At 68.5% G+C, this 43,075-nt stretch carries 41 protein-coding genes (2 of these 41 cut by a window edge); 27 read left to right on the top strand and 14 right to left on the bottom strand.

The genetic code is table 11. The annotated features are described in order from the left end of the window. On the bottom strand, positions 1 to 29 hold the start of the coding sequence (locus BLO63_RS16340; RefSeq protein WP_091442676.1) for a DUF1737 domain-containing protein. The gene continues 175 nt to the left of window position 1, outside the view; only the first 29 of its 204 coding nucleotides appear in the window; its start codon is at positions 27 to 29; its stop codon lies beyond the left edge, outside the window. Between the two features lie 42 nt (positions 30 to 71). Next, positions 72 to 971 carry an HpcH/HpaI aldolase/citrate lyase family protein gene (locus BLO63_RS16335; RefSeq protein ID WP_091442673.1) on the bottom strand — a complete coding sequence of 300 codons (900 nt, stop codon included), beginning with the start codon at positions 969 to 971 and terminating at the stop codon, positions 72 to 74. A gap of 108 nt (positions 972 to 1,079) precedes the next feature. On the opposite strand from BLO63_RS16335, the gene BLO63_RS16330 reads away from it, so the two are divergent. The 5 genes from BLO63_RS16330 (at position 1,080) to BLO63_RS16310 (ending at position 5,825) form a co-directional block, all read left to right on the top strand. Beyond that, entirely contained in the window at positions 1,080 to 2,252 is a 1,173-nt protein-coding gene (locus tag BLO63_RS16330; RefSeq protein ID WP_091442671.1) for an NAD(P)/FAD-dependent oxidoreductase, read from the top strand. Between the two features lie 347 nt (positions 2,253 to 2,599). Continuing rightward, positions 2,600 to 2,908 carry a DUF2849 domain-containing protein gene (locus BLO63_RS16325; protein WP_091442668.1) on the top strand — a complete coding sequence of 103 codons (309 nt, stop codon included), beginning with the start codon at positions 2,600 to 2,602 and terminating at the stop codon, positions 2,906 to 2,908. 22 nt (positions 2,909 to 2,930) lie between these two features. Next, positions 2,931 to 4,586 carry a nitrite/sulfite reductase gene (locus BLO63_RS16320; RefSeq protein ID WP_091442666.1) on the top strand — a complete coding sequence of 552 codons (1,656 nt, stop codon included), beginning with the start codon at positions 2,931 to 2,933 and terminating at the stop codon, positions 4,584 to 4,586. Beyond that, positions 4,573 to 5,085, top strand: a complete 513-nt coding sequence (locus BLO63_RS16315; RefSeq protein ID WP_091442663.1) for a DUF934 domain-containing protein — start codon at positions 4,573 to 4,575, stop codon at positions 5,083 to 5,085. Before BLO63_RS16320 ends, BLO63_RS16315 begins: the two co-directional genes overlap by 14 nt. Next, positions 5,082 to 5,825 (top strand): phosphoadenylyl-sulfate reductase, encoded by a 744-nt coding sequence (locus BLO63_RS16310; protein ID WP_091442661.1) that lies wholly within the window; start codon positions 5,082 to 5,084, stop codon positions 5,823 to 5,825. Before BLO63_RS16315 ends, BLO63_RS16310 begins: the two co-directional genes overlap by 4 nt. A gap of 117 nt (positions 5,826 to 5,942) precedes the next feature. Here the strand turns inward: BLO63_RS16310 and BLO63_RS16305 are convergent, their stop codons facing one another. Together BLO63_RS16305 and BLO63_RS16300 are read right to left on the bottom strand one after the other, a co-directional pair. Further along, complete coding sequence (locus BLO63_RS16305) at positions 5,943 to 6,734, bottom strand: SapC family protein (RefSeq protein ID WP_091442659.1); 792 nt, start codon at positions 6,732 to 6,734, stop codon at positions 5,943 to 5,945. 271 nt (positions 6,735 to 7,005) lie between these two features. After that, positions 7,006 to 9,012 carry a sigma-54-dependent Fis family transcriptional regulator gene (locus tag BLO63_RS16300; RefSeq protein WP_091442656.1) on the bottom strand — a complete coding sequence of 669 codons (2,007 nt, stop codon included), beginning with the start codon at positions 9,010 to 9,012 and terminating at the stop codon, positions 7,006 to 7,008. Positions 9,013 to 9,349: 337 nt separating this feature from the next. Here BLO63_RS16300 and BLO63_RS16295 point away from each other — a divergent pair, with 337 nt between their 5' ends. From BLO63_RS16295 to cysW, 10 genes are all read left to right on the top strand, one after another. Continuing rightward, the gene (locus BLO63_RS16295; RefSeq protein WP_091442654.1) at positions 9,350 to 10,426 is read left to right on the top strand and encodes an ATP-NAD kinase family protein; all 1,077 of its coding nucleotides are present in this window, start codon (positions 9,350 to 9,352) and stop codon (positions 10,424 to 10,426) included. A gap of 66 nt (positions 10,427 to 10,492) precedes the next feature. Further along, a complete protein-coding gene (locus BLO63_RS16290; protein ID WP_091442652.1) occupies positions 10,493 to 11,476 on the top strand; it encodes a thiamine pyrophosphate-dependent dehydrogenase E1 component subunit alpha in 984 nt (327 codons plus the stop codon). A gap of 31 nt (positions 11,477 to 11,507) precedes the next feature. Next, entirely contained in the window at positions 11,508 to 12,530 is a 1,023-nt protein-coding gene (locus BLO63_RS16285) for an alpha-ketoacid dehydrogenase subunit beta (RefSeq protein WP_091442650.1), read from the top strand. Between the two features lie 11 nt (positions 12,531 to 12,541). Then, a complete protein-coding gene (locus BLO63_RS16280; RefSeq protein WP_091442647.1) occupies positions 12,542 to 13,651 on the top strand; it encodes an acetoin dehydrogenase dihydrolipoyllysine-residue acetyltransferase subunit in 1,110 nt (369 codons plus the stop codon). Positions 13,652 to 13,706: 55 nt separating this feature from the next. After that, a complete protein-coding gene (locus BLO63_RS16275; protein WP_091442646.1) occupies positions 13,707 to 14,492 on the top strand; it encodes a glucose 1-dehydrogenase in 786 nt (261 codons plus the stop codon). Positions 14,493 to 14,501: 9 nt separating this feature from the next. Continuing rightward, positions 14,502 to 14,855 carry a carboxymuconolactone decarboxylase family protein gene (locus BLO63_RS16270; protein WP_091442643.1) on the top strand — a complete coding sequence of 118 codons (354 nt, stop codon included), beginning with the start codon at positions 14,502 to 14,504 and terminating at the stop codon, positions 14,853 to 14,855. Between the two features lie 33 nt (positions 14,856 to 14,888). Beyond that, entirely contained in the window at positions 14,889 to 15,962 is a 1,074-nt protein-coding gene (locus BLO63_RS16265; protein WP_091442642.1) for a 2,3-butanediol dehydrogenase, read from the top strand. A gap of 447 nt (positions 15,963 to 16,409) precedes the next feature. Further along, the gene (locus BLO63_RS16260; RefSeq protein WP_091442712.1) at positions 16,410 to 17,432 is read left to right on the top strand and encodes a sulfate ABC transporter substrate-binding protein; all 1,023 of its coding nucleotides are present in this window, start codon (positions 16,410 to 16,412) and stop codon (positions 17,430 to 17,432) included. 222 nt (positions 17,433 to 17,654) lie between these two features. Next, positions 17,655 to 18,464: a sulfate ABC transporter permease subunit CysT gene (gene cysT, locus BLO63_RS16255; RefSeq protein WP_205409347.1), complete on the top strand. Its 810-nt coding sequence runs from the start codon at positions 17,655 to 17,657 to the stop codon at positions 18,462 to 18,464. Further along, entirely contained in the window at positions 18,461 to 19,294 is an 834-nt protein-coding gene (gene cysW, locus BLO63_RS16250; RefSeq protein WP_091442636.1) for a sulfate ABC transporter permease subunit CysW, read from the top strand. The genes cysT and cysW overlap by 4 nt, the downstream gene beginning before the upstream one ends. A gap of 61 nt (positions 19,295 to 19,355) precedes the next feature. Here cysW and BLO63_RS16245 read toward each other — a convergent pair whose 3' ends face one another. Both BLO63_RS16245 and hisE read right to left on the bottom strand, forming a co-directional pair. After that, a complete protein-coding gene (locus tag BLO63_RS16245) occupies positions 19,356 to 19,937 on the bottom strand; it encodes a YqaA family protein (RefSeq protein ID WP_091442635.1) in 582 nt (193 codons plus the stop codon). A 175-nt stretch (positions 19,938 to 20,112) separates the two neighbouring features. Then, entirely contained in the window at positions 20,113 to 20,544 is a 432-nt protein-coding gene (hisE, locus tag BLO63_RS16240) for a phosphoribosyl-ATP diphosphatase (RefSeq protein WP_091442633.1), read from the bottom strand. Positions 20,545 to 20,746: 202 nt separating this feature from the next. Between hisE and BLO63_RS16235 the strand changes: the two genes are divergently transcribed. Both BLO63_RS16235 and BLO63_RS16230 read left to right on the top strand, forming a co-directional pair. Continuing rightward, a complete protein-coding gene (locus BLO63_RS16235) occupies positions 20,747 to 22,135 on the top strand; it encodes a D-alanyl-D-alanine carboxypeptidase family protein (protein ID WP_091442709.1) in 1,389 nt (462 codons plus the stop codon). A gap of 60 nt (positions 22,136 to 22,195) precedes the next feature. After that, positions 22,196 to 23,323 (top strand): CobW family GTP-binding protein, encoded by a 1,128-nt coding sequence (locus BLO63_RS16230; RefSeq protein ID WP_091442630.1) that lies wholly within the window; start codon positions 22,196 to 22,198, stop codon positions 23,321 to 23,323. A gap of 35 nt (positions 23,324 to 23,358) precedes the next feature. On the opposite strand, the gene BLO63_RS16225 is transcribed toward BLO63_RS16230, so the two are convergent. The 5 genes from BLO63_RS16225 to BLO63_RS16205 all read right to left on the bottom strand — a co-directional run bounded on the left by BLO63_RS16225 (position 23,359) and on the right by BLO63_RS16205 (position 29,075). Beyond that, positions 23,359 to 23,991, bottom strand: coding sequence for a CAP domain-containing protein (locus BLO63_RS16225; protein WP_091442628.1), 633 nt, complete (start codon positions 23,989 to 23,991; stop codon positions 23,359 to 23,361). A gap of 127 nt (positions 23,992 to 24,118) precedes the next feature. Further along, positions 24,119 to 26,668, bottom strand: coding sequence for a DUF3772 domain-containing protein (locus BLO63_RS16220; RefSeq protein WP_091442626.1), 2,550 nt, complete (start codon positions 26,666 to 26,668; stop codon positions 24,119 to 24,121). 105 nt (positions 26,669 to 26,773) lie between these two features. Continuing rightward, positions 26,774 to 27,424 (bottom strand): GNAT family N-acetyltransferase, encoded by a 651-nt coding sequence (locus BLO63_RS16215; RefSeq protein ID WP_244517909.1) that lies wholly within the window; start codon positions 27,422 to 27,424, stop codon positions 26,774 to 26,776. Between the two features lie 222 nt (positions 27,425 to 27,646). Further along, the gene (locus tag BLO63_RS16210; RefSeq protein WP_091442622.1) at positions 27,647 to 28,033 is read right to left on the bottom strand and encodes a hypothetical protein; all 387 of its coding nucleotides are present in this window, start codon (positions 28,031 to 28,033) and stop codon (positions 27,647 to 27,649) included. 148 nt (positions 28,034 to 28,181) lie between these two features. Next, positions 28,182 to 29,075 carry a trypsin-like peptidase domain-containing protein gene (locus BLO63_RS16205; RefSeq protein ID WP_091442619.1) on the bottom strand — a complete coding sequence of 298 codons (894 nt, stop codon included), beginning with the start codon at positions 29,073 to 29,075 and terminating at the stop codon, positions 28,182 to 28,184. A 295-nt stretch (positions 29,076 to 29,370) separates the two neighbouring features. On the opposite strand from BLO63_RS16205, the gene zapE reads away from it, so the two are divergent. From zapE to lpdA, 8 genes are all read left to right on the top strand, one after another. Further along, a complete protein-coding gene (zapE, locus tag BLO63_RS16200) occupies positions 29,371 to 30,591 on the top strand; it encodes a cell division protein ZapE (protein WP_091442618.1) in 1,221 nt (406 codons plus the stop codon). Positions 30,592 to 30,704: 113 nt separating this feature from the next. Beyond that, the gene (locus tag BLO63_RS16195; protein ID WP_091442615.1) at positions 30,705 to 31,427 is read left to right on the top strand and encodes a DUF1003 domain-containing protein; all 723 of its coding nucleotides are present in this window, start codon (positions 30,705 to 30,707) and stop codon (positions 31,425 to 31,427) included. 177 nt (positions 31,428 to 31,604) lie between these two features. Next, positions 31,605 to 32,570: a malate dehydrogenase gene (gene mdh, locus BLO63_RS16190; protein ID WP_091442612.1), complete on the top strand. Its 966-nt coding sequence runs from the start codon at positions 31,605 to 31,607 to the stop codon at positions 32,568 to 32,570. 323 nt (positions 32,571 to 32,893) lie between these two features. Beyond that, on the top strand, positions 32,894 to 35,875 hold the full coding sequence (locus BLO63_RS16185; RefSeq protein ID WP_091442611.1) for a 2-oxoglutarate dehydrogenase E1 component: 2,982 nt from the start codon (positions 32,894 to 32,896) through the stop codon (positions 35,873 to 35,875). Positions 35,876 to 35,961: 86 nt separating this feature from the next. Next, the gene (gene odhB, locus BLO63_RS16180; RefSeq protein WP_091442608.1) at positions 35,962 to 37,206 is read left to right on the top strand and encodes a 2-oxoglutarate dehydrogenase complex dihydrolipoyllysine-residue succinyltransferase; all 1,245 of its coding nucleotides are present in this window, start codon (positions 35,962 to 35,964) and stop codon (positions 37,204 to 37,206) included. Positions 37,207 to 37,215: 9 nt separating this feature from the next. Beyond that, entirely contained in the window at positions 37,216 to 37,467 is a 252-nt protein-coding gene (locus BLO63_RS16175) for a DUF4160 domain-containing protein (RefSeq protein ID WP_091442606.1), read from the top strand. Next, the gene (locus BLO63_RS16170; RefSeq protein ID WP_091442604.1) at positions 37,467 to 37,757 is read left to right on the top strand and encodes a DUF2442 domain-containing protein; all 291 of its coding nucleotides are present in this window, start codon (positions 37,467 to 37,469) and stop codon (positions 37,755 to 37,757) included. Before BLO63_RS16175 ends, BLO63_RS16170 begins: the two co-directional genes overlap by 1 nt. Before the next feature lie 18 nt (positions 37,758 to 37,775). Next, a complete protein-coding gene (gene lpdA / locus BLO63_RS16165) occupies positions 37,776 to 39,176 on the top strand; it encodes a dihydrolipoyl dehydrogenase (protein WP_091442601.1) in 1,401 nt (466 codons plus the stop codon). 97 nt (positions 39,177 to 39,273) lie between these two features. Here the strand turns inward: lpdA and BLO63_RS21450 are convergent, their stop codons facing one another. The 3 genes from BLO63_RS21450 to BLO63_RS16155 all read right to left on the bottom strand — a co-directional run bounded on the left by BLO63_RS21450 (position 39,274) and on the right by BLO63_RS16155 (position 40,927). Continuing rightward, positions 39,274 to 39,399, bottom strand: a complete 126-nt coding sequence (locus BLO63_RS21450; RefSeq protein WP_280138063.1) for a hypothetical protein — start codon at positions 39,397 to 39,399, stop codon at positions 39,274 to 39,276. Between the two features lie 114 nt (positions 39,400 to 39,513). Then, complete coding sequence (locus BLO63_RS16160) at positions 39,514 to 39,927, bottom strand: VOC family protein (protein WP_091442599.1); 414 nt, start codon at positions 39,925 to 39,927, stop codon at positions 39,514 to 39,516. A gap of 7 nt (positions 39,928 to 39,934) precedes the next feature. Further along, a complete protein-coding gene (locus tag BLO63_RS16155; RefSeq protein ID WP_091442596.1) occupies positions 39,935 to 40,927 on the bottom strand; it encodes a tyrosine recombinase XerC in 993 nt (330 codons plus the stop codon). A gap of 249 nt (positions 40,928 to 41,176) precedes the next feature. Between BLO63_RS16155 and BLO63_RS16150 the strand changes: the two genes are divergently transcribed. Beyond that, positions 41,177 to 41,887, top strand: a complete 711-nt coding sequence (locus tag BLO63_RS16150; protein WP_091442594.1) for a class I SAM-dependent methyltransferase — start codon at positions 41,177 to 41,179, stop codon at positions 41,885 to 41,887. A gap of 162 nt (positions 41,888 to 42,049) precedes the next feature. Further along, positions 42,050 to 43,075 carry the 5' end (the start) of a primosomal protein N' gene (locus BLO63_RS16145; protein ID WP_244517908.1) on the top strand. 1,200 nt of this gene lie beyond the right edge of the window, so 1,026 of the gene's 2,226 nt are visible here — the first part of the coding sequence; its start codon is at positions 42,050 to 42,052; the stop codon falls past the right edge of the window.

Genomic DNA, 43,075 nt, shown 5'->3' with positions numbered 1-43,075 from the left:
GGTCCGGTGAGATAGCGATAGAGCTTCATATTCCTCGTCTCCTCAAATCCGCGGCGTCTAGGTTCCGCCGGTCACATCCGCGCTGCGATTGCGTCGGCGAGCGCCACCGTCTGGCGGGCGATGTCGGCATGCATGCGCTCCACCATCCGCCCCTCTATCTGCACCACGCCCTTGCCGGCATTCTCCGGCCGGTCGAACAGCGCGATCAGCGCCCGCGCCGCCGCCACCTCTTCTTGCGGGGGTGAGAAAGCGGCATTGCAGGGGGCGATCTGGTCGGGGTGGATCAGCGTCTTGCCGTCAAAGCCCATCGCCGCCGCTTCCGCGCATTCGCGGGCGAAGCCTTCGATATCGCGGAAATCGTTCCACACCGCGTCGAGCACCCCGGTCCCGCCGGCCCGGGCCGCCAGCACGCAGTGCGAGAGCCAGCTCGCCATCGGCGCGCGGCCGGGCACGATGCGGGCGCCGGTCTCCTTGGAAAGGTCATTGGTGCCGAGCGCCAGCACGGCGAGCCGGCTCACCGGGTTCTTCGCCGCCAAGGCGATATCCAGCGCCCGCAGCACCGCGATCGGGGTCTCGATCATCGCCCACAGCCGCAGCGACGGCGCCGCGCCGAGCGCCTCCAGCGCCCGGCCCACCGTCAGCAGCGTCTCGGGATCGTTCACCTTGGGCAGCAGCAGCGCGTCGGGGCCCTCCTCCCGCGCGCTGGCGGCGGCGATCATGGCGAGGTCTTCCGTGAACCAGGGCGTGTCGACGCCATTGGTCCGCACCACCACCTCGCGCGGTTTGAAGCCGCCGTCGCGCAGGGTTGCCGCCACCCGGGCGCGGGCCTCTCCCTTGGCGTCCGGCGCCACCGCGTCCTCCAGGTCGATGACGACGGCATCGGCCGGCAGGCTGCGCGCCTTCTCCAGCGCGCGCGGGTTCGATCCCGGCATGAACAGCACGCTGCGGCGCGGACGGACGGGTGTGGACATGATTCGCTCGGCTCATTGGCAGGATGGTGCGAAGAGCCTATCCCGCTGACTGGCGGGCTGCCAATCGGGCGCCGGTGCCCGGTCGCGCCGCCTTTATGGGTCAAGGCCATGGACGAGACTTACGACGTGCTCATCGTGGGCGGGGCGATCATGGGCGCCGCCACCGCCTATTTCCTCACCCTCGATCCCGGCTTTCGCGGCCGTGTCGGCGTCATCGAGCGCGACCCCAGCTTCGCGCAGGCCTCCACCACCCTGTCCGCCGCCTCGCTGCGCCAGCAATTCTCCATTCCTGAGAACATCCGCATGTCGCTGTTCGGGCTGGAGTTCCTGCACAGCGCCAAGGAGCGCTTCGGCACGGACACCGATCTCGCCTTTCACGAGGGCGGCTATCTCATCCTGGCCAGCGCCGCCGGCCTGCCGATCCTCACCGCCAATCACCGCGTCCAGCAGGCGGAGGGCGCCGACATCGCCCTGCTCGACCCGGCCGCGCTGAAGGCCACCTTCCCCTGGCTGAATGTCGAGGATCTCGCCGCCGGCGCCTTTGGCCGCTCGGGCGAGGGCTGGTTCGATGCGCACGCGCTTCTCGCCTGCCTGCGCAGCGCGGCGAAGGCGCAGGGCGCGCATTTCATCACCGGCGAGGTGGTCGGCCTCACCCGTGCCGGCGCGCGGATCACCGGGGCGACGCTGGCGGATGGGCGAACGCTCGGCTGCGGCGCGCTGGTCAATGCCGCCGGGCCGCGCGCCGGGCGCGTCGCCGCCATGGCGGGCATCCCGCTGCCGGTGGAAGGAAAGAAGCGCTGCGTCTTCGTCGTGCATTGCCGCACGCCGATCGAAAAGCTGCCGCTGCTGGTCGACCCCTCCGGCTTCTATATCCGGCCCGAAGGCGCCTACCAGATCTGCGGCGCCCCGCCGGCGGAGGACAACGACCCCGATGCGGACGGCGATTTCGAGGTCGACTGGTCGATCTTCGAGGAGAACATCTGGCCGAACCTCGCCCACCGCATTCCGGCGATGGAGGAGCTGAAGGTCATCCGCGCCTGGGCCGGGCATTACGAGATGAACCTCTTGGACCACAATGCGGTGATCGGCCCGCACCCGGAGGTGGGCAATTTCTACTTCATGAACGGCTTTTCCGGCCACGGCCTGCAGCAGGCCCCCGCCGCCGGCCGCGCCATCGCGGAATGGCTTGTGCAGGGCCGTTCCGTCTCGCTCGATCTCGACGTCTTCTCTTATGAACGCATCGCGGCAGGACGCCCGCATGCGGAGCTGAACATTATCTGAGGGGGGGCGGCGCCTTCCCACTCTCGTCATCCCGGACGGCCGCAGGCCGATGCGGGATGACGTGGACGGCGCTCCCGTGTCCCGGACGCCTGCAGCGCCAGCGGAAGGCGAGCCGGGACCCAGCGAAAGACTCTTCGGCAACACCCTACGCACAGCGCCGCCACTGCCACCGCGCGCGGCACCCAAACCGGGCCGCACCCTGCATTTAACGTCTCCCTCCCCCGGGAGGCGCAGGGCTGACATCGCCCCGTCGACCTAATTACACGTCATATTTGTGCATTTATTTCTTTTGTACGTTCTAAATTGGTGTGATAGAAAATTAACCCAGAGATGAGAGGGAATAGCGCATGGCAGCGCCGCAACAGCAGAAACTGAAGGTCAACGGCCCCGTCGCCGTCACCGCCAACCGTCTCACCGACGGCGCCGTGGTGTGGCGCACCAAGGCCGGCGGCTGGTCGGTCGAACTGGTGGACGCGGCCATCGTCACCACGGCCGATGCCGCCCTCGCTCTGCTGGCGGAAGCCGGCAAGCGCGATCTCGACGCGGTCGGCCCTTATGTCGCCCCGGTCACGGTGGATGACCAGGGCACCATCGGCCCGGGCAATCTGCGCGAGCGCATCCGCGTCGCCGGCCCGACCTTCGAACTGCCCCACTGAACGACGCAAGGCCGACCGTTCCATGTATGCCTATGACGAATTCGACCGCGCCTTTCTGGCCGAACGTGTCGCCGAGTTTCGCGACCAGGTCGGCCGCCGTCTGTCCGGCGCGCTCTCCGAGGACGAGTTCAAGCCGCTGCGGCTGATGAACGGCGTCTATCTGCAGCTGCACGCCTATATGCTGCGGATCGCCATTCCCTATGGCACGCTGAACGCCGCCCAGCTGCGCCGCATGGCCCATGTCGCCCGCGTCTATGATCGCGGCTACGGCCACTTCACCACCCGGCAGAACATCCAGTTCAACTGGATCAAGCTGGAGGAGCTGCCCGAAGCGATGGCCTCGCTGGCGGAAGTCGGCGTCCACGGCATCCAGACCTCGGGCAACTGCATCCGCAACGTCACCACCGACCAGTGGGCCGCCGCGACCCCGGAAGAATGCGACGACCCGCGCATCTGGGCCGAGATCCTGCGGCAATATTCGACGCTGCACCCGGAATTCACCTATCTCCCGCGCAAGTTCAAGATCGCCATCACCGCCGCCGGCCATGACCGGGCGGCGATCAAGGTGCACGATGTCGGCCTGCGCCTGCACCGCAACGAGGCGGGCGAACTCGGCTTCGAGGTGCTGGTCGGCGGCGGTCTCGGCCGCACGCCCTTTGTTGGCAAGTCGATCCGTCCCTTCCTGCCGGCGCGCGAGCTGCTGAGCTACATCGAAGCGATCATGCGCGTGTACAATCAGTACGGGCGCCGCGACAACATCTACAAGGCCCGCATCAAGATCCTGGTGCACGAGATCGGCGCCGAGGAATTCTCCAAGGCGGTCGAGGCCGAATGGGCGGCGATCCGCGACGGCGCGCTGCACCTCACCGACGAAGCCATCGCCGAAATCCGCGACCGCTTCATCTATCCCTCCTTTGAGACGCTGGAGAACGAGCCGGCCGCGCTCACCGAGGCGCTGAAGGACAGCCGCTTCGCCACCTGGCACCGCAATTCGGTGCAGGCGCACAAGGTGCCGGGCTATTCGATCGTCACCATCTCGCTCAAGCCCGTCGGCGCCCCTCCCGGCGACGCCACGGCGGACCAGATGGAGGTCGTCGCCGACCTCGCCGAGCGCTACGGCTTCAGTGAGATCCGCGTCGGCCATGAGCAGAACCTCTGCCTGCCGCATGTAGCGCAGAAGGACCTTCCGGCGCTGTGGGCGGCGCTCGAGGCCGCCGGCCTCGCCACGCCGAACGTCAACCTGGTCAACGACATCATCGCCTGCCCGGGGCTGGACTATTGCGCGCTCGCCAATGCCCGCGCCATTCCGGTGGCGCAGGAAATCGCCAAGCGCTTCGCCGATCTCGACCGGGCGCGCGGCGTCGGCCGGCTGCACATCAACATTTCCGGCTGCATCAATGCCTGCGGCCACCACCATGTCGGCCATATCGGCATTCTCGGCGTCGAGAAGAACGGCCAGGAATTCTACCAGATCACCCTGGGCGGGCGCGCCGACGAGCACGCCCAGCTCGGCACGCTACTGGGGCCGGCCGTGTCCTATGAGCAGGTGCCCGGCCTCGTGGAAGACGTGGTCGACACCTATATGGAACTGCGCGCCGGGCCGCATGAGCTGTTCATCGACACCGTCGCCCGCCTCGGCGTCGAGCCCTTCAAGGAGCGCGTCTATGCCGCTCATTGAAAAGGGTGAGATCGTCGCCGATCTCTATGTCCGCGTCGCCGACGATGAACCGCTGCCCGAGGGCGTGGCGGTGCTCATCGGCATCGACCGCTTCCTGAACGAGGCCGAGGCGCTGAAGGGCCGGCAGGCCCCGGTCGGGGTGATCTGGCCGAACAACCGGCCGATCGCCGAGATCGCGCCCCATCTCGGCCAGCTCTCGCTCATCGCGCTCAACTTCCCCTCCTTCCGCGACGGACGCGCCTATAGCCAGGCCCGCCTGCTGCGCGAGCGGCTGGGCTGGACCGGCCCGCTGCGCGCCATCGGCAATGTGCTGCGCGACCAGTTCTTGCTGATGGAGCGCTCCGGCTTCGACCAGATCGACGCGGTGAAGCCCGCCGACGCCGCCGCCTTCGACGAGGCGGTGCAGGCCTACACCGTGTTCTACCAGCCGGCCACCGATGCCCGCCCGAGCCTTCTGCGCCAGCGCCTCGGCCGCACCCTAGCGGGAGTCCGTTCATGAGCTTCCAGCGCCCCGGCACCGGCTTCGCTCCCGCCACGCCCTGCACCGACGAAGTGGGCGGTCTCGCCTGCGCGCTCGCCGATGCCGGGCCGGAGGAAATCATCGCCACCGCCCTGCGCACGCTCGGCCCGGGCCGGCTGTGCCTCGTCTCCTCCTTCGGCACGGAATCGGCGGTGCTGCTGGCCTATGCGGCGGAGGTCGACCGCTCGATCCCCATCGTCTTCCTCGACACCGGCTTCCTGTTCGAGGAGACGCTGGCCTATCGCGACACGCTCACCGCGCAGCTCGGCCTCACCGACGTGCGCAGCATCCAGCCGGACGCGGCCCGCGTGGCGGCGCTCGATGAGGGGCGCGATCTCTGGTTCACCGATCCCGACACCTGCTGCCGCATCCGCAAGGTGGAGCCGCTGGCGCGGGCGCTGGAAGGTTTCGGCGGCTGGCTGAACGGGCGCAAGCGCTACCAGGGCGGCCTGCGCGCCACCATTCCAGTGGTGGAGCGCGACGGCACCCGCCTGAAGTTCAACCCGCTGGCCAATCTCGACCGCGCAAGCGTCGAAGCCGCGCACCGGGACTTCGCCCTGCCGGACCACCCGATGCTGGCGAAGGGCTTCACCTCGGTCGGCTGCATGCCCTGCACCAGCCGCGCCGCCGCCGGCGAGGAGTCGCGCGCCGGCCGCTGGCGCGGCAAGGGCAAGACCGAGTGCGGCATCCACACGCTGCTGAACACCGTCAGCGCCTGAACCGCGCCGGCGTTTCCCTCGCCTGCCGGCACCAGATGAAAAACCCCGCTCACCTCACGGTGGCGGGGTTTTCTATGTCCGGCCGCTGCCGCCCGATACAGGGCGGCCGCGCGCCGCTCAGGCCGCGACGGCCTTGGCAGCCTTCGGCGCGGAGGCTTCCACCAGCGTCTGCCAGCCGAGCTGCGACGCCAGATGCAGCACCACCAGGTCGGTCCAGCCTTCGCGATGGAACGTCGCCACCACCTCCGCCGGCAGGGCGCGGAACGCCGCCTCGTCCACCATGCGGAAGCCGTTGATGATCGCCTCGGGGGGCGCCGCCTCAGTGGAATCCTTCGGCGCGTGGTAGTTGATCCGCACCGTGCGATCGACCAGCAGCTTATGCTCCAGCAGCGCCTTGGCGAAGGCGGCGATCCGCAGCGCCTCGAGACGGTAGCTCTCGCAGAACGCCATCGCCGCCTGGCTGGTGGGCGTGGGTTTTCCAGCGGCGTCGAAGAAGGCGTCCGCCTCCTCCCCCGACACCTGGTTGACGACGCGCGGAGAGGCGCTGTCGACCGCCAGCATCGGCGCGCCGCCGCTCTCATGGGTCATCGGCACGAAGGGATAGCGGCGGACATAGCCGGGCACATAGGCCCCTGCCCGCCACTGGCCCCCGCCGTCGACGAACAGGTTGCGCCCGGCCGCCACGCCCAGCACGGCGAGCGGCGTGGCGGTGGCGTCGGGTGCGAAGACGATCGGGTAGTGGCGGCTCGCCGGCGCGAACTCGCTGGCCACCAGCGGCACCACGGCGGTGTCGGCGGCGAAGCGGAAATCATGCGCCCGGCGCAGGCCGAACGTGCCGTGCTCCCGGCTGCGCAGCAGCATCGGGTTCCGGTAGAACAGCGGCAGGGCGGAAGCGGCAGCGGATGTCATGGATGTTTCCTCACTTCAAAAGCAGTCTTCCGCCGGACGCCCGGCGACGGGAGCGTCAGGTCGCTCCTGCGGGTTTGGGAACTGCCGCGCCTGCCGCCTCCACACGGTAGCAGGCCTCGACGCGGCACGGGCCTCCAGCGTTAATAGCTGACAGAGATGCGGGCTTGAACCGTGATATCGCGCGGCTGGCTGTCGTTCGCATCGGTCAGGGCGACGTCGGCGAACGAGAAATCCTCATGCGCCACCGGCCCGAGCTCGTTCTCACCGGCGCTCAGGAGGCGAGGCTTCCCCCCTGCCGCAGCGCCACCAGCCCGAAGCGCCGCATCCGTCGATGGACCGTGGTCCGGTCGAGGCCGAGTTCGCGCGCCGCCGCCGACACGTTCCAGCCCTGCGCGGCCAGCGCCGCGATCAGCTCGTCGCGCCCGGCCGACGGCGGGGCGAGCGCGCAGGGAAGCCGCGACGCGAAGGCCCGTGCCGCCATCTCAGGCGCCGCGCCCGCCGCAAAGTCCACTGCACAACCCGCCGCCAGCCCCTGCAGCCGGTCGGGCAGATCGTCGACGCCGATCACGCCGCTCTCCGCCACCGCGCAGGCATAGTCGAGCGCGTTGGCGAGTTCGCGGATATTGCCGGGCCAGCCATGCGCCGCCAGCGCCGCGCGCGCCGCCTCCGAGAGGCTGAAGCGCGCGCCCCCGGCATCGCAGCGCCCGGCGATGAGCCGGCTCACCAGCCAGTCGAGATCGCGCCGCTCCCGCAGCGCCGGCAAAGCGAGCACCGCGCCCGAGATGCGGAAATACAGGTCCTCGCGGAACCGCCCGGCCTTGATCTCGTCCACCAGGTCGCGATGGGTGGCGGCGATGACGCGGATATTCACCGGCACCGGCTTTGAACGGCCGAGCGGCGTAACCTCGTGCTCGGCCAGCACACGCAGCAGCCTTGTCTGCAGCGGCAGCGGCATGTCGCCGATCTCGTCGAGAAACAGCGTGCCGCCATCGGCCTCCAGCACCAGCCCCTTCTTGCCGCGCGCCGCCGCGCCGGTGAAGGCGCCGGCCTCGTAGCCGAACAACTCGCCCTCGACCAGCGATTCCGGCAGCGCGGCGCAATTGACCGGCACGAAGGGGCGGGCAGCGCGGGCACCGGCGGCGTGGATCGCCTTGGCGAGATATTCCTTGCCGGAGCCGGTCTCGCCGGTAATGAGCAGGCTCATCTGGGTGTTGACCAGCTTGGCCGCCCGCGCCGTCACCTGCCGCATCGCCGGGTCGTCGCGGAACAGCGCCGCCAGCGGTGCCGGCAGGGCAGGCGCCGCCGGCTCCACCACCGGCCGCCCCGGCCGGCTCGGCGGCGCCAGCGTGGCGGCGAAGAGCGGCGTGCCGGAACCGGCGAGCCGGACCAGCCGCTGGGCCGCCGGCAGCGCATGCGAGAAACGCGGCAGATCGTCGACCTCGAGCTGGAAGAACTCCCCCAGCCGGCGCCCCACCAGCCCCCGCCCCGCCGCGCGCCCCTCTGTCGACGTCTCGCGCAGCAGCAGCTGCCGGGCGGCATTGTTGAAGCCGAGCAGCCGCCCCGAGCCGTCCACCGCCAGCACATAGCTCGGCTCGACATCGACGAATTCGGGCGAGCCGGCGAGCTTGACGATCCATTCGCGCCGGAAACGGCTCACGAGATTGGCGGTCTCGATCTTGTTGGCGAAGCCCTTGACGAATTGCAGCGCGAGAAACTGGCTCTCCTTCGGCTCGGGCGAGCGCAGGGCGGAGATGTCGAGCACCGCCGCCAGCGCGCCGAACGGGTCGTAGACCGGCGCCGCGGTGCAGGTCAGCGGAATATGCGTCGCGTCGAAATGGTCGGTCTGGTGCACCACCAGCGCCTCGCCGGTGTGGATGCAGGTGCCGACCGCGCAGGTGCCGGCATGCTGCTCGTTCCAGTCGGCGCCGAGATAGAGCCCGGCCCGCATCAAATTGTTGTCGAAGGTCGGGTCGCCGATGAAATCGACCGTGATGCCCTTGGCGTCGGTCAGCAGCAGCACATAGCCGAGCCCCGCCACCTGCCGGTACAGCGTTTCCACGCCGAAGCGGGCGGTATGGGTGAACTCCTCCATCGCGTCCTGGTGCTCGCGCAGCCGGGTGGCGGTGAGGATGCAGGGCTCGCGCAGCACCTCGGGGTCGAGGCGGTGTTCGCTGACGCAGCGCCGCCAGGATTCCTGGATCACCGCGTCGCGGCGGGTCGCCGCTCCGCCGGCGGCACGCACGAGCTCGTCGATATGAGCGGCCTGATCCCGTCTCATCGGCGTCCTCCCGGAATGTTGGCGCCGGCCCTGCCGGCATCGGGATGTGACCTCCCGTTTGCCGGCAGTGTCGTCCCCTTGGCGGGCCGGTGCAAGCGCCCGCCCGCCCCTGCCCGTCACGAAGTGCGGCGTGCGCCACAGCTGTGGCGTCTGGCGCCACAGGTGCGGCGGCGGCGCCTCACCGCGTGTCCGCGCCCACCCATCCCCTCATCAACGATTTCAATGGCTTGGAGCCATCCTGCCACTTGGCCCGGCGCTTGCGGAGAGAGGCGGTACAAACGAGGCCGCCCGGCAAAGGAGCGGCCCGCAGGGACGAACGCCACGGGAAGGACGCCGGATGACGTCATCGACGCCGCCGAAGGTCGGCATCATCGCCAATCCGATCTCGGCGCGGGACATTCGCCGCGTCGTCGCCAGCGCCAACAGCGTGCAGGTGGCGGACCGCGCCAACATCGTGCTGCGCGCGCTGGCCGCGCTGGCCGCCTGCGGCATCGAGGATGTGGTGATGATGCCCGAGCGCGGCGGCATCGCCACCCATGTGCTGCGCGGCATGGAGCGCTCCAATGCGCAGGGCGAGGCCCGCTTTCCCCGGCTGACCCATCTGGCCATGCCGGTCACCGGCACGGTGGACGACACACGCCGCGCCGCGCGGATGATGCGCGAGGCCGGCGACATCGCCGCCATCATCGTGCTGGGCGGCGACGGCACCCATCGGGCCGTGGTGGCGGAGTGCGGGCAGGTGCCGATCGCCGGCATCTCGACCGGCACCAACAACGCCTTTCCTGAACATCGCGAGCCCACCATTACCGGCCTCGCCACCGGCCTCGCCGCCATGGGCCAGGTGCCGGCCGCCCTCGCCTTCGCCGCCAACAAGCTGATCGAGGTGCGCATCGACAGCGGGCCGCCGGACATCGCGCTGGTCGATGTCGCCCTCGTGACCGACCGCTTCGTCGGCGCCCGCGCTCTGTGGCGGGCGGAAACGTTTCGCGAGCTCTATGTCGCCTTCGCCGATCCGGAAGTCATCGGCATGGCCGCCATTGCCGGGCTGATCGAGCCGGTGAGCCGGCGCGAGCCGGGCGGGCTCACCCTCACCCTCGCCCCGGCGGCGACGGCTCCGATGGTGGTGCACGCGCCCATCGCGCCCGGCCTCGTCACGCCCGTCGGCGTGGAAAGCTGGCGCCGCATGCCCTCGGGGACCGTGTTCTCACCCGATATCGCCGCCGGCTCGGTGGCGCTCGACGGCGAGCGCGAGCTGTTCTTCGACGGCCATCAGCAGGTGGCGATCGCCCTGCACGACGCCGCCTTCCGCACCGTGGATGTGGCCGCCGTCATGGGCTTCGCCGCCCGCGAGAAGCTGCTGCTGCGCCACGCCGCCCCCGCTCTCCATCCCGCCGCTTTGCTGGCGGGCGCCTGAGCCGTGCCCGCCCCCGACAACAACGCCGGCCAAAGGCCGGCAACGCCAAGGAGGAACGACAACGCCATGACCAACAATCCCTTTCCCCTCTCCCGGGACGAGTTGCTGACCGCCTACCGCACCATGCGCACCATCCGCGATTTCGAGGAGCGGCTGCATGTGGAATTCGCCAAGGGCGACATCCCCGGCTTCGTCCACCTCTATGCCGGCGAGGAAGCCTGCGCGACCGGCATCATGATGCACCTCACCGATATTGACCGCATCGCCTCCACCCATCGCGGCCATGGCCACTGCATCGCCAAGGGCGTCGATGTCCACGAGATGATGGGCGAGATCTACGGCAAGGCGACGGGCTGCTGCCGGGGCAAGGGCGGCTCCATGCACATTGCCGACCTGTCCAAGGGCATGATGGGCGCCAACGGCATTCTCGGCGCCGGCGCCCCGCTGATCTGCGGCGCCGGCCTCGCCGCCAAGTTCCGCGGCGATGGCGGGGTGGGCCTCACCTTCTTCGGCGACGGCGCGGCCAATCAGGGCACCGTGCTGGAGAGCATGAACCTCGCCGCGATCTGGAACCTGCCGGTCGTCTTCGTGGTCGAGAACAACGGCTACGCGGAATCGACCTCGGTCGAATACGCCACCGCCGTCGACTCCTATGTCGACCGCGCCGCCGGCTTCGGCCTGCCGGGGGTGACGGTCGACGGCACCGACTTCTTCGCCGTCTATGAAGCGGCGGGCGAGATCGTCAAGCGCGCCCGCGAGGGCGGCGGCCCGGCGCTGCTCGAATGCAAGACCGTGCGCTTTTTCGGCCATTTCGAGGGCGACGCCCAGACCTACAAGGCCAAGGGCGAGAACGAGCACAACCGCGCCCATCGCGACTGCCTGAAGCTGTTCGGCGCCCGGGTGACGGCGGCCGGCATCGTCGCCGATGCCGACCTCGCTTTGATCGACCGCGAGGTCGCCGCCCTCATCGACGACGCGGTGGACACCGCCAAGGGCGCGCCGCTGCCCGGCGCCCGCGAACTCACCACCGATGTCTATGTCGCCTACTGAGCCGAAAAACCAATAATCCGGAGGACATCCCATGGCCCGCATGATCAGCTACAAGCAGGCGATCAACGAAGCGCTCGATCTCGAAATGCGCCGCGATCCCACCGTCATCCTCCTCGGCGAGGACATTGTCGGCGGCGCCGGCGCCCCCGGCGAGATGGACGCCTGGGGCGGCGTGCTCGGCGTCACCAAGGGGCTGCACGCCAAGCACGGCAACCGGCTGATGGACACCCCGCTGTCGGAGAGCGCCTATATCGGCGCCGCCATCGGCGCGGCGGCCTGCGGCATGCGCCCGGTGGCGGAACTCATGTTCCTCGACTTCATGGGCGTGTGCTTCGACCAGATCTTCAACCAGGCCGCCAAGTTCAAATACATGTTCGGCGGCAAGGCGAAGACCCCGGTGGTCATCCGCGCCATGGTCGGCGCCGGCTTCCGCGCCGCCGCCCAGCATTCGCAGATGCTCACCCCGCTGTTCACCCATATTCCCGGGCTGAAAGTGGTCTGCCCCTCCAACGCCTATGACGCCAAGGGCCTGCTGATCCAGGCGATCCGCGACGACGACCCGGTGATCTTCTGCGAGCACAAGGCGCTGTACGGCTCGGAGGCCGACGTGCCGGAAGAGAGCTACGCCATCCCCTTCGGCGAGGCCAACATCGCCCGCGACGGCAAGGACGTGACCCTGGTCGGCTACGGCCTCACCGTGCCGCGCGCGCTCAGCGCCGCCGACACCCTCGCCCGTTCCGGCGTCTCGGCGGAGGTGATCGACCTGCGCACCCTCTCGCCGATCGACTGGGACACGGTGATCGAGAGCGTGGAGAACACCGGCCGCCTCGTGGTGGTGGATGAAGCCAATCCGCGCTGCTCCATCGCCACCGATGTCGTCGCCCATGTCACGCAGCACGCCTTTGGCGCGCTCAAGGCGGCGCCGCAGATGGTCACCGCCCCGCACACGCCGGTGCCGTTCTCGCCGGCGCTGGAGGATCTCTACATCCCCTCGGCCGAGGCCATCGTCGCCGCCGTCCACAAGACCACCGGCCCCGTCAAGTCGGCCGCGTGAGGAGCCTTGCAATGAATGAACGCATCAAGCCGGTCGTCATGCCCAAATGGGGGCTGTCGATGTCGGAGGGCAAAGTCACCGGCTGGCTCAAGCCCGCCGGTTCCCCGATCGCGCCGGGCGACGAGATCGTCGAGGTGGAGACCGACAAGATCGCCGGCGTGGTCGAGGCGCATGAGACGGGCACGCTGCGCCGGGTGATCGGCGAGCCGGACACGGTCTATCCGGTCAAGGCGCTGCTCGGCATCATCGCCGATGACGCGGTGCCGGACGCCGAGATCGACGCCTATGTCGCCGAATATGCGACGCAGGCGGCAGCCGAGGCGGCGCAGGAGGAGGCGCCGCGCACCCACTTCATCGACACCCCGGCCGGCCGCCTGCGCTACGCCAAACGCGGCGAGGGAGCGACGACTGTCGTGCTGATCCACGGCTTCGGCGGCGATCTCGACAATTGGCTGTTCAACATCGACGCGCTGGCGGAATCCGCCACCGTCTACGCGCTCGACCTTCCCGGCCACGGCCAGTCCGACAAGAAGCTGGACGATCCCTCGCTCAGGGGGCTGTCCGCCGCGCTGCTCGGCTTCATGGATGCGCTGGGGATCGACCGCGCCCATCTCGTCGGCCACTCCATGGGCGGCGCCATCGCCGGCCGCACCGCGCTCGACGCCCCCAGCCGCGTCGCCTCGGTGACGCTGATCGGCTCGGCCGGGCTCGGGGACGAGATCAATGCCGGCTACACCGACGGCTTCGTGCAGGCGAGTTCCCGGCGCGATCTGAAACCCGTGCTGGAGCAGCTGTTCGATGATCCCGACACCGTCACCCGCCAGCTGATCGACGACCTCTTGAAATACAAGCGGCTGGACGGCGTGGCGGAAGCTCTCACCGCGCTCTCCGCCAGCCTCTTCGCCGGCGGCCGGCAGGCCGAGCTTGTGGCGGAGGCGCTCGCCGCCAGCGACGTGCCGGCGCTGGTGGTCTTCGGCGCCAGCGACAAGGTGATCCCGCCCGCCCATGCGCAGGCACTGGGCGCGCGGGCCTCGGTCGAGGTGATCGAGGGCGCCGGCCACATGGTGCAGATGGAGAAGGCCGGAAGGGTCAACGAACTGATCCTCGCCCACATCGCCTGAGCCATCCCCGAGACAACACAACGCCGCCGCGCGCGCGGACGGCGAAGGAGGAATCATGTCCAAACTCACCGATAAGAGCATTGTCATCACCGGCGCCACTGGCGGCATCGGCGCCGCCATTGCCCGGGCGCTCGCCGCCGACGGCGCCGCCATCACGGTGGCCGACCTCTCGCAGGACGCCGCCGACGCGCTGGCGGGCGAGATCACCGCCGCCGGCGGCAAAGCCATCGGCGTCGCGGTGGACGTGCGCGAGCGCGCCCAGATCCGCGCCATGCTGGACAAGGCGGCGCAGGCCTTCGGCCGCGTCGACGTCGTGTTCAACAATGCCGGCATCGCCCAGACCCGGCCCTTCCTCGACATCACCGAGGAGGACTGGCGCCTCGTCACCGATGTCAACGCGCTCGGCGTGCTCCTCGGCATGCAGGAGGCGGTGAAGACGTTCCGCCAACAGGGGGGCGGCGGGAAGATCATCAACACCGCCTCGATCGCCGCCAAGCAGGGCTATGAGCCGCTGGCCCATTACTGCGCCTCGAAATTCGCCGTGGTGGCGATGACGCAGGCGGCGGCGCGGGCCTTCGGCAAGGAGGGCATCACCGCCAATTGCTTCTGCCCCGGCGTCGTCGCCACCCCGATGTGGGACGTGATCGACAAGGGTTTTCGCGACAACAAGCTCACCACCAAGGAAAACGAGGCCTTCGACAGCTTCGCCGCCACCGCCGTGCTCGGCCGGGCCTCGCAGCCGGCGGACCTCGTCGGCGTCGCCCGCTACCTCGCTTCCTCCGATTCCGACTTCATGACCGGCCAGTCCCTGATGGTGGACGGCGGCATGGTCTTCATCTGAGGAACGGCCATGGCAAGCAATGACAGCATCCCCGACCAGCTCAAGGACATGAACCGGCGCTTTTCCGCGCTGGCCAAGGCGGCGCCGGGGCCGATGGGCGCCTTCCGCTCCTTGATGGGTGAGGCCTCCCGCCCCGGCGCGCTCAGCGCGGCGACCAAGGAACTGATCGCCGTCGCCCTCGCCGTGCACCAGGGCTGCGCCGACTGCATCCTGTTCCACGTCGGCAACGCCGCCAGCCACGGCGCCCGCCGCGAGGAACTGGTCGAGGTGCTGGCGGTGGCGCTCGAAATGGGCGGCGGCCCCTCCGCCGTCTATGCCAGCCGGGCGCTGGAAGCCTTCGACGCCCTCGCCGCCAAAAGCTGACGCCCACCACCCCCCTGTTTCAAGGACATTCCCATGAAAGCCGCCCGCTTCCACGGCAAACGCGATGTGCGCATCGAGGAGGTGCCGGAGCCGGACCGCGCCCGGCTCGGCCCGCGCGACGTGCTGGTCAAGAACCGCTTCTGCGGCATCTGCGGCACCGACCTCCACGAATATGCCGCCGGCCCGATCTTCATCCCCACCGCGCCGCACCCCTATACGGGGGCGACGCTGCCGCAGATTCTCGGCCACGAATATGGCGGCACCGTCGTCGCCATCGGCGCCGAGGTGACGAATGTCTCCCCCGGCGACCGCGTCTCGATCCAGCCGCTGATCTCGCCGCGCGACGATCATTACGGCAAGCGCGGCCTCTACCAGCTCTCCGACAAGCTCGGCATTGTCGGGCTGATGTGGCCGTGGGGCGGCATGGCGGAGTATTCCGTCGTCAATGATTACAACGTGTTCGCCATGCCCGACAGCGTCTCGGACGCGCAGGCGGCGCTGATCGAGCCCACCGCCGTCGCGGTCTATGCCGCCGAGCGCGGCGGGGTGCGCCCCGGTTCCTCCGTGCTGGTCACCGGCGCCGGGCCGATCGGCCAGCTGCAGATCCTCGCCGCCCGGGCGGCGGGCGCCACGACGATCTTCCTGTCCGACACCAATGACAACCGGCTCAAAATGGCCCGCGCCGTGCTGCCCGACGTCATCACCCTCAACCCGAAGACCGACAAGGTGGTGGAGGCGATCCGCGACCAGACGGAGGGCCATGCCGGGGTGGATGTGGCACTGGAATGCGTCGGCGCGGAAGCCGCCACCGCCACCTGCATCGAGGCGGTGCGCCGGCAGGGCGTGGTGGTGCAGGTGGGCCTGCATGTCGGCAAGCCGGCGGTGGACGGCTTCACCCTCACATTCAAGGACATCGATCTGCGCGGCTCCTGGTGCTACTCGACGCTGATGTGGCCGCGCGTCGCCGCGCTGATCGGCTCGGGGCTGTTGCCGGCGGAAAAGGTCGTCACCCGCCGCATCAAGCTGGACGATGTGGTGGCGGAAGGCTTCGAGCAGTTGCTGAGCCCCGCCGGCACCGAGCTGAAGATCCTGATCGACCTCGCCTGACACGGCCAGCGCCGGAACCACGCCGCGCCGCATCGCCCCGCCCCTCATCCCCGGGCTTGACCCGGGGACCCAGCCTTGCCGTTCGAACCCGGCCTGAGGACTGCGCGGCCGGGTCAAGCCCGGTCCTGAGGGAGGGGTGGCGTCCGCGCGAGCCGGGCTCGCGTCCCGCTCCGGCCGGCGCGCGACCCCGGCTCGTGCCTCCGCCACCTCCGGATGACGCGTCCAGTTCCCCCTCATCCCCGGGCGTGACCCGGGGATCCAGCCGCCCCGCCCCCGGCCAAGGCCCGCGCCCGACCGCCGCCGTTTCATTGCCGAAGCTCGCCACCTATTTCCTAGTAATTCGGTAGATTTAATATTGACCGCCGCTCCCAGCCGTGAAAACCTCTCCCCATCACATGCACCAGTGCCACCGCGCTGCCGGGGAGATTGCCCATGTCCTTCCGTTTCATGTCATTCAATTTCAAGCCCGTGGCTGCCGCCGCGCTCATCGCCGCATTGGCGGCGCCGCTCGCCTACGCTCCCGTAGCCCGCGCGGCCGACGTGACGCTGCTCAACGTCTCCTACGACCCCACCCGCGAGCTTTATTCCCAGTTCAACAAGCTGTTCGCCGCGCGCTACAAGGCCGAGACCGGCAAGAGCGTCGAGATCAAGACCTCGCATGGCGGCTCGGGCAAGCAGGCCCGCTCGGTGATCGACGGGCTGGACGCCGATATCGTCACCCTGGCGCTGGCCTATGACATCGACGCCATCGCCGACCGGGGCTTCCTGGCCAAGGACTGGCAGAAGCGCCTGCCGGACAATGCCGCGCCCTACACCTCGACCATCGTGTTCCTGGTGCGCAAGGGCAACCCGAAGGGCATCAAGGACTGGAACGACCTCACCAAGCCCGACGTGCAGGTCATCACCCCCAACCCGAAGACCTCGGGCGGCGCCCGCTGGAACTACCTCGCCGCCTGGGCCTATGCGCTGAAGCAGAACAGCGGCGACGAGGCCAAGGCGAAGGACTTCGTCGGCGAAATCTACAAGCACGTTCCGGTGCTGGACACCGGGGCGCGCGGCTCCACCGTCACCTTCACCGAGCGCGGCGTCGGCGACGTGCTGCTGGCTTGGGAGAACGAGGCGTTCCTGTCGAAGAAGGAGTTCGGCGACGACAAGTTCGACATCGTCGTCCCCTCGCTCTCCATCCTCGCCGAGCCGCCGGTGGCGGTGGTCGACAGGAATGTCGCGCGCAAGGGGACGGCCGAGGTGGCCGAGGCCTATCTCAAGCTGCTCTACTCCAAGGAGGGCCAGACGCTGGCGGCGGAGAATTTTTACCGCCCGCGCGACCCCGAGGTCGCCAAGGCGTTCGAGGCAGTGTTCCCCAAGGTCGAGCTGGTGACCATTGACGATCCCGCCTTTGGCGGCTGGCGCAAGGCGCAGCAGACCCACTTTTCCGATGGCGGCGTGTTCGACCAGATCTATTCCAACTGAGGCGGGCCGGCCGGAATCGTTCTTTTCGGCCTGATCGACCTCATCGTCCTCCTCATCGTCCTCCCAATCGTCCTCATCGTCCCCCCTCAGGCCGTGCCGCAAGGCGCGGCCTGCGCCGTGACCACACCCCGCCGGAGCACCGCCTTGAGCGAGACGACGCTGGATCGCCCTACCCTTGTCGGCACCCTGCCCCCGCCCCCCGCGGGGCGCGGCCGGAGCGTCATTCCCGGCTTCGGCCTCACGCTGGGGCTGACCCTGCTCTGGCTGTCGCTGGTGGTGCTGATCCCGCTGGCGGCGCTGTTCCTGAAGACGGCGGAACTGCCGCCGGAGCGGCTTTTCGCCATCCTCACTTCTCCTAGAACATTGAACGCGCTGAAGATTTCCTTCGGCCTCTCGCTCGCCGCCGCGAGCATCAATCTGGTGCTCGGCGCGGTCATCGTCTGGGCGCTGGTGCGTTATGAGTTCCCCGGACGCCGGGTGCTCGACGCGCTGGTCGACATTCCCTTCGCCCTGCCCACGGCGGTGGCCGGCATCGCGCTCACCTCGCTCTATGCCGAGAATGGCTGGATCGGCGCCCTGCTCGCCCCGCTCGGCATCAAGGTCGCCTTCACGCCGCTCGGCATATTGATCGCGTTGATTTTCATAGGCTTGCCCTTTGTGGTGCGCACGGTCCAGCCGGTGCTGGAAGACCTCGACCACGGTCTGGAGGAGGCCGCCGCCACCCTCGGCGCCGGCCGCTGGACGACGATCCGGCGTGTCATCGCCCCGGCGGTGCTGCCGGCCTTCCTCACCGGCTTCGCCCTCGCCTTCGCCCGCGCGGTCGGCGAATATGGCTCGGTGATCTTCATCGCCGGCAACCTGCCGAACGTGTCGGAAATCGCCCCGCTGCTCATCGTCATCCGGCTGGAAGAGTTCCGCTATGCCGACGCCACCGCGATTGCGGCGACGATGCTGGTGGCGTCCTTCCTGCTGCTGTTCGTCGTCAACGGCCTGCAGCGCTGGTCGCAGGCCCGCACCGGGAGGCTGGCATGAGCGCTGCTCCCGTCCGTGATGAGCCCGGCCTCGTCAAGGTCCTCCTCATCGCACTCGCCGTCGCCTTTGTCGGCCTGCTGATCGTGCTGCCGCTGGTCGCGGTCTTCGCGCAGGCGTTCGTGAAGGGTTGGGACGCCTATCTCGACGCCCTGGTCGAGCCCGACGCGCTGGCGGCGGTGCGCCTCACGCTTCTCGTCACGGCACTGTCGCTCACCGCCAACACGGTGATGGGCCTGGTCATGGCCTGGGCCATCACCAAGTTCGAATTCCCCGGCAAGAGCTTCCTCATCACCCTGATCGACCTGCCCTTCTCGGTCTCCCCGGTCGTCGCCGGCCTCGTCTTCGTGCTGCTGTTCGGCGCGCAGGGCTATTTCGGCCCGTGGCTGATCGACAATGGCTGGAAGATCATCTTCTCCTGGCCCGGCATCACGCTGGCGACGATCTTCGTCACCTTTCCCTTCGTCGCGCGCGAGCTGATCCCGCTGATGCAGGAGCAGGGCACGGTCGAAGAGGAGGCGGCGGTCACGCTCGGCGCCGGCGGCTGGCGGGTGTTCTCCCGCGTCACCCTGCCCAACATAAAATGGGCGCTGCTTTATGGCGTGCTGCTGTGCAACGCCCGCGCCATGGGCGAGTTCGGCGCGGTCTCGGTGGTGTCGGGCCATGTGCGGGGGGAGACCAACACCATCCCGCTGCAGGTCGAGATTCTCTACAACGAGTACCAGTTCCAGGCGTCCTTCGCCGTGGCCTCGCTGCTGGCCTTGCTCGCCATCGTGACGTTGCTGGCGAAGACGCTGCTGGAAGCCCGTCTCGGCCGCAGCGGCGGGCACTGATTTCCACTCCGTCATCCCAGCTCGCCCCTGCGCGGCGTCCGGGATGACGTCGGGAGGGCTGTCAGAACAGGTACACCGCCGCCAAAACCCCGCCAACCACCAGCACGGCGAACGCCGCCGTCACCAGGCCGAGCCGTTCCTCGATGAAGGCACGCGCCGAGGGGCCGACCCAATACAGCAGCCCCGCCACCATAAAGAAGCGCAGCCCCCTTGTGATGACCGAGAGCACCACGAACCAGAACAGGCTGTAATGGGCGAAGCCCGAGGTGATCGTCACCACCTTGTAGGGGATCGGGGTCAGTCCCTTGATGAGAATGATCCAGTGGCCATAGCGCTGATAGGCCTCGGTGAAGGCATCCACCCGGGCGCCGTAGCCATAGAGGTTGATCAGCCAGAGGCCGAGCGAATCATAGAGCAGCGCGCCGATGGCATAGCCGGCCAGCCCGCCGAGCACCGAGGCGAGGGTGCAGAGGCTTGCGTACCACCAGGCGAGCCGGGGCCGGGCGAGGCACATCGGCACCAGCATGATGTCGGGCGGCACAGGGAAGAACGAGCTTTCGGCAAAGGACACGGCGGCCAGCGCCCAGGGCGCGGAACGCCGCTCTGCGAGATCGATGACCCACTGGTAAAGGCGGCGCAGCATGAAACGGCCTGACGTGAACAAGGGCCTGGCGGAACGACCGCCTGGCGGCAAGGAAAGACGGCGGAGCGGCGGCTAGGGCATTTTCGGCCGAAATGGGCTCCGGTTCGCGTGAACAAAACAGCTAAAGACGAGAACCTCGGGCACATCAGGCGAAACGGCTCTCACCGGACATGCTCTAGGGGCGCCGGCGCGGCATGTCGGGAAGCGGAGCGGCGCCGTCGGCGATGTCCCACAAAAGCGGCCGGGCGGCCACCCCTGCCTCGAAGAGCGGCGCATCCTTGCCGGATGCTGACCGGCGCTTGGGCATCTTCTCGGCCATGCCGAGCAGCTTCTCGCGCCGGCGCATCTCCGCCCATACATCCTCGGGCTCGATGCCGAGTTCGACCCACAGCACGACGAGATTGTAGAGGAGGTCGGCGCTCTCGCGCACGGTGGCGGCGCGGTCGCCGATCACGCCGTCCAGCGCCACCTCCACCGCCTCCTCGGCCACCTTCTTCGCCATCGCCGCCCGGCCCTTGCGGAACAGCTTCTGCGTTCGCGGCGAAGGGTTGGTCCCCTTCTTCGTCGCGGCCACGGCGGCGTGCAGGCGGCGGATCGAATCGCTCATGCCGAATCACTCATCCGTCGATTCTAGAACCAATTACGTGAAGCCTGTGCGGCAGTGTGCGTATCGGATGGCGCCGGTGTGATCCCGCGACCGGGCTTTGCCTTTTGCGCCGCCGCAGGGTTCGGGTTATGCAAGGGGCGAAATGCCTTCTCGGGCCGGCCTGGCCCGCCGCCCCCGGTCTGAAACGGATATTGGAAGCGTGCTGAACCTTTCCCTGTTCCGCCCCCGCCGCGCCTGGCTCGTGGCCGGGCTTCTCAGTGCCGCGCTGCTCGCACCGCTGGCGGCGCGCGCCACACCGGCGCTGGTCATCGAGGTCGACAGTGGCAAGGTGCTGCTGGCGGAGGAAGCCACCAAGCCCTGGTACCCCGCCTCCGTCACCAAGCTGATGACCGCCTATGTCACCTTCAAGGCCATCCGCGCCGGCCGGCTGACACCGGAGACGCTGATCACCGTTTCCGACTTCGCGACGACGCAGAAGCCCTCCAAGATGGGGTTCAAGGCCGGCACCCAGGTGACGGTCGACAACGCGCTGAAGATGATGCTGGTGAAGTCGGCCAACGACATCGCCGTGGTGCTCGCCGAAGGCGTCAGCGGCAACCTGCCCGCCTTCATCGACGAGATGAACGCCACCGCCGCCGAACTCGGCATGACCGGCACCCATTACGCCAACCCGAACGGGCTGCCCGACCCGGCGCAGGTGTCTACCGCGCGCGACCTCGCCATCCTCGCCCGCGCCATCTTCCTCAATTTTCCCGAGCAGGCCGACCTGTTCCGCATTCCGGCGATCAAGATCGGCCCGGCGGTCATCCGCAGCTACAACAAGCTGATCGACCGCTATCCCGGCGCCGACGGCATGAAGACCGGCTTCATCTGCGCCTCCGGCTTCAACCTTGTGGCCAGCGCCACCCGCGGCAACCGGCATCTTCTCGTCGTGGTGCTCGGCACCGAATCCGGCAAGGCCCGCACCGAGCAGGCCGCCCTGCTGCTGGAGCGCGGCTTCCAGCAGTCCGGCAACGTGTTCGGCGCGCTCGCCCCCTCGGTGGAATCGCTGCGCAACGAGGCCGGTCCGCCCACCGACATGCGCGAACAGGTCTGCGGCGGCAAGCGCAAGAACACCGCCTCCGAGGCCGATGACGACAGCGGCCCGGCGCCCACCGGCTTTGTCGCCGCCGGCATGGCCCGGCTCGACGGCACCGTGACAGGCGCCAGCCTGCTGCAGAAGCTGCCGCCCTCCATGCCGCCGGTCGAGGTGTTCGTCGGGCCGTTCCCCAGCGCCGAGGCGCTCGCCGCCGCCTATCCCGCGCCGCCGGCGCCGAAGAAGCCCGCCACGGCGAAGAAGCCGGGCGACAAGAAGGGGCAGACGACGGCGATCATCGACCCCGCCGATCCCTCCGCCCCGGCTGCCGCGCCCAAGCCGAAGCCCAAACCGAAGCCCAAGCCGGCCACCGCGCAGGCCTCGCCCGCAGGCGGCGCCCCCGCCAAGCCGGCGTCGAAACCGGCGACCAAGCCCGCGCCGAAGCCGGCCGCCAATCCGGCGGCAGGGCCGGGCGCCGCGCCGACCACTCTCGCTGTTCCGCCCCCGCCGCAATAGAGTGGGCGCGCCGGGCCTCGCGTGACCGTGGCGCCCACGCGCCCGAACAGGATTTCGCACATGAGCGAGGCGACCCGCCTCCCCCCGGAACCGCTTCCGGTCACGCTGCTCACCGGCTTTCTCGGCGCCGGCAAGACCACGCTGCTGAACACGCTGCTGCAGCAGCCGGACATGGCCGATACCGCCGTGCTGATCAACGAGTTCGGCGAGATCGGGCTCGACCATCTCCTGGTCCAGCATTTCGACGACGCCACCGTGCTGCTCGCCTCCGGCTGCCTGTGCTGCACCATTCGCGGCGATCTGGCGGAGGGGCTGGAGCAGCTGCTGCGGCGGATGGACAATGGCGCCATCCCGCCCTTCCGGCGGGTGGTGATCGAGACCACCGGCCTCGCCGACCCGGCGCCGATCCTTCATGTCCTGATGATGCATCCCTATCTGCTGATGCGCTTCCGGCTGGATGGCGTCGTCACCGTGGTCGACGCGGTCAACGGCCTCGGCACGCTCGACGCGCACCCGGAATCGGTGCGGCAGGCGGCGATTTCCGACCGTATCGTCCTCACCAAGACCGATCTGGTCGACACGCCCGCGCGGATCGCCGACCTCGCCGCGCTGCGCCAGCGCCTTGCCCGCCTCGCGCCCGGCGCGCCGGTGCTGGAGGCGGCGAAGGGCGAGGCGACGCCGGCCGCGCTGCTTGGCGCCGGGCTGTACGATCCCGCCACCAAGATCCCCGACGTCTCGCGCTGGCTGGCCGACGAGGCGGTGAGCGCGGCGGAGGAAACCTCCCGTGCGCACGCCCATGACGAGAACCGCCATGACGAGCGCATCCGCGCCTTCACCGTGGCCACCGATGCCCCGGTCTCGGCTGCGGCCATCGACATGTTCCTGGAGCTGGTGCGCGGCACGCACGGGCCCAAGCTCTTGCGGCTCAAGGGGATCGTGAAGCTGGCCGAGGACCCCGAGCACCCGCTCGTTCTGCACGGCGTCCAGCATGTGCTGCACCCGCCGAGCCAGCTTCCCGCCTGGCCGGATGACGACCGGCGCACCCGGCTGGTGATGATCGTGCGCGATGTCGAGCCGGCGGTGATCCGCCGGCTGTTCGACGCCTTCATGGGCCTGCCCGCCATCGGCCAGCCCGACCGCGTCGCCATGACCGACAACCCGCTCGCGCCGCATACTCTGCGGCGCTGACTCTCCGGCGCTGAGCGCTTGGCGCCCTTCGCGGCCTATTGGGTCGGGAGCGGCGCGCCATTGAGCAGCACCTGCGTGCCGCCCGCCGCCGGTGCGCTGGCGCTCGCGCCAGCCGGGTTCGCGGCCGCCTCTGCAGCGGCCTCGACCTTCGGGTCCGGCACCGCGATCACCATCGCCCAGTAGACGCTGTACTTGCTGCGCGGGGAGCGCACAGCGGCGATGCCGAGGCGGGTGGCGCCCGACAGCAGCATGTTCTTGTTGTGCGAGGGCGAATCCCGCCAGCCCGAGAACGCCTCGGCCAGGGTGTGGTAGCCGGCGCCGACATTCTCGGCCGCCTTCAGCCCGCTGAACCCTGCCGCCTTCAGCCGCGTGGTCAGCCCGCGCCCGCCAATATTGTGCGAGAGCTGGTCCGCCGCCGCCATGGACTTGGCCTGGCGCTCGGCGACATTCATCAGCACCGGATCGATGGTGACGGCCGGCAGGCCGCGCCCGCGCCGGTAGTCGCTGATCAGCGCGGCGGCCGCCTGCGGGTCGAGCGCGCCGCCCTTGGCGATGTTGGCATAGAAGGTCTCGTCCACCGGCGCCGTGGTCGGCCCGGCGGCGCAGGCCGCGAGCATCAGGGGCACCAGCAGCAGACCGGCAAGGCGCTTCAGCAGGAAGGTGGACATGCGACTCGTCTCAAGGAGGAGCGGAGGAGGCACGGCGCGAACCGGACCCGGCACGATTGAATCCGCCCGGATCGGTAAACCAATCTCTAACGCGCGGGTCCGATGACGCCGAGTTCAGCGAAAATGCCTAGCCGTCCTCATCGCCGGCCGGCGGCTCCTCGCCGATCCGCCCGCCGCGATAGATGCTCCAGGGCGTGTAGGGAATGCCGATCTTCGCCGTTTTCAGCCGGTCGAGCACGGCGAAATGCAGGTCGCTCTTCACCGTGAGGGCATAGTCGACATTCGCCACCACGCAGCGCAGCTCGAATTTCAGATAGCTGTCGCCGAACGCCATCAGGAACACGCGCGGCGGCGGCGAGCGCAGCACCTGCGGGTGGTCGCAGGCGCAGCCGATCAGGATATCGCGCACCTCGTCGGCATCCGCGTCATAGGCGACATTCACCGCCACGATGACCCGGCCGGTTGTGTTGGCATGGGTGAAGTTCTTCACCATGCCGGTGATGAGGTCGGAATTGGGGATCAGCACCGCCGCGCGGTCGAAGGTCTCGATCTCGGTCGCGCGCACGCTGATGCGGCGCACATAACCCTCCTCGCCCTTCACCGAGATGGTGTCGCCGACCCGTATCGGCCGCTCGGCCAGCAGGATCAGCCCGGAGACGAAGTTCGAGACGATGGATTGCAGGCCAAAACCGATACCGACCGAGAGCGCACCGGCGACGAGGGCGATGTTCTCCAGGTTCAGCCCCAGCTGCCCCATCGCCATCGCGATCACCGCGATCGAGCCGATATAGCCGATGATGGTGGCGATGGAATTCTGCAGGCCCTGATCGAAGGCGGTCTTCGGCAGGATGGCCACCGCGAACCAGCGCTGCACCGCGCGGGCGATGACGATGCCGATCACCAGGAACAGCAGCGCGCTCAGAATGTCGCCAAGCGCGATGGTCGAGCTGCCGATGGTGAAGCCCAGCGTGACGCGGCTCGCCAGATCGGCGAAATCCGAGGTCGAGGTGCCGAAGGTGCCCACCGTCACGATGACGATGCCGATGATCGCCACCGCCTTCAACACGCCGGCGACCAGCACCGACAGCAGTTCGAGGCTCGCCGGCCTTATGCCGAGCGTCTTGGCCGCATGGCGCGCCCTCGGGCCGGTGGCGAGGGAATCGACGAACAGCGCATTGATCAGCGCCACCACGAGATAGAGCGTGCCGGCCATGACCACGGCGATCAGCGCGCGCGAGGACAGGAAGCCGGCGAAGCTGACATAGCCGGTGATCAGCGCACCGAGAATGGCAAGGTTCAGCACCCAGAAGGGAAACTTGATCCAGTTGAGCAGGGTGTAGGAACGGGCGTCCCGACCATCGTCGGCCTTGCCCTCCGAAGTCTTGCCCTCCGGGATCTTGCCATCCGCCGCCTTGCCCTCATCCTCGTCCGTGTCGCCGGACAGGGCGTTGAGGGCGCGCATGCTGCGCGAGGCCACCAGGACGAGGCACAGCGACATGGCGGCGCTGGTCGCCACCGAGAGCGGCACCGGAACGACCAGAGCGCGGTGGAAGGCGCCGAGCGTCACCGTGGTCGCCAGAATCCAGAGGCCGATCGAGGCGTAGCGGAAGATCAGGCCGGCCATCTCGTCCGACAGCGGCACCACGCGGCGCTGGGGCTCGCGCGGCGCCAGAGCCCCGTCGAGCAGGCCGATGCCGATCGCGATGATGGTGATCGCGAGCAGTATCCCCTGCGCGATTTCATTCACGCGTGGGGGCAGCAGGTCGAAATTGTTGAGGAGGGCCAGAACAGCGGTGGCGGCCAGCGGCGCCGCCGCCATCCGCAGGATGGCCACCAGCGCCGAAAGCCCGCACGCGCGCAGGCGCGAGAGCGGTTCGCCCGCCGCGCCAAGCTCTGCGCGGTGCAGCGGCCGGGCAAGGATGCTGCGCGCCAGGAAGATCAGCGCCACGATCACCAAGGCGGCGAAGGCCACCGCCACCTGCCCGAGAAACGGCATGCGCGCATTGGCATAGGCGGCCCAGTCGCTCAGCAGGTAGTTGACGCCGCGCAGTTCCACCGGCACGGCGGCCGCGGCCTGCACCCACAGCGAGGGATCGAAAATGCTGTAGGAGCGCGCCAGCAGCGTGTCGGTAAACAGCGCCCGGCGCCGGCTGGTGATGCGGTCGGAGAGCTGGTCCGCCCGCACCTTCAGCAGCTTGGCCTGCTTGAGCACGCCGTCGAGCTCGGTGGCGCGGGCGGTCAGCGCCTCGCGCTCGGAGGTGATGGAAGCGTCTTCCGGTGCCGCATCCTCGGCCGGCTTGGGGCCGATTTCCTTGACCCTGTGGTTGAAGTTGGACAGCAGCGGCTCCAGCAGGGCGATGCCGGCGGTCAGGTCGGTCCGCACCGGGTCCAGCCGGTTGCGCAGATCATCGAGGTCGGTCGAGCGCAGCCCGTCGCGCCCCAACGCCGCCTCCACACCGTCGACGATGGCGCGCTGGCCCTCCAGCTTCTGCTGCACCTGCAGCTGTTCCGGCGGGATCTGCGCGAAGCCGGCACCGGCGCTGAACAACAGGGCCAGCGCCATAAACAGCGCCCAAAGCACCGGCGCGACGCCCGCCACTGGGCAGCCGACCCGCGACGAGGCGGTCGGCGCGGTGGTGCGGGTCGGGAAAGACGGTAAGCGGAAGGTGGGATACATCGTGCCGGGGCGGATTGGAGCCAGTGGCCGACCTCTCTCAGTCCCGATCAAGGCCAAGTCAAGGCCAGGCCACGGCCCGGCGCCCACCGGGGGCGGATCCGCGCGTCAGTTGCCGCGCAGATGCGGCGGCAGCATCCGCCCCTGCAGGGCGGAGGCGGAGGACAGGACGGCGAAGATGTCGCCGATGAACTCGCGGGCCTGCGAGAAAAAGGTGGCGCGCGGGGCACGCATGCGCCCGACCATCTCCTCGTCGTCGAGCTGGAGATCGGCCGCATGATGGACGGCGAGGTTCCGCATCGGCCCGTTATTGGGCAGGAACACCACTTGCAGCTCCGCGATGTTGCGGTTCTGCGCCAGCAGCACCAGATGCTTCATCAGCGCCGAGCCGATGCCCTTGCCCTGCCAGGGACGCTCGACACTGAACGCCGCCTCGGCCGCCGCCGGCTTGCCCGGGCGCGTGCCCAGCGGATGCAGCTCCGCCACCGCCCGCAGCTCGTCATCGACGAAATAGCCGATGGCGCTGGCATCGCCGGAGACGAGGCGGGTGGCGTGGCGGGCCAGCGCGCCATCGGACACCACGCCGCCAAAGCGCATGAAGCGGCTCAGCGGATCAAGCCGCAGCAGATGCGCCAAAATCACCTCGCGTTCCGCCGGCACCAGCTTGCGGATATGGCCAGGCAGCCGCGCCACCGCCGACGAAGGCGGGACAAGCGGCGCCTGCGGCGCGGCAGAAGAAGGGGCGGCGGACAGTGTCATGGGCTCGGCCTCGACGGGACCGCGGATCATTATTGCGGCGCAGCATAAATATGCGCACCGCACAACGAGACAACTCCTGCATCTGCATGGCTCGCATGCGGGCTCGGCGAACCTTGCTCAGTCTATGCCGCCGCGGCCGCAGCGCCAATGCGTAGGGTCGCGGACGCCCCTGGAGAGGCATGGGGGCGGGCGCGCATCGCCCCGACCTTGGGCCGCTCCCGCCTATTTCTGCCGGACGAGGCGGCTGCATTTGGCCGAGGCGTCCTCGCCGGTCTCGGCATAGCAGAGGTCGAGCACATCGGGGCCGGCGAGCGAGCCGGTGAACACGCCATCGGCATCGACCACCACCACGATACGCCCATCCGGCGTCATGCTGCCGTGCACCTCGCTGGTCTCATAGGCACCGGGGGCGCCATAGGACTTCATCGCCTTGAAGGCCACGCCCTGCTGCTCGCGCACCTCCAGCAGCAGATCGTGCCGGTCCCACCCGTCCTTGGCGCCAACCCCGGCCTCCTCGCCCTTCCATGTGCCGAGGAGGGAGACCGGGTCGGCGGCGAGCGCCGGGGTTGCGAACAGGAGCGCGGTGGTCACGAGGACGGCGGTCTTCATGTCGTAAGCCTCCAATGGGCCAGGATATGGCGGGTGCCGCACGTTCGATGCAGTGCCGCCGGGCGCCGCCCGGGGGAGACGTCGGCGCCGGCGCGCGTGCACGGCCGGCGTCAGGTCCTTCCATCCGGCCGAGGGCCAGAGGGAGGGGTCAGCGGCTGGCGCTCAGCGTGCGGGCCCGCGTCACCACCTCGGTGATCGCCTCGCGCAGGGCACCATCGGCCGACAGGCCGAAATTGTAATGGCTCATCGAGAACGGGCCGATCTTGCCGGGATGGGCCGAGCGGAATCCGACATAAAGGCCGAGAAACGCGCCGTCGGGCGACAGCATGGCCGCGCCGGAGACGCCGCCCTCGGCATCGCAGTCGATCGCGACTTCGCGCACGCCGCTCGATGCCGTCGTCGTCACCTTGCGGGCCTGGCAGTTCTGCAGCGAGTAATTTTCCTGGCCGCCGCTCCGCGCCGCCGCCGCCAGCACGATGTTGCCCGGCACCTGCATCGTGCCGGGCATGTAGGGCTTCACGCCCTTCACCGCCCCGGCGAGCGGCACCACCGCCCAGTCCTTCACCGCCGGCTGGCCATAAGGCTCGCGGGCGCCGCACACCACCTTGTCGACATCGACCGAGACCTTCTGCCGGCTGCCGCCGGCAACGATCTCGAAGGTGCAGTTGGCACCCCGCCCGCGCGGCTCGCCGCCGGGGGTGAACAGCACATGCGAGGCCGTCACCAGCACGTTGTTGGCGCCGACCAGTTGGCCGGTGCCCACCGCCGAGCCGCAGCGCACCATGCCGGTGGCGCCGAAGCGCGAGGCCATGGCGGCCGGCGTCAGGCCGAAGGTGCGGGAATAGTCGTCGCGGGAAAGCCGGTCATCGCGGTCGATGATGATGGCGGAGGACGGCAGGGTCGCGGAAGTCGAGGCCTTGCGCTCCACCGCCGCCGCCGGGGCGCCAAAGGCGCCGATCCCGCAGGCGACAGCCAACGCCACGGTCACGGCCCGCCCAACCGGGGCCTTTCCGCCAAGATCGCCAAAGCCACGCACCCGCATTCCGGTCTCACCCGTCTGGAGAAGCGCGGCGAGTGTGAGGGAATAAATGCGGGCGGGTCAAGGCAAACAGGGAATAACGCGCAAAACGCCCTTCGGTTCCCGCCGTTCTGCCATGCATTTTCCGGGGGTGTGTCGCGCCTTGGCGCCGTTACCCGGCACCACGCGGCCGAGGCGCGGTCGTTCCATAGCTAGGCTTGCGCAACGCTTGCCTTTCGCGACCGTAGTCTTTCGCAACCCTTGCCGCAACGGCCGGCTGACGCTAAGCGTGCGCTGCAACATTGCGGGGTGCCCCAATATGGCGGAAATGGTGGCGGCGGAAGCCGGCGGCTCGGTGCTCGCCGCTCGATATGTCGCCCGCATGGCGGCCGGCGATATCACGCCCGATGCCGGCCAGGCCCGCGTCGTCGGGGCGCTGGCGGCCCTCGAACAGCGCATCGCCTCCCGCCGCCTCGCCCGCAAATCCTCGGCGCTGGGCTGGCTGTTCGCCCGGCGCGAGGACACCATTCCCCGCGTGCGCGGCCTCTACATCCACGGCGCCGTCGGCCGCGGCAAGACCATGCTGGTCGACCTGTTCTATGAGAGCGTGGCGGTGCGCAAGCGCAAGCGGCGCGCGCATTTCCACGAATTCATGGCCGATGTCCACGCCCGCATCTTCCAGGTGCGCAAGGACATGAAGGAAGGCCGGCTCAAGGATGGCGACCCCATCGCCCCGGTCGCCGCCGCGCTCTATGAGGAAGCGTGGCTCCTGTGCTTCGACGAGTTCCACGTCACCGACATCGCCGACGCGATGATCCTCGGCCGCCTGTTCGAGAAGCTGTTCGATCTCGGCGTGGTCATCGTTGCCACCTCCAATGTCGCCCCGGACGATCTCTACAAGGGCGGCCTCAACCGGGCGCTGTTCCTGCCGTTCATCGCCATGATTGAGGAGCATATGGAGGTGGTGCGGATCGAATCGCCCACCGACTACCGGATGGAGAAGCTCGGCGGCGCCCGCACCTGGTATGTGCCGGCGGCGCACGAGACCATGGCCGATATCGACCGCGAAATGGACAAGGTCTGGCACCGCATCGCCGGCATTGATGGCGGCGCCCCCGCCAGCGTCACCTCCGGCGGCCGCACCATCCCGGTGCCCCGTGCCGGCGGCGGCGCGGCGCGCTTCACCTTCGCCGATCTGTGCGGCGTGCCGCTGGGCGCCACCGACTATCTCCGGCTCGCCCGCAGCTACCACACGCTGGTCATCGACCATATTCCCCAGCTCGACCAGGACACGCGCAACGAGGCCAAGCGCTTCATCACGCTGATCGACGAGCTCTATGAGAAGGGCGTGAAGGTGGTGGCCTCCGCCCCCGCCGAGCCCGAGCAGCTCTATCTCGGCACCGAGGGCGCGGAAGCGTTTGAATGGGCGCGCACCGTCTCGCGCCTGCACGAAATGCGCTCCGACGACTATATCGCCCGCCCGCATGGCCGGGGCGATTCGCACGCCAGCGGCAACACCACCGGCCTCGTCGAGACCTGAGGGGAGCGTCGCAAGGTGGCCCGGCTCTTCCCGCATGCCAAAGGCGCCCGCCGCCCGGGCGCCGCGCCGAGATACGCTCCACTCAGCAAGACCTCCCCCAGGAACGCTCCGGCATGAGCACGCGCGCGCGCCATACCCACGAACCGTCCCCGCACCACAGCTGCGCCCTCACCGGCGAGATCGTTTCCGCGCGCAATGGCCTGCGCCTCGACATGCTGCGGCCGGGCCTTGCCGATCACATCAGGGCGCTGCACCCCGAGATCGCGCCCGATGCCTATATCTCGCGCAAGGCGCTGGCGAAGGAGCGCAGCGCCTATATCGCCGCCACGCTCAAGGCCGAGCGCGGCGACCTCAGTGAGCTCGACCATGACGTCATCGCCAGCCTCGCCGCCAACGACATCCTCACTGAGAATATCGAGGACGAGATCGAAAGCGGGCGGTCCTTCGGCGAACGCGCGGCCGACGCCATCGCCTCCTTCGGCGGCAGCTGGACCTTCATCATCTCGTTCATGGTGTTCATCAATCTCTGGATGGCGCTGAACATCGCCGGGCTGATGGGCGCCTTCGATCCCTACCCGTTCATCCTGCTGAACCTGGTGCTGTCCTGCGTCGCCGCCCTTCAAGCGCCCGTCATCATGATGAGCCAGAAACGGCAGGAGGCGAAGGACCGGCGACGCTCGGAGAACGACTACCGGGTCAATCTGAAAGCCGAGCTGGAAATCCGCCATCTGCACGAGAAGATCGACCACATGCTCACGCGGCAATGGGAGCGCCTGGCGGAAATCCAGGCAATCCAGATTGAACTGATGGAAGATCTCGCCAGTCGGCGTCGTTAGACCAGACCCGGCATCGCCGCCGACAGGTATTTCGTATGCCAGTACTTGGTCCGAAAGTCTTAAGCGGCCGTATTTACCCCGATGGCCTTCCTCGCTTGAACCCCGCAGCGATAAGGTCTATCGGAACCCCGGCGCGGCGGAGCGCCGCACCCTCCCCTCGGAAAGTCAGGAAATCTCATGGCTCGAGCAAAGATTGCACTGATCGGGGCAGGCCAGATCGGCGGTACTCTCGCCCTTCTCGCCGGCCTCAAGGAACTTGGCGACGTCGTGCTTTTCGACGTGGCGGAAGGTATCCCGCAGGGCAAGAGCCTCGACATTGCCGAAGCCTCTCCCGTCCTCGGCTTCGACGCCGCGCTCTCGGGCGCCAATGGCTATGAGGGCATTGCCGGCGCCGATGTGGTGATCGTGACCGCCGGCGTGCCGCGCAAGCCCGGCATGAGCCGCTCCGATCTTCTCGGCATCAATCTCAAGGTGATGGAGCAGGTCGGCGCCGGCATCCGACAGCATGCCCCCGACGCCTTCGTCATCTGCGTCACCAACCCGCTGGACGCCATGGTGTGGGCGCTGCAGAAGGCCTCGGGCCTTCCCACCCACAAGGTGGTCGGCATGGCCGGCGTGCTCGATTCCGCCCGCTTCCGCTATTTCCTCGCCGACGAGTTCGACGTGTCGGTCGAAGACGTCACCGCCTTCGTGCTGGGCGGCCATGGCGACGACATGGTGCCGCTGGTGCGCTATTCCGGCGTCGCCGGCATTCCGCTGCCGGACCTCGTCAAGATGGGCTGGACCAGCCAGGAGAAGGTGGACGCCATCGTCGACCGCACCCGCAAGGGCGGCGGCGAGATCGTCAACCTGCTGAAGACCGGCTCGGCCTTCTATGCCCCGGCGGCCTCGGCCATCGAGATGGCCACCTCCTATCTGCGAGACAAGAAGCGTCTCCTGCCCTGCGCCGCCTATCTCACCGGCCAGTACGGCATTGACGACCTCTATCTCGGCGTGCCGGTCATCATCGGCGCCAACGGCGTCGAGCGGGTGGTCGAGATCGAGCTGGATGCCAATGAGCGCGCCATGCTCGACAAGTCCGTCGCCTCGGTGAAGGAACTGGTCGGCGAGTGCCAGAAGATCGCGCCCGGCCTCGGCGCGTGAACGTTTTGCACGACCTCCGGCGGGGCGCATGCCCCGTCGCGAGGACGTGAACGGCGATAAAGCCGTTTCCAGGCGGCGGGAACCTCCTGCCGCTGGCGCGTCAAGTGCCGGTGACGTTATTGCTTGTGAATGATGGCCAGCGTTTTCGCATCCCCGTGCCGCATTCCTGCGGCATTCCCGAGGTGAATACGAGGCCTATATAAAGCCTACGACTTTCGCCCCGCCCTGCGGGGCACCGCAGTCAGCCCCGGGCAACCCCCTCAGGCGATCTACGGCATGAAAGTACTGCCAACGGACCCCGAACGGTCCCCCAGGAGCCGACGATGTCGCGCGCGGACGTGAACGAGACCTTCCTCAATACCTCCTTCCTTTACGGAGCCAATGCGGCCTGGATCGAGGACCTCTATGCCCGCTACGAGGCCGACCCCAATTCGGTGGACGCCGAGTGGCAGGCCTTCTTCGCCGGGCTGAAGGACGCCCCGGCCGATGTCGAGAAGAGCGCCCGTGGCGCCTCCTGGAAGAAGGAGGGGTGGCCGATCCACGCCAATGGCGAACTCGTCTCGGCGATGGACGGCCAGTGGATCGAGGTGGAGAAGGCGATCGGTCGCAAGGTCGAGGCCAAGGCGAGCGAGAAGGCGCAGAAGGCCGGCGTCGAGCTGTCCACCGCCGACGTCCAGCAGGCCACCCGCGATTCCGTCAAGGCGCTGATGATGATCCGCGCCTACCGCATGCGCGGCCATCTCCACGCCAAGCTCGACCCGCTGGGCCTTGAGCCGGTGCGCGCCGCGCCCGAGCTCGACCCCGCCTCCTACGGCTTCCGCGAGGCCGATCTCGACCGGCCGATCTTCATCGACCATGTGCTCGGCATGGAGTTCGCCACCGTCCGCCAGATGGTCGCCATCCTCCAGCGCACCTATTGCGCCACGCTCGGCGTCGAGTTCATGCACATCTCCTCCCCCGAGGAGAAGGCGTGGATCCAGGAGCGAATCGAAGGCCCGGACAAGGAGATCACCTTCACCCGCGAGGGCAAGCGCGCCATCCTCAACAAGCTGGTGGAGGCCGAGGGCTTCGAGAAGTTCCTCGATGTCCGCTACACCGGCACCAAGCGCTTCGGCCTCGACGGCGCCGAGAGCCTGATCCCGGCGCTGGAGCAGATCATCAAGCGCGGCGGCAATCTCGGCGTGAAGGAGATCGTGCTCGGCATGGCCCATCGCGGCCGGCTGAACGTGCTGACGCAGGTGATGGGCAAGCCGCACCGGGCGCTGTTCCACGAGTTCAAGGGCGGCTCCTGGGCGCCCGACGAGGTCGAGGGCTCGGGCGATGTGAAGTACCATCTCGGCGCCTCCTCCGACCGCGAATTCGACGGCAACCAGGTCCACCTGTCGCTGACCGCCAACCCCTCGCATCTGGAAATCGTCGACCCGGTGGTGCTGGGCAAGTCGCGCGCCAAGCAGGATTTGCTGCGCGACGCCGAGCGCACCCAGGTGATGCCGCTGCTGCTGCATGGCGACGCCGCCTTCGCCGGCCAGGGCGTGGTGGCCGAATGCCTCGGCCTGTCCGGGCTGAAGGGACACCGCACCGGCGGCTCGATCCACTTCATCATCAACAACCAGATCGGCTTCACCACCTATCCGCGCTTCTCGCGCTCCTCGCCCTATCCCTCGGATGTGGCGAAGACCATCGAGGCGCCGATCTTCCATGTAAATGGCGACGACCCCGAGGCCGTCACCTTCGCCGCCAAGATCGCCACCGAATTCCGCCAGCGCTTCCGCAAGCCTGTCGTGGTGGACATGTTCTGCTACCGCCGCTTCGGCCATAATGAGGGCGACGAACCCGCCTTCACCCAGCCCTTGATGTACAAGCTCATCAAGCAGCACCCCTCCACGCTGGAGCTGTATTCGCGCAAGCTGGAATCCGAAGGCGTCATCGCGCCGGGCGAGATCGACGGCATGCGGGCGGAATGGCGCTCCAAGCTCGACATCGAATATGAGGCCGGCCAGGCCTACAAGCCGAACAAGGCCGACTGGCTCGACGGCCGCTGGGCCGGGCTGAAGGCCGCCGCCGCCGAGGACGACCCGCGCCGCGGCGTGACCGGCGTCGGCCTCGACGAGCTGCACATGATCGGCGAGCGCATCACCACCGTGCCGGAGGGCTTCCACGTCCACCGCACCATCCAGCGCTTCCTCGACGCCCGCCGCAAGGCGATCCTCGACGACGGTGCCGGCATCGACTGGTCGACGGCGGAAGCGCTCGCCTTCTCCTCGCTGCTGCTCGACGGCCACCCCGTCCGCCTGTCCGGCCAGGACAGCGAGCGCGGCACCTTCTCGCAGCGCCATTCGGTGCTGATCGACCAGGAGACCGAGGAGCGCCACACCCCGTTCAACCATGTGCGGGAAGGCCAAGCCCATTACGAGGTCATCAACTCGATGCTCTCGGAAGAGGCCGTGCTCGGCTTCGAGTATGGCTATTCGCTCTCCGAGCCGAACGCGCTGACCATGTGGGAAGCCCAGTTCGGCGACTTCGCCAATGGCGCGCAGGTGATCTTCGACCAGTTCCTCTCCTCCGGCGAGCGCAAATGGCTGCGCATGTCGGGCCTGGTCTGCCTGCTGCCGCATGGCTATGAGGGCCAGGGGCCGGAGCATTCCTCCGCCCGTCTGGAGCGCTATCTGCAGATGTGCGCCGAGGACAACATGCAGGTCGCCAACCTGACGACGCCGGCGAACTATTTCCACGCCCTGCGCCGCCAGCTCAAGCGCGACTTCCGCAAGCCGCTGATCCTGATGACGCCGAAGAGCCTGCTGCGCCACAAGCGCGCCGTCTCGACGCTGGCGGAGTTCGGGCCGCAGACCACCTTCCACCGCGTGCTGTGGGACGATGCCGACCGCAACTTCGCCGCCAACCTGCCGGCCGAGGCGGTGACGCTGAAGCCGGACAGCGAGATTCGCCGCGTCGTGCTGTGCTCGGGCAAGGTCTATTACGACCTCTATGAGGAGCGCGAGCGCCGGGGGCTGGACGACATCTACCTGATGCGCGTCGAGCAGCTCTTCCCCTTCCCGCTCAAGACGCTGGCGCAGGAGATCGGCCGCTTCAAGCAGGCGGAGATCGTCTGGTGCCAGGAAGAGCCGAAGAACCAGGGCGCCTGGGCCTTCGTCCAGCCCTATCTGGAATGGGTGCTGGAACAGGCCGGCTCCGCCTCCTCGCGGCCGCGCTACACCGGCCGCCCGGCCTCTGCCGCCACGGCGACGGGGCTGATGTCCAAGCATCTCGCGCAGCTCAAGGCGTTCCTGCAGGACGCCCTGGGCTGAGCATCGCGACTATCCGCAAGAGCTGAATTCGCAAGACCCGAGGGAGTGCCGGCCCCGCAGCCGGCAAACGGTGAGGAAGAACGAGCATGGCCACCGAGATCCGCGTTCCGACGCTGGGCGAATCGGTCACCGAGGCAACCATCGGCAAGTGGTTCAAGAAGGCCGGCGACACTGTCGTCGCCGATGAGCCCATTGTCGAACTGGAGACCGACAAGGTCACGATCGAGGTGCCCGCGCCCTCGGCCGGCGTGCTCTCCGAGATCATCGCTAAGGACGGCGAAACGGTCGGCGTCGGCGCGCTGCTCGGCTCCATCGGCGAAGGCTCCGGCGCGGCCAAGGCAGCGCCTGCCGCCGCCCCGGCCAAGGCCGAAGCCCCCAAGGAAGCGCCGAAGGCCGAGGCCCCCAAGGCTGAAGCTCCTGCCCCGGCCGCTGCCGCGCCCGCCGGCGCCAACGGCCCGGCGGTCGCCAAGCTGGCGGCCGAGAGCGGTCTCAACCCCGCCATGCTCGCCGGCACCGGCAAGGATGCGCGCGTGACCAAGGGCGACATGCTGGCCGCGCTGGCCACCGCCCCGGCACCCACCGCCGCCCGCGCCCCGGCCCCGGCCCGCGCGCCCTCGGCGCCTGATGACGCCTCGCGCGAAGAGCGCGTGAAGATGACCAAGCTGCGCCAGACCATCGCCCGCCGTCTGAAGGACGCGCAGGACACGGCGGCGATGCTCACCACCTTCAACGATGTCGACATGTCGGCGGTGATGAACCTGCGCGCCCAGTACAAGGACGTGTTCGAGAAGAAGCACGGCGTGAAGCTGGGCTTCATGGGCTTCTTCACCAAGGCGGTGATCCAGGCCCTCAAGGACGTGCCTGAGGTGAACGCCGAGATCGACGGCACCGACCTCGTTTACAAGAACTACTACCACATCGGCATCGCCGTCGGCACCGACAAGGGGCTGGTGGTTCCGGTGGTGCGCGACGCCGACCAGCTCTCGGTCGCCGGCATCGAGAAGGCCATTGCCGGCCTCGGCCGCAAGGCGCGCGACGGCAAGCTCGGCATTGAGGACATGCAGGGCGGCACCTTCACCCTGACCAATGGCGGCATCTACGGCTCGCTGATGTCGACCCCGATCCTCAACGCGCCGCAGTCCGGCATTCTCGGCATGCACCGCATCGAGGAGCGCCCGGTGGTGGTCAAGGGCCAGATCGTCGCCCGCCCGATGATGTATCTGGCGCTGAGCTACGACCACCGCATCGTCGACGGCAAGGGCGCCGTCACCTTCCTCGTCCGCGTCAAGGAAGCGCTGGAAGACCCGACCCGGCTCGTGCTGGATCTGTGAGCCCGTGGGATGCCGACCGTTGCCCTTGTCGATGGGATGCGAATCTACATCTACAGCAACGAACACGGCATCCCGCATTTCCACGTCCTCATTGCCGAATATCGCATCGCGATCGACATTGAGACGTTGGAGACGCTGGAGGGTTTTCTGCCCCGGCCCCGGTTGAAGACCATTCTTGATTGGGCGGGACCGCGGCGCGATGCTCTGCGCCGTGAATGGGATAACGCCACGGCGGGATTTCCGACCCGGAGGATCACTTGATGTCACTGCTGCCGCGCATAAAGGTCGCAGAACCCGTCATCCACGGCGTGATCAAGCTGGTCTTCACCGATGGCTATGAGGGCGTCGTGGATGTGCGGCCGGTCATCGCGCGGGGTCGGATCTTCACCTATCTGCAGAAGCCGGAAAACTTCGCCCGGCTTCAGCTCGATGAGTACGGGCACCACATTTTCTGGATCGACGATAATGGCGACGAGATTGACTTCGGCGCCGACCAACTCCGCAGGGATAGTGAAAAGCAAGCCCAGCTTCACCTTCTTGCGGCCAGCTAGCGAAGGCAGAACCTCCTCATGTCCTACGATCTCGTCGTCATCGGCACCGGCCCCGGCGGCTATGTCTGCGCCATCCGCGCCGCCCAGCTCGGGCTCAAGGTTGCGGTGGTCGAGAAGCGCGCCACCTTCGGCGGCACCTGCCTGAACATTGGCTGCATTCCCTCCAAGGCGCTGCTGCACGCCTCGCACCGCTTCGAGGAGGCCGGGCACAGCTTCGCCAAGATGGGCATCAAGGTCAGCGCGCCGGAGCTCGACCACGCGGCGCTGCTCGGCTTCAAGGACCAGGCGGTGGAAGGCAACACCAAGGGCGTCGCCTTCCTGATGAAGAAGAACAAGATCGACACCTTCCACGGCACCGCCAGCATCCCGGCGCCGGGCAAGGTCGATATCGCCATGGCCGACGGTTCGCAGCAGACGCTGGAAGCCAAGGCCATCGTCATCGCCACCGGCTCGGATGTGGCCAAGCTGCCGGGCATCGCCATCGACGAGACCCGCATCGTCTCCTCGACCGGCGCCATCGCGCTGGACAAGGTGCCGGGCAAGCTGCTCGTCGTCGGCGCTGGCGTCATCGGGCTGGAGCTCGGCAGCGTGTGGCGGCGGCTGGGGGCTGAGGTCACGGTGGTCGAATATCTCGACCGCATCCTGCCGGGCATGGACCTTGATGTGGCCAAGTCCTTCCAGCGCATCCTGGAAAAGCAGGGCATGGCGTTCAAGCTCGGCGCCAAGGTCACCGGCGTCGATTCCTCCGGCGACACGCTGAAGGTCGCGGTCGAGCCCGCCGCCGGCGGCGAGGCGCAGACGCTGGAGGCCGATGTGGTGCTCGTCGCCATCGGCCGCGTCGCCTACACCGAAGGGCTGGGGCTGGAGGCGCTGGGCGTCGAGAAGGACGCACGCGGGCGCGTCGTCACCGATCATTACTACCGCACCAGCGTGCCCGGCATCTTCGCCATTGGCGACGCCATTGCCGGCCCGATGCTGGCGCACAAGGCCGAGGATGAAGGCGTGGCGCTGGCCGAGCTGCTCGCCGGCCAGGCCGGCCATGTCAATTACGAGGTCATCCCCTCGGTGGTCTACACCTTCCCGGAGGTGGCCTCGGTCGGCAAGACCGAGGAAGAGCTGAAGCAGGCCGGCATCGCCTACAAGGTCGGCAAGTTCCCCTTCCTCGCCAATGGCCGCGCCAAGGCCAATGACGAGACCGACGGCTTCGTGAAGTTCCTCGCCGACGCCACCACCGACCGCGTGCTCGGCGCCCACATCATCGGCTCGGAGGCCGGCGAGCTGATCCATGAATGCGCGGTGCTGATGGAGTTCGGCGGCTCGTCCGAGGACCTCGCCCGCACCTGCCACGCCCACCCCACCCGCTCCGAGGCGGTAAAGGAAGCGGCGATGGCGGTGGAAAAGCGCGCCCTGCACATGTGAGCCGTGCGGCCTTTCCGGCCGCGTCGCCCGCCCAGAAAAAACGGCCCGGAAGTCACCTTCCGGGCCGGTCTGTATCAAGGGGGAAGACGAGGGCCGGTCAGGAACCCTTCACATCGGTCTGGGTAGACTTGGCCGCCTTGAAGGGGCAGTCGCCGGCAAAAGCGGTTCCGGCGACGGCGGTGGTCAAGGCAAGCGCGCACAGAGCGGTCACGAGACGCTTCATCGATTGGTCTCCTCTGATCGGGGTCCAATAGCGGGAAGTGTTACCCAGCTTCCCCTAGGTGAAAAGCCCCCCTTCGGTTGCCCGGCACCGTTCGCACGCCGTTTAGCGGCCCGCTCACGCATCCGTGTAGGTAACCGCCTCGATCTTCCAGCCATCCGGGTCGAGCAGGAAGGCGGCATAATAGCCTTCGCCATACTGCGGGCGCAGGCCCGGCCCGCCGGCATCGTGCCCACCCGCCACCAGCCCGGCGGCGTGGAACGCCTCCACCGCCCGCCGGGTCGGCGCCATGAAGCACAGGTGAAAGCCCGGCGGCGGGGTGACGGCGTCCGCCCGGTGCTGGATCCAGAACGGCGCCGCCCCCGGCGTGCCCTCCGGCCCCCAGCAGGCGGATTCGCCTTCCGGCTCGGCATGCGAGGACACCCGCACAAAGCCGAGCGGCGCCAGGACGGCGTCATAGAAGGCGAGCGCCCGCTCATAGTCGCTCACCCCGATCGACATGTGCTCGATCATCGGCTGAATCGGCGTCATCCCGGCCTCATGTGCGGGTGGCGCGCGGATGCGCCGCCTTCCACGCCGCCATCAGCGTCTGGGTGTCGACAGCGGCGTAGATCTGCGTGGTGGAAAGCGAGGCGTGGCCGAGCAGTTCCTGGATCGAGCGCAGGTCGCCGCCGCGTCCCAGGAGATGGGTGGCGAAGGAATGGCGCAGCGCGTGCGGGGTGGCGCTGTCGGGCAGGCCGAGCGCGCCGCGCATGCGCTGCACCGCCAGCTGCACCACGCGGGGCGAGAGCGGTCCGCCCTTGGCGCCGCGAAACAGCGCGCCGGTGGGCTCCAGGTCATAGGGGCAGGCGCGGGCATAGGCGTCCACCGCCTCGAGGACCTGCGCCAGCACCGGCACCATGCGGGTCTTGCCGCCCTTGCCGTGGACGAGGATCTGGTCGCCGCGCCCGGGCTCCGGCATGTCGCGGCGCATCAGCCCCAGCGCCTCGGAAATACGCAGGCCCGAACCGTAGAGCAGCGCCAGCACCGCCGCGTCGCGCGCCAGCACCCAAGGCTCGCGGCTCTCTCCCGCCCGCGTCGCGGGATCGGCAAGGGCGCGCGCATCGGCCATGGTCAGCGGGCGCGGCAAGGTGCGGGGAACGCGCGGCCCGCGCACGGCGGTCAGCGCCCCCACCTTGCCCAGCCCCTCGCGCTCGAGATGCCGGCCGAAGGAGCGGGCGGCGGCGAGAAAGCGCATCTGCGTGCGCGCCTCGATGCCCTCGGCCCGGCGGGCGGCGATCACGGCGCGCACGTCGCGCGGCTGCATCTGCGCGAGGTCGGCCATGTCAGGGGCGTGGCCGAGCTGGCGCGCCAGCACGCCGAGAAAGGTGGCGACATCGCGGGCATAGGCCTCACGCGTCTTGGGCGAGAGCCGGCGCTCATGGCCCAGCCGCCCGAGCCAGCCTTTGAGCGCCGCCGCCACATCGGGCGCCGCTCCGGCCAGCAGCCCGCGCTCGGCCCGCTCCGCCTTCTGTGCGTCCGTGCTCGCCATGGATCGCCTCCGCTTTCTCGGCCGGTCCGTTGTAGCGGCACAGCCGTTAAAAAAACGCCGCTGCTGATGCCGAACGCTCACTGACGTTACGGCAGCGACACCTATATCTCCCTCGCGCCGAACGCTCGATCCACTCCCCGAGAACCTTGGAACTGGCCGCCTGTTCAACGATCGGGCGGCATGCTAGCTAATTCTACTCTCTCAGCTAATTACATCGACTTCCAATCGAGAAATTCTCTGGAAATGGGTATGGCGTACTCGGATTATATCGATTGGAAAGGCTGGGAGGAGGGCGCATTCGGCGCTTGCGATGCCTACAGCCAAGCATATTTCAACGACGAGATCGGGCCTTTTCTTAGGAAAGCCTCAACAACGCCGCCATGCCTGGTTGAAATCGGCTTCGGCAATGGGTCGCTCCTGGGGTGGTGCCGGAGCCGCGGCATCGACGTCATCGGAAGCGAGATTCAGGCCGCGCTGCAGGAACGGGCACGCCGCGCCGGCTTCCCCGTGGTCGACGACCTCTCGGAAATTGCGGCGGAGACGGCCGATGTCGTCGTCGCCTTCGATGTCTTCGAGCATATTCCGTATGACGATCTGGTCGCTCTCTGCCGCGACATCCATCGGATCCTCAAGCCGGAAGGGCATCTGATCGCCCGGTTTCCGAACGGCGACAGCCCCTTCTCGATGGTCTTCCAGAATGGCGACCCCACCCATGTGCATGCGCTGGGGGTGTTCAAGCTGCGCCGCCTCATGTCGGCGGCCGGCCTTCGGCTCGAGGTTCTGAAAGCCCCGTGCGAGCGCCGCCTCAGCCTCAAGGGCAGGCTGTTCCTGCCGGTGCGGCGCCTGATGCGCGCCATGTTCAGCGCCTTTGTGCGCTACGCCTTTCTCGAAGGCGACACGCCGACAACCTTCACCATGAACTATGTGCTCGTCGCCAGCAGGCCGGCGGTCCCTTCCTAGGGCGCGGCGGGCGAAAGCCGGTTCACCGGACGCGCTCCAGCTTTCTGGCGTTACGCAATTTCCTTCACGCGAACCGGAAACCCGCTCACTCGAAGAGGCCCTTGCTGCCGACCCCACGCGGTGCCGGCTCGATCGGCCCGGCACGCCGCGCCGCGATGCGCTATGAAGACCCTCGCCATGGTTACCACCGCCGATTCCCCCTCCCTGTTCCCTTCCTCCGCGCGCGTGGTCGATGTGCTGCTGCCGCTCGCCATCGGCTCGGCCTATTCCTACCGCGTGCCTGATGGCATGGAGGTGGCGGTGGGCGATATCGTCGTGGTGCCGCTCGGCACCCGCACCATGCTCGGCTGCGTCTGGCCGCGCCCCGCTGAGCCCAAGCCGGTCGATCCCGCCAAGCTGAAGGCGATCCAGCGCCGCTACGACGTGGCGCCGTTGAACGCAGCGATGATCGCCTTCATCGAATGGATCGCCGACTACACCGTCACCCCGCCCGGCATGGTGCTGCGCCTCGCCTTGCGCCATGACGAGAGCGCCGGCATCACCCGCGAGCGCATCGGCGTGCGGCTCACCGATCACCGGCCCGAGCGCCGCACCAAGGCGCGCGACAAGGTCATCGCCGCGCTGGAAGACGGGTTTGTCCGCGCCAAGAGCGAGGCGGCGCGTGAGGCCGGGGTGTCCCCTTCCGTGGTCGACGGGCTCATTGACGACGGCGTGCTGGAGACGGTGGTGCTGCCGCCCGAGCCCGCCGCCGAGACGCCGGACCCCGACCATGCCGTGCCGGAGCTGCTGCCGGCGCAGGCCCACGCCGCCGCGCAGCTGGTCGCCTCGGTCAAGGCGCGCGCCTTCCAGCCCTTCCTGATCGATGGCGTCACCGGCTCGGGCAAGACCGAGGCCTATTTCGAGGCGGTGGCGGAAACCATTCGCCAAGGCCGGCAGACGCTGATCCTGATGCCGGAAATCGCCCTGACCCAGGCCTTTCTCGACCGTTTCGCCCGCCGCTTCGGCGTGCGGCCGGCGGAGTGGCATTCGGCCGTGTCGACCAAGCGGCGCGGGCGGATCTTTCGCGGCGTCGCCTCGGGCGAGGTGTCGGTGGTTGCCGGTGCCCGCTCGGCGCTGTTCCTGCCGTTCCGCGACCTCGGCCTGATCCTGGTCGATGAAGAGCACGACAACGCCTACAAGCAGGAGGAC

The sequence above is a fragment of the Ancylobacter rudongensis genome (genome assembly GCF_900100155.1).
Lineage (GTDB): Bacteria > Pseudomonadota > Alphaproteobacteria > Rhizobiales > Xanthobacteraceae > Ancylobacter > Ancylobacter rudongensis.
Note: the sequence above shows the minus strand (reverse complement) of the source record. Positions and strands in the feature narration are given on the sequence as shown.

Excerpts from the sequence above, each read along its gene's own strand:
- BLO63_RS16335 (WP_091442673.1), bottom strand. The coding sequence starts at position 971 with ATGTCCACACCCGTCCGTCCGCGCCGCAGCGTGCTGTTCATGCCGGGA.
- BLO63_RS16330 (WP_091442671.1), top strand. The coding sequence starts at position 1,080 with ATGGACGAGACTTACGACGTGCTCATCGTGGGCGGGGCGATCATGGGC.
- BLO63_RS16325 (WP_091442668.1), top strand. The coding sequence starts at position 2,600 with ATGGCAGCGCCGCAACAGCAGAAACTGAAGGTCAACGGCCCCGTCGCC.
- BLO63_RS16320 (WP_091442666.1), top strand. The coding sequence starts at position 2,931 with ATGTATGCCTATGACGAATTCGACCGCGCCTTTCTGGCCGAACGTGTC.
- BLO63_RS16315 (WP_091442663.1), top strand. The coding sequence starts at position 4,573 with ATGCCGCTCATTGAAAAGGGTGAGATCGTCGCCGATCTCTATGTCCGC.
- BLO63_RS16310 (WP_091442661.1), top strand. The coding sequence starts at position 5,082 with ATGAGCTTCCAGCGCCCCGGCACCGGCTTCGCTCCCGCCACGCCCTGC.
- BLO63_RS16305 (WP_091442659.1), bottom strand. The coding sequence starts at position 6,734 with ATGACATCCGCTGCCGCTTCCGCCCTGCCGCTGTTCTACCGGAACCCG.
- BLO63_RS16300 (WP_091442656.1), bottom strand. The coding sequence starts at position 9,012 with ATGAGACGGGATCAGGCCGCTCATATCGACGAGCTCGTGCGTGCCGCC.
- BLO63_RS16295 (WP_091442654.1), top strand. The coding sequence starts at position 9,350 with ATGACGTCATCGACGCCGCCGAAGGTCGGCATCATCGCCAATCCGATC.
- BLO63_RS16290 (WP_091442652.1), top strand. The coding sequence starts at position 10,493 with ATGACCAACAATCCCTTTCCCCTCTCCCGGGACGAGTTGCTGACCGCC.
- BLO63_RS16285 (WP_091442650.1), top strand. The coding sequence starts at position 11,508 with ATGGCCCGCATGATCAGCTACAAGCAGGCGATCAACGAAGCGCTCGAT.
- BLO63_RS16280 (WP_091442647.1), top strand. The coding sequence starts at position 12,542 with ATGAATGAACGCATCAAGCCGGTCGTCATGCCCAAATGGGGGCTGTCG.
- BLO63_RS16275 (WP_091442646.1), top strand. The coding sequence starts at position 13,707 with ATGTCCAAACTCACCGATAAGAGCATTGTCATCACCGGCGCCACTGGC.
- BLO63_RS16270 (WP_091442643.1), top strand. The coding sequence starts at position 14,502 with ATGGCAAGCAATGACAGCATCCCCGACCAGCTCAAGGACATGAACCGG.
- BLO63_RS16265 (WP_091442642.1), top strand. The coding sequence starts at position 14,889 with ATGAAAGCCGCCCGCTTCCACGGCAAACGCGATGTGCGCATCGAGGAG.
- BLO63_RS16260 (WP_091442712.1), top strand. The coding sequence starts at position 16,410 with ATGTCATTCAATTTCAAGCCCGTGGCTGCCGCCGCGCTCATCGCCGCA.
- cysW (WP_091442636.1), top strand. The coding sequence starts at position 18,461 with ATGAGCGCTGCTCCCGTCCGTGATGAGCCCGGCCTCGTCAAGGTCCTC.
- BLO63_RS16245 (WP_091442635.1), bottom strand. The coding sequence starts at position 19,937 with ATGCTGCGCCGCCTTTACCAGTGGGTCATCGATCTCGCAGAGCGGCGT.
- hisE (WP_091442633.1), bottom strand. The coding sequence starts at position 20,544 with ATGAGCGATTCGATCCGCCGCCTGCACGCCGCCGTGGCCGCGACGAAG.
- BLO63_RS16230 (WP_091442630.1), top strand. The coding sequence starts at position 22,196 with ATGAGCGAGGCGACCCGCCTCCCCCCGGAACCGCTTCCGGTCACGCTG.
- BLO63_RS16225 (WP_091442628.1), bottom strand. The coding sequence starts at position 23,991 with ATGTCCACCTTCCTGCTGAAGCGCCTTGCCGGTCTGCTGCTGGTGCCC.
- BLO63_RS16220 (WP_091442626.1), bottom strand. The coding sequence starts at position 26,668 with ATGTATCCCACCTTCCGCTTACCGTCTTTCCCGACCCGCACCACCGCG.
- BLO63_RS16215 (WP_244517909.1), bottom strand. The coding sequence starts at position 27,424 with ATGACACTGTCCGCCGCCCCTTCTTCTGCCGCGCCGCAGGCGCCGCTT.
- BLO63_RS16210 (WP_091442622.1), bottom strand. The coding sequence starts at position 28,033 with ATGAAGACCGCCGTCCTCGTGACCACCGCGCTCCTGTTCGCAACCCCG.
- BLO63_RS16205 (WP_091442619.1), bottom strand. The coding sequence starts at position 29,075 with ATGCGGGTGCGTGGCTTTGGCGATCTTGGCGGAAAGGCCCCGGTTGGG.
- zapE (WP_091442618.1), top strand. The coding sequence starts at position 29,371 with ATGGCGGAAATGGTGGCGGCGGAAGCCGGCGGCTCGGTGCTCGCCGCT.
- BLO63_RS16195 (WP_091442615.1), top strand. The coding sequence starts at position 30,705 with ATGAGCACGCGCGCGCGCCATACCCACGAACCGTCCCCGCACCACAGC.
- mdh (WP_091442612.1), top strand. The coding sequence starts at position 31,605 with ATGGCTCGAGCAAAGATTGCACTGATCGGGGCAGGCCAGATCGGCGGT.
- BLO63_RS16185 (WP_091442611.1), top strand. The coding sequence starts at position 32,894 with ATGTCGCGCGCGGACGTGAACGAGACCTTCCTCAATACCTCCTTCCTT.
- odhB (WP_091442608.1), top strand. The coding sequence starts at position 35,962 with ATGGCCACCGAGATCCGCGTTCCGACGCTGGGCGAATCGGTCACCGAG.
- BLO63_RS16175 (WP_091442606.1), top strand. The coding sequence starts at position 37,216 with ATGCCGACCGTTGCCCTTGTCGATGGGATGCGAATCTACATCTACAGC.
- BLO63_RS16170 (WP_091442604.1), top strand. The coding sequence starts at position 37,467 with ATGTCACTGCTGCCGCGCATAAAGGTCGCAGAACCCGTCATCCACGGC.
- lpdA (WP_091442601.1), top strand. The coding sequence starts at position 37,776 with ATGTCCTACGATCTCGTCGTCATCGGCACCGGCCCCGGCGGCTATGTC.
- BLO63_RS21450 (WP_280138063.1), bottom strand. The coding sequence starts at position 39,399 with ATGAAGCGTCTCGTGACCGCTCTGTGCGCGCTTGCCTTGACCACCGCC.
- BLO63_RS16160 (WP_091442599.1), bottom strand. The coding sequence starts at position 39,927 with ATGACGCCGATTCAGCCGATGATCGAGCACATGTCGATCGGGGTGAGC.
- BLO63_RS16155 (WP_091442596.1), bottom strand. The coding sequence starts at position 40,927 with ATGGCGAGCACGGACGCACAGAAGGCGGAGCGGGCCGAGCGCGGGCTG.
- BLO63_RS16150 (WP_091442594.1), top strand. The coding sequence starts at position 41,177 with ATGGCGTACTCGGATTATATCGATTGGAAAGGCTGGGAGGAGGGCGCA.